The organism is Nocardia sp. NPDC057440 (genome assembly GCF_042802915.1).
Lineage (GTDB): Bacteria > Actinomycetota > Actinomycetes > Mycobacteriales > Mycobacteriaceae > Nocardia.
Window position 1 is genome coordinate 1 of record NZ_JBHVDF010000018.1, and the last position, 57,671, is coordinate 57,671.

Annotated in this window: 45 protein-coding genes, 1 other RNA gene and 2 pseudogenes (1 of these 48 running past the window's edge); 28 read left to right on the forward strand and 20 right to left on the reverse strand. The window is 67.8% G+C overall.

Translation table 11 applies throughout. The annotated features are described in order from the left end of the window. Positions 1-225: 225 nt before the first annotated feature. Together ACFU4Z_RS29580 and ACFU4Z_RS29585 are read left to right on the forward strand one after the other, a co-directional pair. A complete protein-coding gene (locus ACFU4Z_RS29580; protein WP_379069347.1) occupies positions 226-1,659 on the forward strand; it encodes an acyl-CoA carboxylase subunit beta in 1,434 nt (477 codons plus the stop codon). A gap of 193 nt (positions 1,660-1,852) precedes the next feature. Further along, on the forward strand, positions 1,853-2,338 hold the full coding sequence (locus tag ACFU4Z_RS29585; protein WP_379069350.1) for a winged helix-turn-helix transcriptional regulator: 486 nt from the start codon (positions 1,853-1,855) through the stop codon (positions 2,336-2,338). Between the two features lie 156 nt (positions 2,339-2,494). On the opposite strand, the gene ACFU4Z_RS29590 is transcribed toward ACFU4Z_RS29585, so the two are convergent. After that, complete coding sequence (locus ACFU4Z_RS29590; protein WP_379069352.1) at positions 2,495-3,184, reverse strand: nitroreductase; 690 nt, start codon at positions 3,182-3,184, stop codon at positions 2,495-2,497. 153 nt (positions 3,185-3,337) lie between these two features. Between ACFU4Z_RS29590 and ACFU4Z_RS29595 the strand changes: the two are divergent. Beyond that, positions 3,338-3,955, forward strand: a pseudogene (locus ACFU4Z_RS29595) (Eco57I restriction-modification methylase domain-containing protein); the annotation flags it as partial. Positions 3,956-5,257: 1,302 nt separating this feature from the next. On the opposite strand, the gene ACFU4Z_RS29600 reads toward ACFU4Z_RS29595, so the two are convergent. The 4 genes from ACFU4Z_RS29600 to ACFU4Z_RS29615 all read right to left on the reverse strand — a co-directional run bounded on the left by ACFU4Z_RS29600 (position 5,258) and on the right by ACFU4Z_RS29615 (position 8,452). Continuing rightward, a complete protein-coding gene (locus tag ACFU4Z_RS29600; protein WP_379069355.1) occupies positions 5,258-5,881 on the reverse strand; it encodes a TetR/AcrR family transcriptional regulator in 624 nt (207 codons plus the stop codon). A gap of 470 nt (positions 5,882-6,351) precedes the next feature. After that, positions 6,352-6,537: a hypothetical protein gene (locus tag ACFU4Z_RS29605; protein WP_379069359.1), complete on the reverse strand. Its 186-nt coding sequence runs from the start codon at positions 6,535-6,537 to the stop codon at positions 6,352-6,354. Between the two features lie 165 nt (positions 6,538-6,702). Continuing rightward, positions 6,703-7,218, reverse strand: a complete 516-nt coding sequence (locus tag ACFU4Z_RS29610; RefSeq protein ID WP_379069361.1) for a gamma carbonic anhydrase family protein — start codon at positions 7,216-7,218, stop codon at positions 6,703-6,705. 238 nt (positions 7,219-7,456) lie between these two features. Beyond that, positions 7,457-8,452, reverse strand: a complete 996-nt coding sequence (locus tag ACFU4Z_RS29615; protein ID WP_379069364.1) for a GlxA family transcriptional regulator — start codon at positions 8,450-8,452, stop codon at positions 7,457-7,459. Between the two features lie 71 nt (positions 8,453-8,523). On the opposite strand from ACFU4Z_RS29615, the gene ACFU4Z_RS29620 reads away from it, so the two are divergent. Both ACFU4Z_RS29620 and ald read left to right on the forward strand, forming a co-directional pair. Continuing rightward, positions 8,524-9,291, forward strand: a complete 768-nt coding sequence (locus ACFU4Z_RS29620) for an MBL fold metallo-hydrolase (RefSeq protein ID WP_379069367.1) — start codon at positions 8,524-8,526, stop codon at positions 9,289-9,291. Positions 9,292-9,438: 147 nt separating this feature from the next. Continuing rightward, complete coding sequence (gene ald, locus ACFU4Z_RS29625) at positions 9,439-10,554, forward strand: alanine dehydrogenase (protein WP_379069370.1); 1,116 nt, start codon at positions 9,439-9,441, stop codon at positions 10,552-10,554. Between the two features lie 106 nt (positions 10,555-10,660). Here ald and sigJ read toward each other — a convergent pair whose 3' ends face one another. Next, entirely contained in the window at positions 10,661-11,638 is a 978-nt protein-coding gene (gene sigJ / locus ACFU4Z_RS29630; RefSeq protein WP_379069373.1) for an RNA polymerase sigma factor SigJ, read from the reverse strand. A 465-nt stretch (positions 11,639-12,103) separates the two neighbouring features. Here sigJ and ACFU4Z_RS29635 point away from each other — a divergent pair, with 465 nt between their 5' ends. Then, entirely contained in the window at positions 12,104-13,027 is a 924-nt protein-coding gene (locus ACFU4Z_RS29635) for a cobalamin biosynthesis protein (protein WP_379069375.1), read from the forward strand. 375 nt (positions 13,028-13,402) lie between these two features. On the opposite strand, the gene ACFU4Z_RS29640 is transcribed toward ACFU4Z_RS29635, so the two are convergent. Next, complete coding sequence (locus ACFU4Z_RS29640; RefSeq protein WP_379069702.1) at positions 13,403-14,254, reverse strand: SURF1 family protein; 852 nt, start codon at positions 14,252-14,254, stop codon at positions 13,403-13,405. Positions 14,255-14,484: 230 nt separating this feature from the next. After that, positions 14,485-14,946: pseudogene (locus tag ACFU4Z_RS29645) on the reverse strand (low molecular weight protein-tyrosine-phosphatase); the annotation flags it as partial. A 44-nt stretch (positions 14,947-14,990) separates the two neighbouring features. Here ACFU4Z_RS29645 and cobC point away from each other — a divergent pair. The 8 genes from cobC (at position 14,991) to ACFU4Z_RS29685 (ending at position 31,952) form a co-directional block, all read left to right on the forward strand. Then, a complete protein-coding gene (gene cobC, locus ACFU4Z_RS29650; protein ID WP_379069378.1) occupies positions 14,991-16,028 on the forward strand; it encodes an Rv2231c family pyridoxal phosphate-dependent protein CobC in 1,038 nt (345 codons plus the stop codon). A gap of 403 nt (positions 16,029-16,431) precedes the next feature. After that, a complete protein-coding gene (locus tag ACFU4Z_RS29655) occupies positions 16,432-17,556 on the forward strand; it encodes a Nif3-like dinuclear metal center hexameric protein (protein WP_379069381.1) in 1,125 nt (374 codons plus the stop codon). Positions 17,557-17,693: 137 nt separating this feature from the next. Next, positions 17,694-18,338 (forward strand): hypothetical protein, encoded by a 645-nt coding sequence (locus ACFU4Z_RS29660; RefSeq protein ID WP_379069384.1) that lies wholly within the window; start codon positions 17,694-17,696, stop codon positions 18,336-18,338. A 482-nt stretch (positions 18,339-18,820) separates the two neighbouring features. Then, the gene (locus tag ACFU4Z_RS29665; RefSeq protein WP_379069387.1) at positions 18,821-19,558 is read left to right on the forward strand and encodes a zinc ribbon domain-containing protein; all 738 of its coding nucleotides are present in this window, start codon (positions 18,821-18,823) and stop codon (positions 19,556-19,558) included. Between the two features lie 64 nt (positions 19,559-19,622). Continuing rightward, positions 19,623-20,906, forward strand: coding sequence for a bifunctional RNase H/acid phosphatase (locus tag ACFU4Z_RS29670; protein WP_379069705.1), 1,284 nt, complete (start codon positions 19,623-19,625; stop codon positions 20,904-20,906). Between the two features lie 312 nt (positions 20,907-21,218). Then, on the forward strand, positions 21,219-23,696 hold the full coding sequence (locus ACFU4Z_RS29675) for an FAD-dependent monooxygenase (RefSeq protein WP_379069390.1): 2,478 nt from the start codon (positions 21,219-21,221) through the stop codon (positions 23,694-23,696). Between the two features lie 149 nt (positions 23,697-23,845). Next, complete coding sequence (locus ACFU4Z_RS29680) at positions 23,846-31,084, forward strand: amino acid adenylation domain-containing protein (RefSeq protein WP_379069393.1); 7,239 nt, start codon at positions 23,846-23,848, stop codon at positions 31,082-31,084. Positions 31,085-31,253: 169 nt separating this feature from the next. Then, the gene (locus ACFU4Z_RS29685; protein ID WP_379069396.1) at positions 31,254-31,952 is read left to right on the forward strand and encodes a hypothetical protein; all 699 of its coding nucleotides are present in this window, start codon (positions 31,254-31,256) and stop codon (positions 31,950-31,952) included. On the opposite strand, the gene ACFU4Z_RS29690 is transcribed toward ACFU4Z_RS29685, so the two are convergent. Next, positions 31,866-32,801: a helix-turn-helix domain-containing protein gene (locus tag ACFU4Z_RS29690; protein ID WP_379069400.1), complete on the reverse strand. Its 936-nt coding sequence runs from the start codon at positions 32,799-32,801 to the stop codon at positions 31,866-31,868. The two genes, ACFU4Z_RS29685 and ACFU4Z_RS29690, sit on opposite strands and share 87 nt — an antisense overlap. Before the next feature lie 129 nt (positions 32,802-32,930). On the opposite strand from ACFU4Z_RS29690, the gene ACFU4Z_RS29695 reads away from it, so the two are divergent. The 3 genes from ACFU4Z_RS29695 to ACFU4Z_RS29705 all read left to right on the forward strand — a co-directional run bounded on the left by ACFU4Z_RS29695 (position 32,931) and on the right by ACFU4Z_RS29705 (position 35,856). Further along, positions 32,931-33,350 carry a hypothetical protein gene (locus ACFU4Z_RS29695; RefSeq protein WP_379069403.1) on the forward strand — a complete coding sequence of 140 codons (420 nt, stop codon included), beginning with the start codon at positions 32,931-32,933 and terminating at the stop codon, positions 33,348-33,350. 638 nt (positions 33,351-33,988) lie between these two features. After that, positions 33,989-34,447 carry a MarR family winged helix-turn-helix transcriptional regulator gene (locus tag ACFU4Z_RS29700; protein WP_379069406.1) on the forward strand — a complete coding sequence of 153 codons (459 nt, stop codon included), beginning with the start codon at positions 33,989-33,991 and terminating at the stop codon, positions 34,445-34,447. Between the two features lie 26 nt (positions 34,448-34,473). Further along, a complete protein-coding gene (locus ACFU4Z_RS29705; protein ID WP_379069408.1) occupies positions 34,474-35,856 on the forward strand; it encodes an MFS transporter in 1,383 nt (460 codons plus the stop codon). Between the two features lie 650 nt (positions 35,857-36,506). Here the strand turns inward: ACFU4Z_RS29705 and ACFU4Z_RS29710 are convergent. Continuing rightward, entirely contained in the window at positions 36,507-37,025 is a 519-nt protein-coding gene (locus ACFU4Z_RS29710; protein WP_379069411.1) for a TrmH family RNA methyltransferase, read from the reverse strand. A 174-nt stretch (positions 37,026-37,199) separates the two neighbouring features. Then, positions 37,200-38,087 carry an alpha/beta hydrolase gene (locus tag ACFU4Z_RS29715; protein ID WP_379069414.1) on the reverse strand — a complete coding sequence of 296 codons (888 nt, stop codon included), beginning with the start codon at positions 38,085-38,087 and terminating at the stop codon, positions 37,200-37,202. A gap of 76 nt (positions 38,088-38,163) precedes the next feature. On the opposite strand from ACFU4Z_RS29715, the gene rnpB reads away from it, so the two are divergent. After that, positions 38,164-38,572: RNase P RNA component class A (gene rnpB, locus ACFU4Z_RS29720), an RNA gene on the forward strand. Positions 38,573-38,650: 78 nt separating this feature from the next. Beyond that, entirely contained in the window at positions 38,651-39,469 is an 819-nt protein-coding gene (locus ACFU4Z_RS29725) for a slipin family protein (protein WP_379069417.1), read from the forward strand. A 189-nt stretch (positions 39,470-39,658) separates the two neighbouring features. On the opposite strand, the gene ACFU4Z_RS29730 is transcribed toward ACFU4Z_RS29725, so the two are convergent. Beyond that, a complete protein-coding gene (locus ACFU4Z_RS29730; protein WP_379069420.1) occupies positions 39,659-40,057 on the reverse strand; it encodes a hypothetical protein in 399 nt (132 codons plus the stop codon). A gap of 291 nt (positions 40,058-40,348) precedes the next feature. Here ACFU4Z_RS29730 and ACFU4Z_RS29735 point away from each other — a divergent pair, with 291 nt between their 5' ends. Together ACFU4Z_RS29735 and ACFU4Z_RS29740 are read left to right on the forward strand one after the other, a co-directional pair. After that, positions 40,349-40,816, forward strand: coding sequence for a hypothetical protein (locus tag ACFU4Z_RS29735; protein WP_379069423.1), 468 nt, complete (start codon positions 40,349-40,351; stop codon positions 40,814-40,816). 14 nt (positions 40,817-40,830) lie between these two features. Next, positions 40,831-42,432: an RNB domain-containing ribonuclease gene (locus ACFU4Z_RS29740; protein WP_379069426.1), complete on the forward strand. Its 1,602-nt coding sequence runs from the start codon at positions 40,831-40,833 to the stop codon at positions 42,430-42,432. A gap of 81 nt (positions 42,433-42,513) precedes the next feature. On the opposite strand, the gene ACFU4Z_RS29745 is transcribed toward ACFU4Z_RS29740, so the two are convergent. The 5 genes from ACFU4Z_RS29745 to panB all read right to left on the reverse strand — a co-directional run bounded on the left by ACFU4Z_RS29745 (position 42,514) and on the right by panB (position 46,712). After that, positions 42,514-43,467, reverse strand: a complete 954-nt coding sequence (locus tag ACFU4Z_RS29745; protein ID WP_379069428.1) for a CHAD domain-containing protein — start codon at positions 43,465-43,467, stop codon at positions 42,514-42,516. 2 nt (positions 43,468-43,469) lie between these two features. After that, a complete protein-coding gene (gene pip / locus ACFU4Z_RS29750; protein WP_379069431.1) occupies positions 43,470-44,432 on the reverse strand; it encodes a prolyl aminopeptidase in 963 nt (320 codons plus the stop codon). After that, complete coding sequence (locus ACFU4Z_RS29755) at positions 44,432-44,878, reverse strand: hypothetical protein (protein WP_379069434.1); 447 nt, start codon at positions 44,876-44,878, stop codon at positions 44,432-44,434. The genes pip and ACFU4Z_RS29755 overlap by 1 nt, the downstream gene beginning before the upstream one ends. A gap of 102 nt (positions 44,879-44,980) precedes the next feature. Continuing rightward, the gene (locus ACFU4Z_RS29760) at positions 44,981-45,841 is read right to left on the reverse strand and encodes a phosphotransferase (protein ID WP_379069437.1); all 861 of its coding nucleotides are present in this window, start codon (positions 45,839-45,841) and stop codon (positions 44,981-44,983) included. Positions 45,842-45,854: 13 nt separating this feature from the next. After that, complete coding sequence (panB, locus tag ACFU4Z_RS29765; RefSeq protein ID WP_379069708.1) at positions 45,855-46,712, reverse strand: 3-methyl-2-oxobutanoate hydroxymethyltransferase; 858 nt, start codon at positions 46,710-46,712, stop codon at positions 45,855-45,857. 194 nt (positions 46,713-46,906) lie between these two features. On the opposite strand from panB, the gene ACFU4Z_RS29770 reads away from it, so the two are divergent. From ACFU4Z_RS29770 to ACFU4Z_RS29780, 3 genes are all read left to right on the forward strand, one after another. After that, a complete protein-coding gene (locus ACFU4Z_RS29770) occupies positions 46,907-48,433 on the forward strand; it encodes an alpha/beta hydrolase (protein WP_379069441.1) in 1,527 nt (508 codons plus the stop codon). 147 nt (positions 48,434-48,580) lie between these two features. Then, complete coding sequence (glnA, locus tag ACFU4Z_RS29775; RefSeq protein ID WP_379069444.1) at positions 48,581-49,918, forward strand: type I glutamate--ammonia ligase; 1,338 nt, start codon at positions 48,581-48,583, stop codon at positions 49,916-49,918. Between the two features lie 93 nt (positions 49,919-50,011). Next, the gene (locus ACFU4Z_RS29780; protein ID WP_379069447.1) at positions 50,012-53,023 is read left to right on the forward strand and encodes a bifunctional [glutamine synthetase] adenylyltransferase/[glutamine synthetase]-adenylyl-L-tyrosine phosphorylase; all 3,012 of its coding nucleotides are present in this window, start codon (positions 50,012-50,014) and stop codon (positions 53,021-53,023) included. 25 nt (positions 53,024-53,048) lie between these two features. Here ACFU4Z_RS29780 and ACFU4Z_RS29785 read toward each other — a convergent pair whose 3' ends face one another. Further along, a complete protein-coding gene (locus ACFU4Z_RS29785; RefSeq protein WP_379069451.1) occupies positions 53,049-53,387 on the reverse strand; it encodes a winged helix-turn-helix transcriptional regulator in 339 nt (112 codons plus the stop codon). 120 nt (positions 53,388-53,507) lie between these two features. Here ACFU4Z_RS29785 and ACFU4Z_RS29790 point away from each other — a divergent pair, with 120 nt between their 5' ends. Continuing rightward, complete coding sequence (locus ACFU4Z_RS29790) at positions 53,508-53,834, forward strand: hypothetical protein (RefSeq protein WP_328411211.1); 327 nt, start codon at positions 53,508-53,510, stop codon at positions 53,832-53,834. 7 nt (positions 53,835-53,841) lie between these two features. Continuing rightward, the gene (locus tag ACFU4Z_RS29795; RefSeq protein ID WP_379069454.1) at positions 53,842-54,489 is read left to right on the forward strand and encodes a cysteine hydrolase; all 648 of its coding nucleotides are present in this window, start codon (positions 53,842-53,844) and stop codon (positions 54,487-54,489) included. Positions 54,490-54,568: 79 nt separating this feature from the next. On the opposite strand, the gene ACFU4Z_RS29800 is transcribed toward ACFU4Z_RS29795, so the two are convergent. Further along, positions 54,569-54,874 (reverse strand): hypothetical protein, encoded by a 306-nt coding sequence (locus tag ACFU4Z_RS29800; protein ID WP_379069457.1) that lies wholly within the window; start codon positions 54,872-54,874, stop codon positions 54,569-54,571. 58 nt (positions 54,875-54,932) lie between these two features. On the opposite strand from ACFU4Z_RS29800, the gene ACFU4Z_RS29805 reads away from it, so the two are divergent. Then, complete coding sequence (locus tag ACFU4Z_RS29805) at positions 54,933-55,877, forward strand: endonuclease/exonuclease/phosphatase family protein (protein WP_379069459.1); 945 nt, start codon at positions 54,933-54,935, stop codon at positions 55,875-55,877. A gap of 144 nt (positions 55,878-56,021) precedes the next feature. Further along, entirely contained in the window at positions 56,022-57,467 is a 1,446-nt protein-coding gene (locus ACFU4Z_RS29810) for a metallopeptidase (protein WP_379069462.1), read from the forward strand. Between the two features lie 13 nt (positions 57,468-57,480). On the opposite strand, the gene ACFU4Z_RS29815 is transcribed toward ACFU4Z_RS29810, so the two are convergent. Next, positions 57,481-57,671, reverse strand: partial view of a 6,7-dimethyl-8-ribityllumazine synthase gene (locus tag ACFU4Z_RS29815; RefSeq protein WP_379069465.1) — the 3' end only. The gene runs 274 nt beyond the window's last position; only the last 191 of its 465 coding nucleotides appear in the window; its start codon lies off the right edge, out of view; it ends in the stop codon at positions 57,481-57,483.

The following is a 57,671-nucleotide window of genomic DNA, read 5'->3' on the forward strand; positions in this document are numbered from 1 at the left end:
TGGTGCACGGCGAGGCTCGCCGCCAGGAGATCGAATACGCGATCAACAACTCGTTCGGTTTCGGTGGGCACAATGTCGCGCTCGCCTTCGGTCGGGCATAGCCGCCCGCATCGACTGCACAACGATCCCGGTGGGGTCGGCCAACTGAATTGGGCCGACCCCACCGTGGTTCGACATACGCAGCCGCGGCAGCGGCGCACTTCACAGAGGTGAGGAGTAAACGCGATGACAATCATGGCCCCCGCGTTTCAGCCCGAAACATCGACCGATCCTCGTGACCCGCTGGGTCGGTTGCAGCGCTTCTTCGACCCGGGCACAGTCCTTCCGCTGCATCCGCGGGACAAGTCCGGTGTGCTCGCCGCCATCGGCGAGGTCGACGGCGTCCGCACTGTCGCCTACTGCTCCGACGCCACCGTCATGGGCGGCGCGATGGGCGTGGAAGGCTGCAAGCACATCGTCGACGCGATCGACACCGCCATCGATTCCGCCATTCCGATCGTCGGTATCTGGCATTCCGGCGGCGCTCGGCTCGCCGAGGGCGTCGAGGCGTTGCACGCGGTCGGCCTGGTCTTCGAGGCAATGGTCCGGGCGTCCGGCCTGGTTCCGCAGATCTCGGTGGTTCTCGGCTTCGCCGCCGGTGGCGCCGCCTACGGCCCCGCGCTGACCGACATCGTGATCATGGCACCCGAGGGACGAGTCTTCGTGACCGGTCCCGACGTGGTCCGCAGCGTCACCGGTGAGCAGGTCGACATGGCGACCCTCGGTGGCCCGGAGACCCACGGCAAGAAGTCCGGCGTCACCCACATCGTCGCCAACGACGAGGCCGATGCGCTGCATCGGGGTCGCAGGCTGGTGTCGATGTTCGCCGAGCAGGGCGAATTCGACCTGGTCGCCGCCGAGCACGGTGATGTCGACCTGAAGGCGATGATGCCGGAATCGGCCAAGCGCGCCTACGACGTCAAGCCGATCGTCCACGAGCTGCTCGACAACGTCGACGGTGAGTCGTCGTTCGAGGAACTGCAGGGTGGCTACGCTCGCAGCATCGTCACCGGACTCGGCCGGCTCGCCGGTCGCACGGTCGGCGTGCTCGCCAACAACCCGATTCGGCTCGGCGGCTGCCTGAACTCCGAAAGCGCCGAGAAGGCCGCGCGTTTCGTGCGGCTGTGCGATGCCTTCGGTATCCCGCTGGTCGTGGTCACCGACGTCCCCGGCTACCTGCCCGGCGTCAGCATGGAGTGGGAAGGCGTGGTGCGCCGCGGCGCGAAGCTGCTGCACGCGTTCGCCGAAGCTCGGGTGCCGCGTGTCACGCTGGTCACCAGGAAGATCTACGGTGGCGCCTACATCGCGATGAACGCCCGCTCGCTGGGCGCGACCGCGGTGTACGCATGGCCCGGCTCCGAGGTCGCCGTGATGGGCGCGAAGGCCGCGGTCGGCATCCTGCACAAGAAGGCGCTGGCTGCGGCGCCGGAGGACGAGCGTGAGGCACTGCACGAGCGTCTCACCGTCGAGCACGAGCAGATTGCCGGTGGCGTCGAGCGCGCCATCGCGATCGGTGTCGTCGACCAGGTCATCGACCCGGCGAAGACGCGCAGCATCATCGCCGCCGCGCTGGCCGCGGCGCCGGCTCGCAAGAGTCATCACAAGAACATTCCGCTGTGATGTGATGTTCTGATCGAGAATGGGCTCCGGGATTTCCCGGAGCCCATTCTTTTGTTGCCGGGCAGCAGGATCGGCGACCTGGTGGCGATACAGAGTTCGTGCGTTTCCGGCATGACCGCAACGAGCGACCCTGCTGCTGAACAGTCGGGGGAAGCGGCGGATGCCGACCGGTTTCGCTGAGTAGCATCGAGGGGTGCGTTACGAGGAACTTGCCGAGGTGCCGTGTTCGATCACGCGCCCGCTGGTGATCTTCGGTGACCGCTGGACCCTGCTGATCCTGAAGTATTCATTCTCGGGCATCCGGCGGTTCAATGCCTTTCAGAGCACGCTCGGCATCTCCCGCAGTCGGTTGCAGGATCGGCTCGACCGGCTGATCGAGCACGGGATCCTGGTGAAACAGAAGGCGGCCGAGGGGGCTCATGAGGAGTACCGCCTCACGCCGAAGGGACACGACATCTATCCGATCCTCATGGCGATCCGAGACTGGGGCGACACCCATATGGCCCCCGACGGTCCGCCGGTGGAGTATCGGCATCGCGAGTGCACCGGCGAGGCGCATGTGACGCTCGAATGCGATGTGTGCGGGAACGAACTCACCGCTCGCGATGTGACGCCATTGCCGGGGCCGGGCCTCGGAGTTGCCGAGGCGTCGGTAGGGTCGCACGGTCCCGCGCGATAGTTCGGCAGTGCCGGCGTGCGAGTAATCGAGCTTCTCGGCGCGAGATCCTGATTGCGACGCGTGTCTGGCTGCGCTGGGCCTATCGCCCGTTCGTCCCGCAACCGCACCGCCAACGAGATGGCGGCCCTGTGTGGCACCGGTGGCCATGCCTTCTCTTCAGTCCGCCCAGATCGCGACGTATCGGGGTTCTTCGCGTGTGGTGCGGAAGGCGTTGACCGGGTGGTCGAGGTCGGGGTAGCCGAACGAGATGCCCGCGACTACTCGCCGATTATCCGGGATGCCGAAGTACTCGCGCACGAATGGTGCGTAGGACGCGAGCGCGGCCTGCGGAGCGGCGCCGAGTCCGAGGCTGTGCGCACCGAGGAGGAAGTTGCCGATATAGAGACCGCAGTCGACGGCGCCGTAGACGCCGAGGTCGGCCTCGGAGGTGATGATCGCGACGTGCGGAGCGTCGAAGAGTTCGAAGTTGCGCAGTGCCTGCCGCATCGTCTTCTCGTGGTCGCCCTTGGCAATCCCGACGCTGTCGTAGAGCTGCAGGCCGCATGCGCGTCTGCGATCCCGATAGACCCCGGTGTACTGCGCGGGAAATGCGAAATCCGGCTCGGGCGTGGACTTTTCGATATGCGCGAGCAGTTCTTTGCGAAACCGATCGGTGCCGGCTCCCTCGGTCACCGCGACCTGCCATGGCTGGGTGTTGCACCACGAAGGGGTGCGCTGTGCCAGCCGCAGCAGCGACTCGATCGTCTCCCGTGCCACCGGGTGCGACTGGAACTGTCGACAGGTCCACCGGTCGTCGAGTATGCGGGACAGCACGGCGAACTGGTCGGGGTCATCGGTCGGCGCCATGAGTCTCGAACCTCCATTTAGTCTTATTTTGAGACTGAACGCTAGCACTCGAAGTCTCGTTTCGGAACCGCTGTGTCGCACCGTTTCGGCGGGGTGCATCGCATTGCTCGCGTTGCCACGATTGTCACGGCTGGACCGGGCACAATCCCTGACATGGGTTCCGAGACCGCCGCCGCGCGGGATCGCAAACGGCACGGCAGGCACTACACGCCGCCTGCGCTGGCGCGATTTCTGGCGCAGCGGCTACTCGAACATATGCCGCCACCACGGACTCCCGGTGTACTGCGGGTACTCGATCCCGCCTGCGGGGACGGCGAGCTGTTGCTGGCACTGCAGCGGGAGGCCGCTGTCCGGCTGCCGGAAGTGCGGATGGAGTTGGTCGGCTACGACCTGGACGACGAGGCGCTGACGGTGGCGCGCGAGCGGGCCTGCACTGCGGGGGTGGTTGTCGACTGGCACGTCGGCGACTTTCTCACGGTGTCCGAGGACATTACGGACGCCTGCTTCGACGCCATCATCACCAACCCGCCGTATGTGCGCACCCAGCAGCTGGGCGGTACGACAGCGCAGCTGCTCAGCAAGCAGTTCGGGTTGCGGGGCCGAATAGATCTCACCCATCCGTTCGTCGCGATCGCACCGCGCTTGCTGTGCTCGGGCGGGGTACTCGGATTGTTGTGCGCCAACCGCTTTCTCACCACCAAGGCCGGCGCGAACATTCGAGGATTGCTGCTGTCGGAGTTGGCTCCGATCGAGCTGTACGACCTCGGCGACACCAAACTGTTCGAGGCCGCCGTGCTGCCCGCCGTCACGATCGCTACCCGCACTTCCCGACGCGAAACCTGCCGCTATGTATCGGCCTACGAGGTACCCGAGTGCGAAACCGTCAGCGGTACAGGGCTATTCGAAGCACTGACCGAGGATCAGGGCCGTTTCGTCGCACATAACGGTCGCATCTTCGCGGTAGCGGTGGGCACGCTGGCGACCTGCGACCTCGGCTCCGATGATCAGGGAGTCGCCGCCTCGGCAGCGGTGGAAACCGGTGCGGACGTGAGCGATGCTCCCCCCGCTGCTGGCGCTCGGACCGGCGCTGAGGACGGTGGCGGTGGTACCGGCGAGGGTGATGCAGACGGCGGCGGTGCGCATGGTGCCGGGGGGCCGGCGTCGTGGGACTCGGATGTCGCTGGAGTGGTGGGAGTGTGCGGGGTCGGCGGGCAATTCGCCAGTCCTGAGTTGCGTGGTACGGGGCGGACCGTTGCGGCGGGGCGGGCTTGGCGGATGTCGCGGCCGGGAGTGGACGACTGGCTGGGCCGAGTGGGGGCCGGGACCTGGCGCACATTCGGGGAGGTGGCGCGGATTCGGGTGGGGATCAAGACGACGGCGGATCGGGTGTTCATTTCGAATCGGTGGGGAGAGGTGGAGCCGTGTCCGGAGTCGGAGTTGTTGTTCGACTTGATCACTCATCATGACCTCGGGCCGTGGCGGGTCTCCGGTGGTCGTGGCACTCGTGTGTTGTATCCCTATGACACGACTCGGTCGCGGCGCATCCCGATCGACCTGAGCGAATTTCCCGGTGCCGCAGCATATTTGCGGACCCATCAGGAAATGTTGGCCGGTCGGAAATATGTGACGGCGAGTGGGCGTGAGTGGTTCGAGATCTGGGTGCCGCAGCGCCCGCATTTGTGGCGGGTGCCGAAGGTGGTGTTTCCCGACATCAGCGAGCGGCCGCGGTTTGCTCTCGATCGGTCGGGTGCGGTGGTGAATGGGGATTGTTATTGGATGTCACTGGCGGACATCGGAATGCATGGGGACGCGCAGCAGTTGGCGTATCTGCTGATGGGTGTGGCGAATTCGGCGCTCGGCCTGCACTTCTACGATGCGGTATGCGGGAATCGGCTGTATTCGGGTCGGCGGCGCTGGATTACCCAGTATGTGTCGCGGCTGCCGTTGCCGGACCCGGTGCGCTCGGGCGGGGTCGTCGAGTTGGTCACCGAATTCGTCGACGGCGGGCGGGTGCCCGATGCCGAGTCGGTGCGCGAGTTGAACGAGCGGGTGGCCGCGGCATTCGGGCTGCGGTCAGGGTGTGGTGCGGACCCCGACCATCGGCAGCAGGATGCGGCGGGCGAAGTCGCGTCCGGCCTCGACATCGTCGAGCGGAATGAGCCCGTCGGGGGTCAAGGCCAGCGAGAGGGCGAGCCGGGCCATGATCTCGGCGACCAGATCGGCGTCGAAATCGTCGGAGCCGTCGTCGGCCCGTAATTCCCGCAGCTTCACGGCGAGGTAGGTGCGGCCGACGGCAATGATCGGTGCGGCCTCCGTGGTGAGCCGCGGCAGGATGAGGTCGGGTTCGGTGCGCAGCAGCCTGCGCAGCAGTTCGTTGCTCGCGATCGCGCTGATGAACGCGGCGAAGATCTCCACCAGTTGGTTGTTGCTGCCCGCGACGGTGCGTACCCGCTCATCGATCTCGGATACGAAGCGCTGCGCCTCTCGCACGCTCACCGCTTCGACCAGTTCGTTCTTCGATTCGAAGCGGCGATAGAGGGTTGCTGGGCTGATGCCGGCGCGGCGGGCGATCTCGCCCATGCTGGTGCGCTTGATCCCGAAATCCAGGAATGCCGACAGCGCGCTCTCCAGTAGCTTCTCGCCGTCCTTGACCGGATTGTCGAGGATGCGCTGGAGCATGGGCGGGACGGTGGGCATCGGGTCTCCAGTCGATTCGGCGCGGGCGCCGAAGAGTGCGCGGCGCCGCGACGGTGCGGGTGATGGACGTTCATTATTTCACCGGGTTGCGGCGGATTGGCCGAGGATTCGCGAAAGCGTGAGTGAAACGCGTATGAATCATCTCACTGAGTCGTGGTCGGTGTTGCCGAAGCCGCCGTCGGGGCTGTCCATCGAGCGGAGTGCACGCCACCGGCACACCGCTCGCGCGGACTGTGCCCGGTATCGGCGGAGGCGGGGCGTGCGCATAACGTGGACTGCGCAGTCAGCCAAGCATGCGCCTTGGGCAGCGGGAAAGTTATTGTCGGACTGTTTGTCTCGCTGTGGCGGCGCTGCCTTGGATATTGGTTCGTGTCGCGAACCGTTGCTGGACTTGGTATTTCGGCCTCCAGCGCGGGATCGCAAGGAAGATGGTCGCCGCCGCATCGCAACAGCGAGGCGGTGATCGGGTATCACTGGCGCGGTAGGTCCAGCGCCGCCATCTCTTGTTCGATCGCATTGGCCGCGAAATCGACTCCACTGGAACGTAATTCGTGAACGCGGCGCTGTAGCGCCTCGATTCCGCCCGGTTGGGCCGCGATGTCGGCCACGCTGAGCCGCCCCTTCGGCCGGTGCATACCCGTCGGTCCGTACGCCACCGTGATACCTCCTGCCTGCACGCTGCGCGCCCGCCGTCCCGATGGGATCGACTCCGCGCTACAGGCCGCACGTCGGCTGTGTCGGCAGCGGATCCCGGGATACCGGGCACGCTGGCAAAATGTTATCAGCCATTCCGACTGGGCATTTGAGGAGTGTGCGCTGTCTCACAGGATCTTGGCGTCACGGTGGCTGGCCGTGTTGTGAAGGTACACAGCGGCACCGAGCCGCACTCCATCCTGCTCGGCTGCGCTGAGTTCGCGGCGGATCTTGCCTGGTACGCCTGCCACCAGCGAGCCCGGCGGAATGTGGGCTCCCTCGGGAATGAGCGCGTTGGCGGCGATCAGGCAACCCGCGCCGATTACCGCGCCATTGAGCACGGTCGCGCCCATGCCGACCAGCACATCGTCGCCGATCGTGCAGCCGTGCAGAATCGCGTTGTGCCCCACTGATACTCCCGTGCCCACCGTCAGCGGAAAACCGGGATCGGCATGCAGCACGCAGCCGTCCTGAATATTGGTGCGGGCGCCGATGCTGATCGCCTCCAGGTCGGCGCGCAGCACCGCGCCGTACCAAATGCTCACCTCGGCCGCGAGCTGCACACGCCCGATCACGGTCGCATTGGGTGCGATCCACGCACTGTCGTCGACCTCCGGCGCAAACTCGCCCACTTGAATCCTCATGCGGAAAACGTAGCTACGCCGCGGCGGCAACTGCGCAGCACCCCGAGTTCACCGGGCAGGAGCGCGTGGGCCGACGATCCGGGTCGGGCTGTCGGTACCGACATTCGCGCGCCTGGATCGCGGGTCGCTCGCACGGTGACTGCTCGAATGCCGCGGGTCGCGTGCGGGAAGCAACGAGAATCGAGATTGCCCATCTCTCGGGGCAAGGCCCGCTGAGTCCGATTGCGGCATCGATCCGTCAGCCCGCGATGCTTCGATCGAGATTCGCGCCGGTGCGCGGAATGTCCGCCGCGGCGGACTGGAACATGGCGCGATGGGCGGCGGGACTGGTGCCGAGGATGCGATGGAAGTGGTGGCGCAGGCTGACAGCAGTGCCGAAACCGGTTTCGGCGGCGATGCGATCCATGGTGTCGGCGGTGGATTCCAGTAGCAGCCGGGCGCGGTCGGCGCGCTGGTGCAGGAGCCACTGTTGCGGGCTGCTCCCGGTCCGGTCGCGGAAATGCCGGGTGAAGGTGCGCCGGGACATCAGCGCGACCGCGGCCCAGCCGTCCAGATCGATCGGATCGCCGAGATGCGTTCGGGCCCAGACCATTGCGTGTTCGATGGGATCGTCGTCGGCGGCATCGGGCACCGCGATCGGGATGTATTGGGCCTGTGAGCCGCTGCGGTGCGGTGCGGTGACCAGTGCTCTGGCCAGTTGGGTTGCCTCGCGGCTGCCGAAATCGGCGCGCACCAGGTGCAGGCAGCAGTCGAGCGCGGCGGCGACTCCGGCGGAGGTGACGAGGTCGCCGAGATCCGACCACAGTCGGTCGGCGCGCACCCGGACCGCGGGGTAGGCGCGGGCCAGATCGGCGGCGGCCGACCAGTGCGTGGTCACCTCGCGTCCATCGGCGAGGCCGCTCGCGGCCACCGCCCAGGAGCCGAGGCACAGGCCGACGATCCGGGCACCGCGTGCGTGCGCGCCGTGCAGTGCCTCGCGCAGGTCATCGGATATCGCAGCGCCGCGCGGCCAGCTGGGGATCACCACGGTGTCGGCCCGCTCGAAGACCTCGAGACCGTGCTTGACGTCGATATCGAATCCGGCAGGCGTGCTCAGCGCGCCTGGGCGCTCGGCGCATACGTCGACTCGATACGGTGCGTGGTCGTCCGCGCCGACGCGTCCGAATACCAGGGACGGTACCGAGAGATGGAACGGGCTGACGTTCTCGAAGGCCAGAACCGCGACAGAGTGCATGGCCCGATTTTAGCGGTAGTTGGCATCCGGGCCACTGGTCGCACGCCGACGCATCGGCAAATATCGACGTCATGAGCGAAACGATCGAACTCACCACCCTCGAGGCCCTGCACATCGGCGGGCCGACCCTGCGCTTCCGGTACGCGGGTCTGACCTGGCTGACCGACCCCACCTTCGATGCGCCGGGTGACTACCAGGGCCCGATCACCCTGCACAAGCTCACCGGTCCCGCGGTGCCGCTCGAGCAGGTCGGATCCGTGGATGTGGTGCTGCTCTCGCACGACCAGCACGCCGACAACCTCGACAATTCCGGTCGCGAGTTCCTTGCCACCGTCGAGACCGTGCTGTCCACACCGGACGCGGCCGGACGCGTGAACGGCGTTCGGGGACTGGCGAACTGGGAGACCGTGACGGTCGGGGAAGTCCGCGTGACGGCGGTTCCCGCGCTGCACGGACCCGAGGGATGCGAACCGTTCAGCGGCGTCGTCACCGGTTTCGTGCTACAGGCCGATGGCCTGCCGACGGTGTATGTCTCCGGCGACAACGCGTCGGTCGCTCTCGTCGAGCAGATCGTCCAGCGCATCGGCCGCATCGACATCGCCATCCTGAATGTGGGCGCCGCCAACGTCGGCCGTTTCGGCGACGCCGACGTCACCCTCAATGCCCGCACCGCCCTCCAAGCCGCCGAACACCTCGGCGGCGCGGCCATCATCCCGGTGCACGCCGAAGGGTGGGGCCACTTCACCGAATCTCTCGACCACCTCGCCCGCGTCTTCGCCTATGGTGGCCGCGCCGACCAACTCCGCATCCCGCAGCCTGGCCAGACATTCACGGTCTGAACGCGACCCTGTCCGAACGCGCGGCCTCGAGGCGCCACAGCCTCTGATTGCAACGATGGGTGTGCCGCTCGTGGAGGTCGGAGGTTCGCCGAGGTCGACCGCGCGGCGTTCGTCGCGTCGGGAGGGTGTGTGGTCCACGATGGCGGTATGAGGATCGGTGTACCGCGGGAGGTCAAGGAGCAGGAGTTTCGCGTGGCGCTGACGCCGGCGGGAGCCGGGGAGTTGGTGCGGCACGGACATGAGGTGTTGATCGAGGCGGGCGCGGGGGTGGGGTCGGGGTTCGCCGATTCCGACTTCGCCGCGGCCGGGGTGCGGATGGTGCCCGACGCCGACCAGCTGTGGTGGGAGGCCGAGCTGGTGCTGAAGGTGAAGGAGCCGATCGCACCGGAGTACGCACGGATGCGGCCGGAGCAGGTGCTGTTCACCTATCTGCACCTGGCCGCGTCGCGGGCATGCACCGAGGCGATTCTGCACTCGGGCATCACCGCCATCGCCTATGAGATGGTGCGCGCGGCCGACGGCTCGTTGCCGCTACTCGCGCCGATGAGCGAGGTCGCGGGGAAGCTCGGCAGTCAGGTCGGCGCGTATCACCTGATGGCGCCGCTCGGGGGCGCAGGGCTACTGCTCGGCGGCGTGCCGGGGGTGCGACCGGCGGACGTGGTGGTGCTCGGTGGTGGCGTCGCGGGAAGCAATTCGGCCGCGGTCGCCGCCGGTATGGGCGCGAAAGTGACTGTGCTCGATACCAATTTGGTCCGGCTACGTGAGCTGGACGCCCAATTCGACGGGCGCATAACAACTCTCGCGTCGAACGCGGTCACGATCGCGCAGGCGGTGCTCGCGGCGGATCTGGTCATCGGCTCGGTGCTGGTGCCGGGCGCGCGGACACCGAAATTGGTCTCCGACGAGCTGGTCGCGGGCATGCGCCCCGGCTCGGTGCTGGTGGACATCGCGATCGACCAGGGCGGCTGCTTTACCAGCTCCCGTCCGACGACACACGCGAATCCCACTTTCCGCGTGTCTGATTCGCTGTTCTACTGTGTGGCCAATATGCCGGGCGCGGTCCCGCACACCGCCACCGTCGCGCTCACCAATGCGACACTGCCCTACGTGCGCGCCATCGCCGACGACGGCTGGCGCCAGGCCTGCGCCGATCACCTCGACCTGGCGCGCGGCCTGACCGCCGCCGCGGGACACCTGCTCTCGGCGGAAGTCGCTGTCGCACACGGATACCCGGTATTGAAGCCCGTGGGGTCGGCCGGCTGATCCGGGCACCGAGACTGTGCCATGGTGTCGGGAAGCCGGCCGGGGAGCCGGTCTTCGGACACGCGAACGGGCAGTTTCCCTGGCGGGAAACCGCCCGCCGGCGTGGCTATTCGACGCTGGAAGAACCGGCCTCGTCGGGGTTTTCACCGAGGTACCAGTCGGGGGCGCCGGTGGTCGGCAGGTCGTGCAGCTTGTCCGGGTTGCGGACCACGTCGATGGCGACGATGCGGCCCGCGTCGACGGTGAAAGCGAAGACTCCGGTGTGGGTGCCGTCGAAGACGACGAGGCCGGGCTGACCGTTGACCAGGACCGCGCGGCCCCACGCGCCTGCCGCCGACGGTGCGTGGTACCAGCCGAGCAGCAGCTTCGCGACCAGCTCTGCACCGTGCACCGGCTGCCGGATCGCGGGCACCTTGCCGCCGCCGTCGGCGGTGAGGCTGACCTCGGAATCCAGCACGCCGAGCAAGGCGCTCAGGTCACCGGATCGCCACGCCACCGCGAACGCCGAGACCACCTTCTCCTGTTCGTCAGGCGACGCGGGAAAACGCGGCGTCCCGTCCTCGATCCGCTTGCGTGCGCGCGAGGCGAGCTGGCGAACCGCCGCCGGAGTGCGCCCGACCACCTCGGCGACCTCGGGGCCGGTCATACCGAACACATCCTGGAGGACGAACGCGGTGCGTTCGGCGGGAGACAGGGATTCGAGGACTACCAGGAGAGCCGTGGTGACCCGCTCGTCCTGGGTGATGCGGTCGGCCGGATCGTCCCAACTCGTCACCTCGGGCTCGGGAAGCCATTCGCCGACGTATTGCTCGCGGCGCACCCGGGCGGAGCCTAGGTAGTCCAACGCCAGTCGCCCGGTCACCGTGGTCAGCCAGGCCCGCAGGTTGTCGATCTCGCCCGCCTTGCCCGACTCGTGCTGACGCTGCAGCCGCAGCCACGCCTCCTGCACCACGTCGTCGGCGTCGGTGAGACTGCCGAGATTGCTGTAGGCGAGCCGGCGCAGATACGGCCGGTGCTCCTCGAACTGCCTGGCCAACTCGGCCTGGTCGATGGGCTCGGATGCGGAGGGCTGGTCGGAAGTCACTGGTCTCGCCGTTCGGTCGTGCGGCCCCTGTCAGGGGCGAGTCTATGGGAGTCATCAGGAGGACGACTCAGGGCAGCAGAGTGTGACACACGACGACACGCCGGGCGGACACGCGGGTTGCGCGGAGTGCGCTGCGGTCGGGTGGGCCCACTTCACGACCTCTGTGGACAGTAGCGATCGAGGGCTGTGCGGTGTCCGAGGGTGCGGGTGATCTGGCTCGGGATGTCGACCAACGGCGGCGGGCCGCGCAGGATGATCCGGTCTCGCACTGTTCGGCGAATAGCCCACCCGCGCAGCTGTGGTTGCCGGAATCGGGCGGGCCGTTGAATCGAGTGGGAATCCGGAGCGTTCGAACGGTTACTACCGGTGGTGCCGGGTTTGCGTGGGGTGTGCTGTGCCACGCGGAGCGGTGCGGTTCGACGGTGTGGCCGTTGACGCGTGGCCGGTACCGGCTAACCTCGCCGGGTGCACACGGGGACCTCGACCGCTGCCGGGCTGCTGCTCGGTTTCGCGCTCGACCGCGCGTTCGGTGATCCGCGTCGGTGGCATCCGGTGGCCGGGTTCGGTTCGGCGGCAAGCGCGCTCGAAGCCGTGACCTATGCCGATCGGCGGTCGGCGGGAGTGCTGCACGAGGTGCTATCGGTGGGGGCGGTTGTCGCGGTCGGTGTCGGTGCTCGGCGTGGCGGGCTTGTTGCCACGGCGCTGGCCACGTGGACGGTGCTCGGCGGGCGCAGTCTGGCGCGTGCCGGAAGGCAGATGGCCGACCGTCTCGAATCCGGCGATCTGCCCGCCGCACGGGCCTTGCTGCCCTCGCTGTGCGGGCGGGATCCCGAGGTGCTCGACGCGGACGGATTGGCCCGTGCCGCAGTGGAATCCATTGCCGAGAACACCTCCGACGCGACGGTGGCGCCGCTGGTATGGGGCGCGGTCGCCGGTGTGCCCGGCCTGCTCGGCTACCGCGCGATCAACACCCTCGACGCCATGATCGGCTACCGCAACGATCGCTACGAACGTTTCGGCTGGGCCGCCGCCCGCACCGACGACCTGGCGAACCTGCTGCCCGCCCGCCTCACTGGCCTGCTCACCGCGGCACTGTCCCCTGTGGTCGGCGGCCGCCCCGCCGCGGCACTGCGCGCCTGGCAGCACGATGCCGCCAAACACCCCAGCCCCAACGCGGGCGTCGTCGAAGCATCGATGGCAGGCGCACTCGGCGTCCGCCTCGGCGGCCGCACCCAATACCGCTACGGCACCGAACTGCGCCCAACCCTCGGCGAAGGCCCACCCCCCGCGGTAGCGGACCTGCGTCGCGCCGTCCGCATGTCGGAGGCCGTCCAACTCGGCGCTGTCCTCACCACCGCCCTCTGGTCATTCCTCCGCCCTCCCCGCTGACCGATCTCCGCACCGAGCGGCGGCACACGGTTTCCGGCCGCACACGGATGACTCCCACCACCATGTGGGCGCGCGCCGCAACCGACTCCGAGAACTTTCCAGCGCTACCTGCCAGGCGACATCGATGCCCCGGCCAGTCGCCACCAGCCCAGGGTTCGGTGACGAACAGGACATGACGGAGGTCGTTCTGATGTCGGCCGCAGCGGTGTCCTGTTCGTCAGCGGCGAGTTCCAAGGACTTTCCCGCGCCGTCTGCTGGGCGATATCCATGCCTGGCGAGTCGCCACAGCCCAGGGTTCGGTGACGAACAGGACATGACGGAGGTCGCTCTGATGTCGGCCGCGGCGATGTCCCGTTCGTCGGGAGTCCGGTGGGGTTAGCGGTTGCCGCCGTAGCGGTCGGCCAGGCGTTGCTCCTTGGTGGGAGCTGTTGTGTGGGTGGGAGTTTCGGTCGGGGGTGGGGTGAGGGCTTTTTCTTTGCGGCGTTCGCGGATTTCGGCGTAGACGAAGTAGCCGAGGCCGAGGGGGGCCATGATGCCGAAGGCCAGCCATTGGAGGCCGTAGGAGAGGTATGGGCCCGCGTCGAGCTGAGGAAGGGGGGTGGGGGTGAAGGCGCCGGGCTGTTTCTCGTCGAGTTGGAGGTAGCCGCCGCGTTCGCCGGTGGGGATAGCGGTCAGCGGCTGCTGCAGGACGGCCGTTTCCTGGGTGGTGTCGATCGAGTAGACCTGGCGGTAGCCGTCTTGGACGGACGGGTCTTTGCCGGGGGTGACGCCCTCGGACATGCGCACCCTGGCCTCGATGTGCTGCGATCCGGCGGGTGGGTCGGGGATCCGGGGTGGGCGGGTGCCGTCGACGGCGGCGACGAGGCCGCGGTCGACGAGCAGGATCCTGCCATCGTCGAGCCGGAAGATGGACAGCACGGCGTAGGCGGGAGCGCCGTCGAGGTGGCGCAGCCGGACCAGCGCCGTCGAATCGGGGAGATAGGCGCCTGTCGCGGTGACCCGACGCCACTCCGCGCGTGAATCGGTGTCCTTGTTGTCGAGGACAGCGGTGATGTCGATCGGTGCGGCGTCCACCGAGTCGGCGATGAGCTCATTGCGATGCGACGTGGCGGTGTTCTTGCCGAGTTGCCACGGCGCGAGCACCGTGAAGCAGAGGTAGGCGAAAGCGGCCACCAGCACGGCGAGAATCAGCCAGCTGGGGCGTAGGAGGAACGTCAGTCTGCGGATCATGAGCGTCTGTCGGCTTGCGCGGCGTATCGGGTTGCGTTCGGCTCGGCGGCGGCGTGCTGCGGGGTCGGCACCGGTGTGGCGTCGGGTGCAGGCTCGCCTGTGGTCCCTGGTTCGTTTGCAGTATTGCCGGTGTCGGGTGTGGCGTCGAGTGCTTGGTCACCGACAGAGCTGAGCTCGCCTGTCTCCGGTTCCGGTCCGCCGTCCGAGGTGCGGGCGTCGATCGTCGTGCGGACCCAGTCCAGCAGGCCGGGAATGGCCGCCTCGATCTGGTCACGAACGAGTTCGAAGTCGGCTGTGCTGCCGTAGTACGGGTCGGGGACGTCCGGACCGTCGGCGGCGGGGTCGAAGCTGCGCAGGAGTCTGCGTCGATCGGAGGGCACGCCCAAGCGGGCGAGCTCGCGTTCGTGGCCGGTGTCGAGCGCGATCAGCAGGTCGGCGTCGCGGTGCTCGTCGCCGAAGACGGCCGCGACGTGACCGGTCGGGTAGCCGTGCCTGCGCAGTGTCGCGGTGGTGCGCGGATCGGCGTCGTCGCCGACATGCCATGCGGTGGTGCCCGCGCTGCTGACCCGCACCTGGTCGGCAAGACCGGCGCGGTACAGATGCCCCGCGAACATCTTCTCCGCCATCGGCGATCGGCAGATGTTTCCGGTACAGACGAACGACACGTGCAGCTCAGCCACGAGAGCCATTCTGGCCGGTGCTGCCTTCGGGCCGCCACGTAGGGTGTTTTCTCGTGCCCGAGGACAGCGTCGATCATGCGAAACTGCGCCACCACGGCGACGTGGACGCGCGCGCGGGCATGCTCGATTTCGCGGTGAACGTGCAGGGCAGCGCGCCGCCGGACTGGCTACGCCGCAGGCTGGCCGCGCGGCTGGACTCGCTGGGCCGCTATCCGAGCGCTGCCGAGGATCTCGCGGCGAGGTCCGCGGTGGCGCTGCGCCACGGTCGCTCGCCGGAGCAGGTGTTGTTGCTGGCAGGCGCGGCCGAGGGCTTCGCCGTGCTGCCCCGGCTCGCGCCCCGGCTGGCCGCGGTGATCCATCCGTCGTTCACCGAGCCCGAGCTGGCGTTGCGCGACGCGGGCGTCCCGGTCACCCGGGTCCTGCTCGACCCGCCGTATCTGCTGAACCCGGCCTCGGTGCCCGAAGCGGCGGACCTGGTGGTTCTCGGCAATCCGACCAATCCGACCTCGGTGCTGCATCCCGCCGACGCGATTCAGGCCTTGCGCAGGCCCGGCCGGACCATCGTGGTCGACGAAGCCTTCGCCGACGCGGTGCCGGGGGAGACCGAATCGCTGGCGAGCTCCGCCGCACCCGATGTCCTCGTGCTGCGCAGCCTCACCAAGACCTGGGCCTTGGCGGGTCTGCGTTGCGGCTACTTCCTCGGCGCGCCCGAACTGCTCGCCCGGCTGAATCACGGCCGCCCGCACTGGCCGCTGGGCACGCTACAGCTCGAGGCCATCACCGCCACCGCAGCGCCGTTCGCGGTCGCCCAGGCGCACGACAGGGCTCGGGCACTCGTGGTCGAACGAGAATCGATGATCGAACGGCTGACGGCAGCGGGCATCGATGTCCACACACCCGCCGCCGGACCGTTCCTGCTGCTGCACGTCGCGGACGGCGAGTTGCTGCGAAAGCATCTGGCGGACCAAGGGATCGCAGTCCGCCGCGCCGACACTTTCCCCGGCCTCGGTCCCGACTACCTTCGTGTCGCGGTTCGCGGCACCGAAGAGGTGGGTCGGCTGCTCGCCGGAATCCGCGCGGCTGGCTGGTGATGACGGCCGAACCCGGTCACGAATTCTCGCCCGCCGCAGTGGATCGCGGCTCCAGTGGACGAGGATTCACGATCATGGTGGCGGGTTCGAGTGGCCGCGCTGCGGGCGGTGACACATGGTCCGGCGAGGTCCGGGGCTCGGGCGGTGATATTCGATGTGGCGGGTGGCCGTCAGACCGTTATATCGCGATCACATCACCGGAGCCCGTGTTCGCGGGTTCGGTCGCGACCAAGACCGGGAGCATGCCGAGGCCGGTATCCCAGCGCCGCCGCGCAGATTGTGACGGTCGGCGAACCACACGTGGCAGTCGATCGAAGCGGGATGAGCCGCGGTCGGAAAATCGTGCGGCCCGCTGTGCCTGGGCCGGGAGTGGTTGTGACATGAGCGAACTGGAGGAAGGCGGATGGTGACGACGCTGGCGGAATTGATCGGAGTACTCGATTCGGCGTATCCCCCGAAGCTGGCCGAATCGTGGGACTCGGTGGGGCTGGTGTGTGGAGACCCTGCCGAGGAGGTGACCAGAGTGCTGTTCGCTGTCGACGCGACGGCTGCGGTCATCGATGAGGCGATCGATTGGCGGGCACAGGCTTTGGTGGTGCACCATCCACTGCTGCTGCGTGGTGTCGACACCGTTGCCGCCGACACTCCGAAGGGCGCGTTGCTGCATCGCCTGATTCGGTCCGGTTGTGCGTTGTTCAGCGCGCACACCAACGCCGACTCCGCCGATCCCGGCGTCTCCGATGCGCTGGCTTCGGCGATCGGTCTGTCCATCACCGGCCCACTGGACGCGAAACCGCGGACCGCCGTGGACAACTGGGCGGTGCAGGTGCCGCGCTCGCATACCGACGCGGTGCTCGCGGCATTGTTCGCCGCGGGTGCGGGTGGCGACGACTCCTACCGGGACTGCGCGCTGCGGGTGCCCGGGATCGGCCAGTTCCGGCCGGTAGCGGGAGCGAATCCGGCGGTCGGCTCGCTCGGTGAGTTGCAGCAGGTCGAGGAAGACCGCGTCGAGGTGATCGCGCCGTCCGCCGCCCGCGCCGCGATTCTCGCGGCATTGCGCGCCGCGCATCCTTATGAAGACCCCGCCTATCACGTCAGCGAGCGAGCGACGCTGGCCTCCGGACTCGGCATCGGCCGGGTCGGCAGGCTGCCGGAGCCGGAATCGTTGCGCGCGTTCACCGCTCGGGTCGCCGCCGCTCTGCCTGCCACCGTCTGGGGTGTCCGCGCGGCAGGCGACCCCGACCGCATGATCCACACCGTCGCCGTCTGCGGCGGCGCGGGCGACTCCTACCTCGACGCCGCTGCGCGCCTGGGCGTAGACGCCTACGTCACCTCCGACCTGCGCCACCACCCGGTCGACGAGCACCTACGCGGGGGCGGCCCCGCCCTTGTCGACGCCGCCCACTGGGCGACCGAATTCCCCTGGTGCGCACAAGCCGAGACTGTGGTGCGCGCCGCCCTGCCGGACCTGGAGACCCGGGTATCGACCTTGCGCACCGACCCGTGGACGGTGAGCGCCACGGCCTGATGTCGCACCGAGGCGCCGCGGGTTTCATGGACGCCCGAAGGCCCCTGCGGCGATCCTGATGCGGGCGTATTCGGCGTGTCTCTCGAGTGTCGGCTGTTCGGGCGAATCGGTTGGGCGCAAACGGGTATAACGACCGCATGAAGTTCCCGGTGGACCTGGGGATCGTGCAGATCGGGCTGATGCTGCTGATCCTTGTCGCGTTAGCACTATTGATATCGGCGTTGGTGATGGTGCGCAGGGTCGGATTACGGGTTCTGCTCGGCCGTGGCGCGGCGGGCCTGTGCCTGTTGCTCGTCGCGGTGGTGCTGCTGTGGGTGGCGACGCTGATCCAGACGTATCTCGGCCTGAGCGGCGAGGTCAAAGCCGCCCATGTGGTGGTGAGTCCCGTTGCGGGACAGGAACATCGACTCGACGTGGAGCTCACGCTGTACGGGGACGACGAGCACGGCGAGAAGCACGACAAGTACCGGATCGAGGGCGACCTGTGGGTCTTGCAGGCCAATATCGTCGAGCTGGAGCCGTGGGTCAATGCGCTCGGCTTCCACTCCGGATTCAAGGTGACCCGGCTGTACGGCCAGCGTCTCGACGGCATCGCCACCAGCCAGAACCAGATCTTCGTCAACGGCGACGACCAGGACTTCTTCGCCGATATGCAGAAAGGCCGCTGGTGGACCGAACCTTTCGTCCGCTCGGCCTACGGCAACGCCGCTATCGGGACACCCGGCGAATTCGACGTCTATATCTCTAGAGACGCCATCAAACCCCGCCCAACAGGCAAATAGTCCCCAACCCTGTTGCCGCAGCACGAACAGGACCTGATCGTGGGCCGGCCGCGGTTTGCCGCAGCCATGTCCCGCTCGCAAGGGAAGTATCCGGGTTCGCCGGGCAGGAGCGCCGGTGTGGCGGAACTGATAGTCGGCGTGCCCGGGGGCGGATGCCCCGCTGGATCGGGCTCTGCGGACTGTCCGGGTTCGAGGCGTCCGGGCCGCCGGGCTTCGGCGGCTCGGACTCGGTGTCGTCCGAAGGTTGGCTGCCGTCGGGTTCCCGGCGGGGCCGATCGCCGTCGCGGGGCTGGCCGCCTGGTTGGCCTGGTTTCATGACCCGTCGCCGGGAATATGGCCATGCATCCCACTCCCAACACCCGCTGACGTGGCCTCGGACCTGATCCACCAGCCGTCCGGGGTACGGTTGAGCACTGGTGTTCGCCGTCGTACCGGCGCGCGGTGCCTCCCATCCGTCCATAGCGTCCAGGAGTTTGTTCGCGTTGAATGTCGAACCCCCGATCCAGGCCAAGATGCTGCAGCTCGCCGCTGTCGACGCCGAACTGACGCGGATTGCGCATCGGCGCACCGTGCTGCCCGAGCAGCAGGAGGTGGCGCGGCTGGAGGCGGAGCGCAATGCTCACAAGGATGCCGCGGTGGCTGTGGAGATCGTGCTGGACGATCTCGATCGCGATATCCGCAAGCTGGAGGGTGAGGTCGAGGCGGTTCGTAAGCGTGAGGAGCGCGACAAGGGGATGCTGACCGCTGGTTCGGTGGGCGCCAAGCAGCTTTCGGAGATCCAGCATGAGCTGGGCAGTTTGGAGCGGCGCCGGTCGGTGCTCGAGGACGAACTGCTCGAGGTGATGGAGCGCCGCGAGGCGTCGGCCGCCGACCACGAGCATGCGGGTGCGCGGCTGGACAAGACCGAGCAGGATCTCGCTGACGCGCAGCGGCTGCGGGCCGAGGCGCTCGCGGATCTCGATGTGGCGCAAGGCCGTTGCGAGGGCGATCGGTCGAATCTCGTCGGGTTGTTCCCCGCTGATCTGCTGAGCATCTACGACCGTCAGCGCACCAGGAACGGTGTCGGCGCGGCGCTGCTGCAAGCTCGCCGGTGTGGGGCCTGCCGGATCGAGCTGGACCGCGGTGAGATCGCGCGCATCGCGAAGGCCGCGCCCGACGCGATCGTGCGTTGCCCGGAATGCGGCGCGGTGCTGGTGCGCACCAAGGAATCGGGGCTGTGAGTTTTCGGGCTCGCGTTGCGGCGCGTGCGCGGACCGTGACAGGTCGAGTTCAGCGAGGGGAATGATGGCCCAGCTCGAGGTATTCGTCGAAGCCGACGGTGGTTCCCGTGGCAATCCGGGGCCTGCCGGTTACGGCGCGGTCGTTTTCGATGCCGATCATGCGAGTGTGCTCGCCGAGCGCCGTGAGTACATCGGTGTCGCGACCAACAACGTCGCCGAATACCGTGGCCTCATCGCCGGTTTGGAAGCGGCGGCCGAGCTCGGCGCGCGCGTGGTGTCGGTGCGGATGGACTCCAAGCTGGTCGTCGAGCAGATGTCGGGGCGCTGGAAGGTCAAGCACCCGGCCATGATTCCGCTGGCCGACCGTGCGCGCAGGCTGGTCGCGGGTTTCGATCGGGTGAGTTTCACCTGGATTCCGCGCGCGGAGAATTCGCATGCGGATCGACTGGCCAACGAGGCGATGGACGACGCCTCGCTGGTCGGCGAGGTGCGTACCGCGCTCGATGCCGGGCACGCGCCCGCGGGCGATCGCAGCGGCAGCGCATCGGGCGGTGCGCCCGATCAGGGATCCGCCCTCGGCGTCGAACGAGATCCGCCCAGCTGGGTCGACGAGGTCAGGGACGCGCGGGCGACGCCGGAAACTGGCGCGAATGCACAGGGCGCGGTGACGGATTCCGAGGATGCGGCGCCGATCGGTGCGCAAACGACGCCCGCCCCGGGCTGGACCGGCGCTACCGGCCGCCCGACCCGCCTGCTGCTGCTGCGCCACGGCCAGACCGAGCTTTCCGTCCAGCGCAGGTATTCGGGCCGCGGCAATCCGCCGCTCACCGAACTCGGTCGCGAGCAGGCCGCGCGCGCCGCCAAGATGCTGGCCGCCAAGGGCAATATCGCTGCCGTCGTATGCTCCCCGCTCGGCCGGGCCCGCGAGACCGCCGAGGCCGCGGCGACCGCGCTGAATGTTCCCGTGCATGTCCTCGACGGTCTGATCGAGACCGACTTCGGTGACTGGGAGGGCCTGACGTTCCTGGAGGCGGCGCAGCGTGATCCGCAGCTGCACGCTCGCTGGCTTGGTGACCCTTCGGTGCCTGCCCCGGGCGGGGAGAGTTTCGATCAGGTGCGCGAGCGGGTGGAGGCGGCGCGGCGTGATCTGGTCGCGCTGTATCCCGGCGCGAACCTGGTGGTTGTCAGTCATGTGACCCCGATCAAGACGCTGCTGCAGCTGGCGCTCGGCGTCGGTCCCTCGCTGCTGTATCGACTGCATTTGGACCTGGCGTCGCTGTCGATCGCCGAGTTCTATCCCGACGGTGGATCGTCGGTGCGTCTGGTCAACGACACGTCCTATCTGTGACTGTCTCGAGCATTCGACCAACCGCGCGGCCCTCGGAAAGCGTGAATTATTGCGCATCTCAACGGAATCGGCCTGTCGAACCGAGCCCTTGCGGTGAATCTCACTCGATCTCGTTTCAGACACGGCGATCGGGGTAGGCTTCGGGGCGGTCTGGCACAGGGCATCCCGCCCCGACTGCGTTTCCCGAGGACGATCTGTCATCGAACAGCGCTGCCCGAGGGGGATGACGACCGGTGAGCGATGTGGCTCGCCGGTCGCTTCGAAACAGGAGGCGCCCTGGGTCATTGAATGTTCGATGAGAGTGCAGGTTCGATGAGTAGTCCGATCAAAGTTGTCGTTCTTGGAGCGGGAATCGGGGGACTCACCACTGCGGTCGCATTGCGACATGCGGGGTTCGGGGTCGAGCTGTACGAGGCCGCGCCCGAGCTGCGCGCACAGGGCTTCGGACTTTCGGTATCGGCCAATGGATTCAGCGCGCTGCGCACCCTCGGCCTCGGCATCGAGGACGAGCTGCTCGAACGCGGCGGCAAGGTCGAGACGTTCCGGTTCTGCTATCCGGACGGCACTCCCTTACGTGTGCTTCCCGTTCACCGCCAGGACGCCAGACTCGGCTCTCCGAGCATTGCCCTGCACCGCAGCGACCTGCACGACGTGCTGTTGCGCGCGGTCGGCGACACACCGACTCACGTTGGCGCACAGGCGACCCGCTTCATCGACGACGGCGAACATGTGCGCGTCGAATTCGCCGACGGCCGTATCGCCGAGGGCGACCTGCTGATCGGCGCCGACGGTATCCACTCCGCCGTGCGTGCCCAGTTGCACGGCCGCGCCGAACCCCGCCCCGGCAACTTCGTGTGCTGGCTGGCCTGCATCCCTTTCGAGCACCCCGCGGTGCCGCGCGGCTTCTCGGCCCATTACTGGGGCGCGGGCATGCGTTTCGGTATCCACGATATCGGTCACGGCCGCGTCTACTGGTGGGGCACCAAGACCTTGCCCGCCGCCGAGGCCGCCGACTGGCAAGGCGGCAAGCAGGAGCTGCTGCGGCTCTACGCCGAGTGGGCTCCTGAGGTGCGGGCCTGCATCGAGCAGACCGACGAATCCGGGATCCTCGCGGTGCCTGCCCAGGACCGCCCGGTGCTCGAGCAGTGGGGCCGGGGCCGGGTCACCCTGCTCGGCGACGCCGCCCACCCCATGCTGCCCAGCCTCGGCCAGGGGGCCAACGCGTCCATCGAGGATGCGGTGGTGCTCGCGCATACCTTGAAGACCTCGCTGGATCCCGTTGCGGGACTCCGTCGTTATGAACAGTTGCGTGCGGCGAGGACCGCCATGCTCGTCAACGGGTCGTCGAACCTCGGGAAGATCGAGCAGACAACGGACCCGAGGCTGATCAAGGCGCGCGACGCCTATTTCCGGCACGCGCCCACCGAGTTCTTCCTGCGTGAGACGGCGAAGCCGCTGTCGTTCCCGCCACTGGACGGACCGGCCGCGCGGCTGCCGCGCAAGCTGTCCCCCATGGAGCGGTGGCATTGGATCGCCGATCAACTTGCTCCGCTGCACATCCTTGCGCGGGTGCGGGTGCACGGGTCCATCACTGCCGAGCAGGTCAGGACCGGCCTCGATGAAGTACAGCGCCGACATCCGCTGCTCGGCGTCGCGGTTGCGGCCGAACCCGACGGCACCGCACCGCGATTCGCACCGGTGGCGAATCGGCCGATCCCGTTGCGGGTCGTCGAGTCGGACGAGCCGCAACGCTGGCTGGCCGAGGTCGACGACATCGAGTTGCGCGAGCCATTCGATTGGCACGAGGGACCGCTCGCGCGCGCCGTGCTGATCAGGACGCCGGATGGCCAGATCAGCGACCTGGTCGTCACCCTGCACTACGCGATCGCCGACGGCGAGAGCGCGATGTCGGTGGCCAAGCAGGTGCTGCAGGTCGCCTCGGGTGAGGGTGCCGAGCTGGCGCCCGCCCCGATCCGGCCCGGCCCGGAAGCCCTGTTCCCGGCCCGATTCCAGGGTGGCAGCGGCATCGGGCGGACTATCGGATCGCTACTGCGCGACCAGAAATCGCAGCTGCGCCGCCCGCGGCGGCTCGAGCCGACCGAACTGGCCCCGCCCGCGCGGCGACGCAGCCGCGTGGTGCATCGCAGCCTCAGCGGCGACCAGCTCGACGCGCTGAGCGCAGGCTGCGCGCGCAACGGCGTCGGGCTGCAGGCCGCGCTGTCGGCGGCGCTGCTGGTCGCCGCGGCCCGCGAGGCGGGCGCCACGAAGGAAGCCTGGTACACCGTAGGCAGTTCGGTGAACTTCCGCGCGCACCTCGACGGCGTCGTCGCCGACACCGAGGTCGGCACCTATCAGGGCATGATCGCGACCCCGGCCGAGTACGCGCCGTGGTCCTCGCTCTGGCAGATCGCCACCGAGATCGAGCGCGAGTACGGCACACGGATGCGGCGCCGCGATCACCTCGCGGCGCTGAACCTGCTGAAGGTCGCCGCACCGAAATCGGTGGCCGCCAGCGCCGCCACGGTGAAGTTGATGGACACCCGAGGTCCCGGCCATCTGTGCATGACCTACCTCGGCGACTATCCCTTCCCGGACAAGATCGGATCCTGGCAGCTGTCGGGCGCCCAATTCGTCTCGGGCATGTCGGTGAGCGGGTTCATCATGGCGACCGCCAATGCCACGCACGGCGAATTGTCCTTCAACGTGGGCTATGTCGAGCCCGCGGTATCCCGCGAGCGGGCCGAGCGCCTCGCCGACGAAAGCGTGCGCGCGTTGCTGGCCGTTCTCTGACCGGCGGCGTTCGCCCCCCGAACAATCGAGACGCCCGGCATCGAAGTCGATGCCGGTGCTTATCGGTATCCGAAAACTGGATAACTGTGGCAACAGCCTAGGCAGATCTGCGCACGGCCGGTGCCGCGACTGTCGCGATAGGAGTGACTGTGACGTCGGAAACCAGCGCAACCCCCGAGAGACCCGACGAGGCCTGGCCGGTCAGCGCGTATCAGCGCGATGTCCTCGGCTTGGCCTTCCGGCTGGCACCGGATCCGGTCGCGCAGCAGACCTACAGCTTCCGTATGGATGAACCACTGGAGATCGCCAGGCTGCAGGCGTGCTGGGAGCGCGCGCTGATGAGCGACGACGCGCTGCGGCTGCGGTTCTCGTTCGAGGACGGCGAATTCCGCCAGTGGGTGTGCGACGACATTCCCGAGGTCGAGGTGTTCGATCTCACCGGTGAGCCGAATCCGGTTGCCGCGGCACAGGAGTGGTTGTGGCGCGCGGTCGCCGACCCGGAGCTGCCCGGCCGGCCCGCGCGGCTCGCCGCGGTGGTGGACCGGCCGGACCGGTTCTGGATGTTCATCTCGGTGCATCACGCGCTGGCCGACGGCTACGGGCTGAATCCGCTCATCGCGCTGCTCAACGACAGCTACACCAAATCCGAAGGCGTGCCGCTCGCGGAGCTGGCGAAGCCGGAACCGCCCACCGAGCACACCGATCGCTCGGTGGCCACGTATCGGGCGATCGCCGAGGACGACCGGGCCTACCGCGAGTCCGAGCAGTACACGAAGGATCGCGCCGCGCTGCTCACCGCGCTGGACCGGATCGAACCCGCCCTTTTCACCGGACGGTCGGAGCGGCCGAAAGTCGTGCGCGGGCACTACAGCACGATGATTCCCGGTGACTTCCTCGACCGCATCCGGGCGACCGGATTCACCGTCTTCGCCTATACGACCGCCGCGGTGGCGGCGTATCTGACGGCGATCCACCGCACCGACCAAGTGGTCATCGGCTGCCCGATGCTCAACCGGCACTCGGCCGAGACCTTCCGTACCCAGGGCCATCGCGCGAATGTCGTCCCGCTGCCGGTGCGCGTGGACCGGAATGTGCCGTTGGCGCAGGTGGCGGCGGAGGTCACCCAGCAGATCCGTGGCCTGAAGAAGCATCAGCGATTTCCCTACGGCGATCTCGCGCGTGCGTTGAACAGCGATCCGTCGGCGCCGCCGCTGTATGACGTCCAGTACTCCTTCACCAAGCTGCCCGACGCGGATTACGTCCACGACCTCATCTCGAAGTGGACGGTGCTCAATCCCGGCACGGTGTCGGACGCGCTCACCATCGTCGTCGCCGAGGACGGCAGGGACGGGTCGATCAATCTCCAGTTGTTCTACGACATGGACGTTTTCACCGAGACCTTCCCGGTCGAGTCCGCGCTGCGCAGTGTGGGGGAGATGATCACCGCGGCGCTCGACCATCCGGAGACTCCGGTGGGCGCGCTGCCGCTGCTGTCCGAGCCGGAGGCTGCCACGATCGCCGCCTTCGAAACGGGTCCGCGCACCGATTTCCCGTACACCACCATCGACCGGTTGTTCACCCAACAGGCCGTCGGCAACCCGAACCGCGTTGCGCTGGTGCCTGCCGCTGGTTCCGGTGACAAGCCGCTCACCTACGCCGAATTGTCCCGTCGCGTGGATGGTTTCGCCACCAGGCTGCGTGAGCTCGGCGCGGCGGGCAACGAGTGCATCCCGGTGGTCTTGCCTCGATCGACGGACCTGCTGATCGCGGTCTTCGGCATTGTGCGTGCGGGCTGTGCCTATGTCCCGCTCGATCCGGATTTTCCGGCGGCGCGCATCGAAACGGTGCTCGCCGACTGCGAGGCCAGGTTCGTGGTCGCGGGCCCCGAACACGCCCCGGTGTACGCCGGGCTCGGTGTCGCCCGGGTTTCGGTGGCGGCCAACCCACTGCCCGCGCGTCAGGCCGTCGAAAACATCTCGCACCCGGCCGATCTGAGCTACCTCATCTACACCTCGGGCTCCACCGGTGAGCCGAAGGGCGTGATGATCGAACATCGCTCGGTGGTCAACCGGCTGACCTGGATGCAGCGTCGATATCCCTTGGCCGCAGACGACGTCATCCTGCAGAAGACTCCCGTGACCTTCGATGTGTCGGTGTGGGAGTTGTTCTGGTGGGCACTCGCGGGCGCGCGCGTCGCGCTGCTGGAGGCGGGCGGCGAAAAGGACCCGCGTCGCATCGTCGATGCCATCGAGACGAACTCGGTGACGGTCATCCACTTCGTGCCGTCCATGCTGGCCGCCTTCCTCGACGAACTGGAGGCCGATCGCACGATCCTGCCGCGCCTCGCGACGCTGCGCCGGGTGTTCTGCAGCGGTGAGGCGCTGGCGCCCGCGCTGCTGCGCCGCTTCCACGCGCTGTACGCGTCGGCGCGGATGACCCCGCCGCAACTGGTGAACTTGTACGGCCCGACCGAGGCCACCGTCGACGTCTCGTATTTCGACTGCCCGCACGATGATTCGCTCGCGGTGGTGCCTATCGGCCGCCCGATCGACAATACCGATCTGCTGGTGCTCGACGAGGCGGGCCGACGACTGCCGGTCGGTGTGCCCGGCGAACTGAATATCGCGGGCGTCGGTGTCGCCCGCGGCTATCGGGGCCGCCCCGAACTCACGGCGGCGGCCTTCGTCGACGACCGTACCGTGCTGGGCCGTCGCCGCTATCGCACCGGCGACCTGGCCCGCTGGCTGCCCGGCGGAGCCCTCGAATACCTGGGCCGTTACGACGATCAGGTGAAGGTCCGCGGCAACCGGGTGACCCTCGGCGAGGTCGAGAACGCGATCCTCGGCTGCCTCGGTGTGCGGGCGGTCGCCGTCGTCGACGAGCGGTCCGACACCAACGGTGTGCAGCTCGCCGGATACTTCGTCAGCGACGAGATCACCGGCGACGAGATCGCCGATCTGCTCGCCGCCCGACTGCCGCGCTACATGATTCCGGCGCGCCTACTGCGCGTGGACCGGATTCCCCTGACCCGCAACGGAAAACTGGATCGGCGCGCGCTGGTCAAGGCGTTCGCCGCCGAGCGGGCGGACCTCGACGGCCGCGCCGCGCCGCGCACCGCCGTCGAGGCCGAGCTGGTGCAGGTCTGGCGCTCGGTGCTCGGCGTCGACTCGATCGGCGTGCACGACAACTTCTTCACCCACGGTGGTGATTCCATCCTCGCGCTGTCGGTGCGCACCGCCGCCGAGCGGGCAGGGCTGTACTTCGATGTGGACGGCTTCTACGAGAATCCGACCATCGCCGAGCTGGCCGGGATCGTCACCGACGGCCAGGACGGCACGCGGATCCGGATCACCGCGGCCTTCGAGACGGTGCCGCTGATCGATCGGGCCGCGCTGCATCAGGCCGAGGACGCATTCCCGGCCACCGCGTTGCAACTCGGCATGCTCTTCCACAGCATCGAGCGCGCCGATTCGGTCATCTACAAGGACGTGTTCCGCTACCGGTTCGAGCTGCCGTGGGACGCGGCGGAATTCCGGGTCGCCGTCGATCGGCTGGTGTCGCGGCAGCCCGCGCTGCGGTCCTCGTTCGACCTGAGCAGGTACTCGATCCCGCTGCAAGTGGTGCACTCCGCCATCGACTACGAGATGGAGATCGTCGATCTCACCGGCATCGACGCCACGCTGGCCGACGAGCGGGTCGAGTCATACGTGCAGGAGCGCAGGCACGCGCAGTACGACATCGCCCGTGCCCCACTGCATGCCGTTCGCGTTTTTCTCCGGCCTGGTGCGGACACCGGTCGGACCGTCGACCTGGTGCTCAGCTTCCACCACGCGATCCTCGACGGCTGGAGCGTCGCGACCTCGGTGCTCGAACTGCTGCTGGACTATCTGCATCGCCTGGGGCTCGTCGAGTCCGCCCTCGACGACACCCCGCACTCCTCGACCGTTCTCGCCGAATACGCACAGGCCGAACAGGCTGCCATCCGTGATGATTCGGCGCGTGAGTACTGGCGCACCGCCTTGGCGGACGCCGCGCCGACCGCGTTGACGGCGCTGGGCGTTCACCAGGCCGCCGTCACGGCGCCACCGCAGGCGCAGGCGTTGGTGCCGCGCAGGCTCGCCGAACGGGTGACCGCGTTCGCCATCCGGAACCAGGTGCCGGAAAAGGCGGTCTATTTGGCCGCGCACTGCCTTGCGCTGCGTACGGTCACCGGCCGCGGCGACGTCACCACGGGCGTCGTCAGCCACGGCCGTCCGGATCGGGCCGGGGCCGAACACACTGCGGGACTGTTCCTCAACACGTTGCCGATACGGCTGGATGCCGGTGCGACCACCTGGTGGGAGGCGGTCGAGCAGGTCGCGCGCCGGGAGCGGGAGGCCTATCCGCACCGTCGCTACCCGCTGCGGTCCATCCTGACCGATGGTGGGCCCGCCTTCGAGACGGCGTTCAACTTCGTCAACTACCACGTGTTCGCGCCGATCGCAGGCATCGACGGAGTCCGGTTGCGCGACTTCGATGTTCGAGAGGAGACCAATTTCCAGCTGCTGGTGACGGTGGCGAACGATCCGCGCGACGGCCGAATGTGGGTGCGGGTCAACGGCGATCACACCCTGACCAAGGATCAGTGCGAGACCGTCGCGCTGACCCAGCTGCGGATGCTGGCAGGCATTGTCGGTGAACCGGATTCGGCGATCGATCGAGGCTCCGGCCCGGCCACCGCCCGCGATGTCGGCACCCTCGTCGCCGAAGCCGCCGCGCTGAACCCCGACGCGATCGCGCTGATCGGCGACGACCACACGGTGACCTACGCCGAGCTGATCGAGCGCTGCGATCGACTCGTGCAGCGGCTCAGCGGTTTCGGGATAGCGCCCGGCAACCGGATCGGCATCATGATGGCCCGGCGCCCCGAGCTCGTGGTGCTCGTGCTCGCCCTCACCAGGGTCGGCGCGGCCTGCGTGCCGCTCGATGTCAGCTATCCGGGGGCCCGGCTGAACCTGATGATCGACCGAGCCCGCCCGCATCGCGTGATCGCCGACGCGCAGTACGCCGACATCGTCGACGACACGGCGCTGGTGCTCGATACCGCCGTGCTGTTCGACACCGGTGACATCACCGGCGTGGCACAGGTGGTGCCGGATTACGTGTCGCCGGACGCGGTGGCCTATGTGCTGTTCACCTCCGGCTCCACGGGGGAGCCCAAAGGCGTCTCGATGCCGCACCGTGGCCTGACCACGCTGGTGGAATGGCAGAACCGCACACCGTCGGGGATGGATCTGGCCAGCACCCTGCAATTGGCGCCGTTGAGCTTCGATGTCTCGTTCCAGGAAATCTTCACCACCCTCGCCGCGGGTTCGGCGCTGCGGGTGAGCTCGGTGGATCTGCGGTCGAATGTCGAGGAGCTGCTGAATATTGTTGTCGAGGAGGGCATCGAGCGGCTGTTTCTGCCCTACGTCGCACTGCAGGCGTTCGCGGAGGCCGTCGTCGCCAGGCGCACCTTCCCGACGAGCCTGAAGGCCCTCGTGTCCTCCGGCGAGCAGCTGCGCATCACCGACGAGATCCGCGCCCTGTGCAAGGTGGTGCCCGGCCTGCTGCTGGAAAACCAGTACGGCCCCACCGAATCCCACGTGGCCACCAAGTACGCGCTGCTCGGTCCCGCCGATGATTTCCCCGCGCTGCCCGCGATCGGCCGAGCGGTCGACGGCGATACCGCCGAACTGCTCGACGGTGCGCTGCGATCGGTGCCCGACGGGGTGATCGGCGAAATCTATCTGGGCGGTCGTTCGATCGCCAGCGGCTACCACGGCAGGCCGGGCCTGACCGCGCAGCGGTTCGTGGCCACCCACGGCGGCGCGATCCTGTATCGGACCGGCGATCTCGGCGTACGGCTGTCCTCGGGGGACATCGTGTATCTGGGCCGCAGCGACAGTCAGGTGAAGATTCGCGGGTTCCGGGTCGAACCCGCGGAGGTCGAGCTGTGCATTCTCGGGTTCGAGGAATTTCCCGCCATCACCGAGGCGGCCGTGGTGGCCCGCGGCTTCGGCGGTATCGACGGTGCGCTGATCGCCTTCCTGGTCGGCGCGGCCGACCAGACCGATATGGCCGCACTGCGGCACGATCTGCGCGCGGTGCTGCCCGCCCACATGGTGCCGTCGCGGTTCATCTGGCTCGACGAACTGCCCCGTACGCCGAGCGGTAAGCGTGACGACAACGCCCTGCGCGCGATCGTCGGGAATGCCCCCGATTCGGCTGCCGCCCAGCGGGAACCGGCCGACGAATACGAGCGATCCGCCGTGGAGCTGCTCGCCGAGTACGCCGGGCTGCGCTCGATCGGGCTCGATGACGACTTCTTCGCCTCCGGTGGCACCTCCATCGGTGCCATGCGTGTGGTGATGGGGTTGTCGCGGCGCTGGGGCGTCGAAGTGCCCCTCGATACGTTCATCGGCGCACCGACCGCGGGCGAGCTGGCCGCACTCATCCGGGCCGGGAACACCCACCGCACCTTCGACCCGGTGGTGCCGATCAGCGGCGGCGCCAAGACGCCGCTGTTCCTTGTGCACCCTATCGGCGGAAATGTGCTGTGCTACTTGGCACTCGCCCGCTACCTCGGCCCGGACCGTCCGGTGTACGGATTGCAGGCGGCAGGCGCCGACTCGGGCAGCACACCCGAGACGTCCATCCCGGCGATGGCGGAGTCCTATCTGGAGGCCATCCGCCGGGTCCATCCGGAAGGCCCGTATCACCTTGCGGGTTGGTCCTTCGGCGGCAATGTCGCGCTGGAGATGGCGCGGCGGCTGCCCGAACATGACGTCGCCAGTGTGACGCTGCTCGACACGCTCGCACTGCGGCAGCAAGAAAAGCGTGAGCCGGTCGCGCAGGAGCAGCTGATCCGCTGGTTCTTCCTCGAACTGCTCTGGTACGCGCGCGGAAACCAGGTCGCACTGGTCGATTTCGAGCCCGACGTGCACGGCACCGACGAACTGTTCGACGCGGTGCTCGCCGAGACGATCAGGTCCGGGATCCTGCCCGCCGACAGCTCCCCGCAGGCCGTTCGCCGGCTTTACGACGTGTTCCACGCCAATTACACGGCGCTGCTGGAATACAAGCTCGAGCCCTACGACCGCGACTTCACACTGCTGCGGGCCAGCGAGGGACTGCCGCCCGGCGTCGATGCGGCACATCGAACAGTCGGCAGCATGTTCGACAGCGCGGACAACGGCTGGAAGCGGTACGCCGGACGCCGCTTCATCCAGGTGGCGGTGCCGGGTGACCACTTGCAGATGATGGCCGAGCCACACATCGGCGTGGTCGCCATGCACTTGGACGCGGCGCTGTCGGCAGCCGAATCCGGCCTGGATCGCGAGCTCGGTGCGGAGATGCTCGACGCGTGAGCATCGGCCCGGCCGCATCGCGTGTCTTCTCCCTCATGACAAGGTCTGTGCCCGACCTGCCGGGCGAGGCCGCAGAATTGTCGGGGCGGTTCTCCATCACGTGCGGGTGGGCTGTCGTGTGGCCGATTCCGATGTCGGCCTGCGGGTTTCGAGAAGGAGCGTATTCAGGGTGATATTCAAGTGGATGGCGGCCGCCGCGGCCGTCGTCGCAAGCGTCGGTCTTGTCGGCGCGGGCACTGCGCAGGCAGCCGGGAATGCGGTGCTCGGCGGCAGCTCCGGGCTGGTGTTCGACAACAATTCGGCGTGCTCGCTGACCGCCATCGGCTATGACGGCGCGAACCGGCTGGTCGGCCTGACCGCCGGTCATTGCGCTCCGGCGGGCGCGCGCCTGGCCGCTGAGAAGTCGCTGGATGCCGGTGTGATCGGTGTGGTGGCCTACTCGGATAACGGTGAGGGGCTGGACTTCGCGGTCCTGCAATTCGATCCGGCCCTGGTCACACCGGTGCGCACCGTCGGTCCGACCACCATTGCCGGGCTCGGTGCGGTGCCAGGACCAGGAGCCACCGTCTGCACCAGCGGGCGAACCAGCGGTTCCGACTGCGGCGTGGTGTGGGGCGGGCTGGAGGGCTCCACCATCAATCAATCCTGCTCGAAGCCGGGCGATTCCGGTGGTCCGGTGACCGTCGGCGATCGACTGGTCGGCATGAACCAGGGCCGATTGACCGGCCTGGGCGGCATCGGCTTCGATGTGCCGTGCGTCAGCGCCGGTAACCCCGTGCACTCACCGGCCTTCTTCGCGCCGATCGATCAGATTCTGGAGGCCGTGAACGCCACCGGTGGCGTGGGGGTCGGATTCCGGCCGTTCTGAACCGGATTCGGCGGGCGACGTCGCCGCCGCGAGCCCACGCAGGGCCGCGGCGGTGAATTCGTCGAGGGGATAGAACAATTCGATAGCGAGCTCCGAGAGCGTGACATCGGCGGGTGCGCCGAAGGTGGCCATGGTGCTGAACATGCGCATCTCGCCGAAGGGCGTCCGGATGCGCAATGGCACCTCGAACGGACTTGGTTGCGCCACCTCATCGTTCGATTCATTCGGTGGCTCCGGCAGCCGCGGGTAGGCGGCGACTTCGTCGTAGAGCGCGCGCAACTGCGGGTCGCCGCTCGCACTCGCCTGCCGTGCCAGCCGATCCAGGAACAGCTCGCGGACCTGGGTCAGGTTGGCCAGCCGAGCCGACAGCCCGTCCGGATGCAGGACGAGGCGATAGACATTGGGCTGCGGCAGCAGCAACTCTTCCGGAATGCCATGCATCATGACGCCCATGGCCGCGTTGCCGGTGACCACATTCCACAGCCGATCGATCACCACCGCCGGATACGGCTCGTGCGCGGCGAGCATCGTGTCCAGCGCCGAGCGCACCGAGGCGAGCCCCGCGTCGTCCAGGCTGCTTTCCCGGTAGGCGGGTGCGTAGTCGGCGGCGAGCAACAGGATGTTGCGTTCGCGCAGCGGCACATCCAGGGCTTCGCACAACCGCAGCACCATCGCCCGGCTCGGCTTGGACCTGCCGGTCTCCACATAGGACAGATGCCGGGACGAGGTGTCCGCCGCCAGCGCCAGATCCAGCTGGCTGAGCCTGCGCCGCTGCCGCCAGTCCCGCAACAGGCCACCGACCCGCGAGCGGGTCTCCACCAGATTCTCTGTCGTCCGCGTGCCAACCACGTGACCAGGCTAATCATCGGCGCATCGGCACGGCCATGACCTCCGAGGTTATTGAGAACTTCACCTCGGGTCCGCATGGTGGTTCGGGGAGCCGACCGGCTCGCACAGCGACGATCACAGGAGATGGATATGAGCCTCGCCGTCACACCCGCCCTTGCCGGAACACGGGCGGGCACCGACTACCTGCGCTCCGCGCTGCGAGTGGATGGCTGGAGTACCGGCGCGTTCGGGGTGATCATGCTCGCCGGAGCGGGCGCGTTGCGTGACCCGCTCGGGCTGCCGACCGCATGGTCGATCCCGTTCGCCGTCGCGATGCTCGGTGGCGCCCTCGCGCTGCTGCTGATCGCGGGCTATCCGGTGATCTCACCACGACAGGCATCCGGCGTCGTGGCCGTCAACGCACTGTCCGCCGTTGGCATGGTGGCGCTGGCGTTCTCGGGTCTGATCGACCTGACCGGGCTCGGTGTCGGCTTCATGCTCGCCGGAGCGACCGTGGTCGCGGTGTTCGCTTTTCTCGAGTACACGGGTCTGCGCCGGGCCGGACTATGAGAAAGCGTGTATGCCACCACCGCGCACAATCGACCAGGGAAGACGCCTCGGTGCACGCCACCCGGCTGGCAGCAATATGAACGCGAAACTCGACGGGTGGACCCATCGCTCCAGGACTGGGCGGAACTGATCGGCCTGCAGGCCGGCAGGCCGCCGCGTGGGAAGCGGGTGATGGCCACGCCTTCACCGACACCTGCACCGAGGACGCCGACTTCGTCTCGGCGATCGGCGAATTCATCCAGGGCCGAACCCAACTCGGCCGAGTGATGCAGCAGCTTCGATGGCTTCGCGAAAGGCACCCGCTGGCGCAGAGCCCGAGGTGAGGTTGCCGCGCTATCGGCCGGTCAGGACTCTCTTGCCGTCGTCGGCTGGTGTCTTCTCAGTGACACCCTCGTCGATCCCGGAATGGGTGAGACCCCGAACCGCTGGGTCCGCACTGCTGACGCGCCGGCCGCACCGCTGCGGGCCGCATCCGCAAACCGATGTGTTCCGGCATCTGTCTGCGCCCGAAAAGTGGTGCCCTGCAAAGTGATATCTCCCTGCAGGGTGCCCGCAGGAGGGGGCTCGTAAATCAAGTATCGCCGAATCCTGACCGGGAGATGCATAAAGGATTCATATAAAGCTGCTATGCTTCAGGCATGAGTCGCCGAGACGCCGCGCACGGCGCTTCCGATGCCATCGGGTCAGCCCTCTACGGTCTGGCCACCAGGGCCGTGAGACGCCTTCCCCGCGACATGAGCCTGACGTCCGCCGCCACCTTGGCCACCCTGGACAAGACCGGCCCGCGACGGATCACCGATCTGGCGGTGGCCGAGGGCGTCACCCAGCCCGCGATGACCGTCCTGGTCCGGGTGATGGAGGAATCCGGGCTTGTCGAGCGGAAGGGCGATCCGTCCGACAAGCGGGTCACGCTGGTGTGCCTGACCGAGGCCGGCGCGTCGTACGTCCGGGCGCGACGCCAGGCGGGCGTCGACGCGTACGCGCGGTTGATCGACGAACTCACCGGTGACGAGGTCGAGGCCTTGGCAGCAGCCCTTCCGGCGCTGCTGCATCTGGCGGAGCTCGAAAGCCACGCCCGAGAGGAGTCGGACCGGTGACCGCGGCCCAGGCTCATAACCAGCCCATGAGCACTGCCCTGATACGTTCCGAGGCACGTCTGCTGGTCCCCGCCCTGATGTTCATCGCCCTGGTCGTGGCGGCGGTCGCCAGCCTCGGGACGCCGCTCATCACCAGCGTGGCGACCACGTTCCACGTCTCCCTCGACAGCGCGCAGTGGACGCTGACCATCGCCCTGCTCAGCGGCGCCGTCGCCACGCCCGTCCTCGGCCGGCTCGGAGCCGGTCCGCACCGGCGGGCCACGATTCTCGCCACGCTGGCGGTCGTCGTCGTCGGCAGCGCGCTCACCGTGCTGCCGCTGCCGTTCGCCTGGCTGCTCGTTGGCAGAGCGGCCCAAGGCGTCGGACTCGGTCTCACGGCGCTGATGATGGGCGTGGCCCGCGACCATCTTCCCGAGGAGCGCAGCGCGGCCACGATCGCCCTGATCTCAGTGGTCTCCATCATCGGAGCCGGCGTCGGCTACCCGCTGGCCGCGCTGCTCGCCGAGTTCGGCGGACTGCGGGCCGCCTACGGCCTCGGCCTGCTCGTCACCGCCATCGCCTTCGTGACCGCGTGGCGCTCCATGCCCGCAGCTCCCGAAGGCCGCTCCGCTCACGTGAACGTGGCCGGTGCGCTCGTCCTGGCGGGTGGACTGCTCCTCGTCCTGTTCCTGGCCGGCGAGAGGAGCCTGTGGAGCCGACACCTCGCCGTGGCGGTGACCCTTGCCGTCGCCGCCGTACTCCTGCTCTGCGTCTGGACCGTTTCCGAACTGCGAACCAAGACGCCCCTGGTCGACGTCCGGGCGGTGCGGCACCCGGCGGTCGCCGGGGCGAACATCGCCATGTTCGTCGGCGGGAGCGGCATGTACCTCCTGCTCACGCTCATCACCCGCTACGCGCAGACGCCGCACAGCGCCGGCTACGGCTTCGGACTGACCACCTTCGTGGCGGGGCTGGTCCTCATCCCGTTCTCTGTGCTGGGGTTCGTCGCCGGCAAGCTCACGCCCCGGGTCCGCGAACGGATCGACGGCCCCCTGCTCCTGGCCGGCAGCGCCGCCATCGTCGGCGGCGGGTTCGTCCTGTTCGCCACCGCCCGGTCCAACCTGGCCGAACTGCTCGCGGCCATGGGCGTGCTGGGCTTCGGCGTCGGCAGCTTCTCGGCCGCCATGCCCGGCGTCATCCTGGCCGTCACCCCCAAGAGCGAGACGTCGAGCGCCATGAGCTTCAACTACATCGTCCGCAGCGTCGGGTACTCCCTGGGCAGCGCCATCGGCGGTCTGGTCCTGGCCGCCGGCACCGCCACGGGCCGCCTCTTCCCGAACGACGACGCCTACACGACCGCGGCGCTGGTCGGCGTCGCCGCGATGGCGATCACGACGATGGCCAGCCTCGCCCTCGCCCGCCGACGCTGACCCGAGACCAATCCGATCACAGCCCCAGTCGGTGTGCCGGGCCTGGGCCGGTCGAGTCGAACCGGAAGCTGAGGATCGAAGCCGTCCGACTTCGACGCCGTCTCCGTCGGCTCGCTGACCCACAGCGCCGCCGGCCATGGATCCATCGCTGCACGTCTGATGACGTTGTACGCAAGACCTTTCCAGGCACCGACGGGCGCAAGGCGATCAACTGGTATTCGATGGCCGCAGAAGCGGCCGACAGATCGGAAGACACGGACATCCGGGTATGGGTCCGTGGACGGGCGGCGATCGTATTGGGCTACGAGGGTGCAGCACTGCCGGTAGCGCACCGGTTCGCCGACCAAGCGTTGGCTATCAGCGACCGCCATGGCTTGGGGCGATTGAACGCGCTCTGGGGCAAGGCCCATGCCGTTACACTCCAGGGCGACACGGCGACGGCACGTGGGCTGATCGACGCGGGTCGTAGGTCCGACCGCTCCGGGTCCGACGATCAGGCGAGTGACTACGCGGTCCCTTGGTGGCGGATGAACGTCTCTTCAGCGGTGAAACTCGCTGTTGGAGCGGGATGTAAACCTCGACAATCGAGTATGCGGTCGGCACCTCCGTGGCGGTGTTCGAGGTGCCGCGCCAGAAGTGTCTGATTGCCGTCAGCAGAGTCCGGCCAGCTTGTAGAGCACCAGCGACCCGGCGACCGCCACGTTGAGGCTGTGGCCGGTTCCGACCATCGGGATTTCGACCGCGACATCGAGGAGGTCGAGGCCCTCGGGTGGTATGCCGTTGCGTTCGTGGCCGAGCACGATGACGGTGCGCTTGCGGGCAGCGGGGAGGTCGGCCAGGCGGATGGACTCGTCGGTGAGTTCGACGCCGACGATTGCGGAACCTCCGGTGCGCTGGCGATCCAGCCACCGTTCCACGCGACCGTCGATCCAGTGCACACACTGTCGGTGGCGCAGGGTGTTGCCTTGGGCGAGTGCGTCGGGTATCCACGGTTGCCGCGGCACCGCCAGGCACGCGCCGACCGCATCGCAGGTGCGCAGCAAGGTGCCGAGGTTGACGCCGTGCATCGGCCACAGCGGCGCGATGAGCAGATGGTTCCAGCAGCCGTGCGCCCGCCGCCTGCGTTGGCGACGGAGTTCGGGGCGGGTCCGTACCCGCGCGGCGGTCAACGAAGGACGGGAAGGCCCTTCCCTGGGAGCGAGGGGGAGACAACGAGATTCATTGTGAGGATGCTTCGCGGCGCATCCGGGCCATCGTTGGTGGTGGCCGACGAACCGGCCGAACCGTACCGCTCGAGCATACCGACGTCGACACCACCGGCAAAGCCCCGACGCCGGGCTCGGTCACGGACGCAGCACCGAGACCAGGAACTCCGTCTGGTCGTAGACCGCCAGCTCGAAGTGGTCGTCGAAGTAGACGTCGAAATGCCCTATCGGATAACGCTTCACGACGGCGTGCTTGGTGCGCTCCGCGGCGCGCAGCGTCGGTTTGATCGGGGCGATCGAATCGTTGTCGGCGATGACGTACATGACCGGCATCTTCAGCGACTTGGCGCGGCGGCCGGGGGAGTCGAACAGCGTCGACAGCGCGACCCGGGCCGCGACTTTCGGTTCGTAGCTTTCACTTTCGTCGGCGAGCCTGCCGAAACCCTCCAGCACATCCGGCGCACTCATCAGTGCGGCTGCGCGCTTGCGGCCCGCGAGCCGGATGCGCACCGGCTTGCCGCGCAGGGATCCGACGAGCAGGTCGGTGGCGGCGATGGTGGCCACCTTGGTCAGGCTGGTCGGGCCCTTCGCCAAGGCCGAGGCGAGGCCGCTGGTGAAGGGGACCTGCGCGACGACGGCCGCGATGTAGTCGTCGTCGGGCGCCACCGACAGCACATGGCCGCCGCCGAAAGAGGTGCCCCACAGGGCGATTCGGGTCGCATCGATACCACGCAACGTGCGCGCGTAGGCAATGGCCGCCCGCCAGTCTTCGCGCTGGCGGGCGATGTGTAGTAGCTGGCGCGGCGCACCCTGGCTGGCCCCGAAATGCCGGTAGTCGAATACCAGCACGGCCATTCCCGCGGCGGCGAACCGGCGCGCGTACCTGTCCAATCCCATTTCTCGATTGGCCCCCAGACCGTGCCCCATGACCACCAGCGGGCGGGGCTTGGGGACGCCGTCGGGTGGATACAGCCAGGCGGCGCAATGCTCGCTACCCGAAGGAAAACTGACCTCGACACGTTCCATGGCACCCCACCGTACTGTTCTGCTCCGACCAGCCGGGAGGTCAGGCCCGGGAACAACGTACCCTGGACGCCGCGGACGAGTTGGCCGGGCGACCGCGGCGATGGGAACGGGCACAGCTGTGCCGCCGCCCGTCGCCGAGGAAAGTCCGGACTCCACAGAGCAGGGCGGTTGCTAACGGCAACCCGGGGCGACCCGCGGGACAGTGCCACAGAAAACAGACCGCCGACGCGCGAGCGTCGGTGAGGGTGAAACGGTGCGGTAAGAGCGCACCAGCGCCCCGGGTGACCGGGGCGGCTAGGTAAACCCCGCCCGGAGCAAGGTCGAAGGTCGCATCGCGTGCGGTGCGGCTGCGCAGGTGTTCGAGGGCTGCTCGCCCGAGCCTGCGGGTGGACCGCTCGAGGCACCCGGCAACGGTGTGTCCAGATGGATGGTCGTCACCCGGTGTGAACCGGGGACAGGATCCGGCTTACAGGCCAACTCGTCCGCCCGCACGGTGCCATGATGGAAGTGAGCCGCGAGTCCGGGTTCCGGCGCGGTGGACGATTCGTCTCGGCGGTGCAGCTATGGACATTCTTGCCATGATCGGCAGTATTTTCGGTGTGGGGGCGGTCGTCGGCGGTGTCCTCACCGCCATGAGCGCGCGGATAGTCACACAGTACGAGAAGGGGCTGGTTTTCCGGTTCGGCCGGGTTGCGGGGACGCGGGATCCCGGGCTGCGCATGTTGATTCCGTTCGTCGATCGGATGCGCAAGGTCTCCACCCAGATCATCACCATGCCGGTGCCCGCGCAGGACGGCATCACGCGCGACAACGTGACGGTGCGGGTGGACGCGGTGGTGTATTTCCGGGTGATCGACCCTGCTGCCGCCGTCATCGAGGTGCAGAACTATCTGTTCGCGGTCGGCCAGGTAGCCCAGACCTCGCTGCGCTCGATCATCGGTAAGAGCGAACTCGACGATCTGCTGTCGAATCGGGAACAGCTGAACAAGGGGCTCGAGCTCATGATCGACAGCCCGGCACTGGCGTGGGGTGTGCACATCGACCGGGTCGAAATCAAGGATGTGGCGCTGCCGGATGCGCTGAAGCGCTCGATGTCGCGGCAGGCGGAGGCGGAGCGGGAACGCCGGGCCAGGGTCATCTCGGCGGAGGGGGAGTTGCAGGCCGCGCAGATGCTGGCCCAGGCGGGCGCCCAGATGGCGGAACATCCGGCAGCACTGCAACTGCGCCTGCTGGAAACTGTTGTCCAGGTCGCGGCGGAGAAGAACTCCACGCTGGTGCTGCCGTTCCCGGTGGAGCTGCTGCGCTTTCTCGAGCGCAGTAGCCCACCGGCGCAACGTCAGGACGACACACCCGCGGCGGGCCAGGACGGAACCCGCACGTAACACCGGAGGCGTATACCGATACAGGTACCGCGCGTCTCGGTGGTGTGCGGGACGATCCCTCCATCGGTAGCACAACGTAAAGGACCGGACCGATGTCCGTGCTTATCCCTTTGATCGCCATCGTCATCATGATCACGGTGGGTTACGTATTGAAGTACCTGCCGAATTATCTGCCCTGGAACAAATAGTTCAGCAGAGCAGTTTGGCCATCTGATAGATGGCTTGCGCCTCGTCCTTGCTCGCCTCGACCGATCCGGTCTTGGTGTGCTTGATGATGTTCTGCACGACGGCGTCTTCCGACTTGCCGTTCTTGACGTCTTTGCAGGTTTCGACGAGGACGTCGCGAATCTTGTTGTCGTCTTTGCCGTCCGCGAGTTTGGGGAAGGCGGTGCGGAAGCTCACCACAAAGGTGCCCGCTTTGAAGTTGTCGAGGGCGGGGGCGTCGCCGCCCGCGGCCGACACCGAAGACGATCCGGGGCTCGCCGGTGTCGAAGGGGTGGCGCTGCCTGCTGTGTCGTCGTTGCAGCCTGCGAGAAGCAGGGTGAAGAGGGTGGCGCTGGCCGCGATAGCGGCGGAGGTTCTTTGCACGGAGCGGGATGCTAGCGGCACTTGACGAACGTCGCCTCCCATGTGGTTAACGGGAGGCGACGAAGCCGCGCGGGAGGCGGTGAGGTCAGGCCGGCGCGATCATGAAGACCTGAGCCCAGTACGCGGCCTGTTCCGGGCCGAGCAGTGGCATCAGGTAGTCGAAAAGCAGCGATGACATGAGTGCGTAACTCCCATTTGTCGACGTATGGATACTTCGAAATGTGCGGGAATATCGAACCCCCGCTACGCCCGGCAACCCTAGCAGTCGGCCGAGGTGGGCGGCGGCTCGGCGTGTCCGGCATGGCGATTCGTCCGGAACTAGCTAATAACGTGAGCGACGTCATAGAGTGGTCGCCGTTGGCAAGGCCCGTTGCCGGGCAGCAGCGGGCCGTTCATTCTTCGATCGCGGAAGCAGGTCTCAACTCTATGCGGGTAGTTCGTTCACTGGTCGCCGGCGCTTTGATCGCCGGGGCTGCATCGGTTTTCGCAGTGTTTGGCGCCGGGTCCGCAAACGCGGTCGCGGTGACCCCGTTGGCGGGCGGGGTCCAGGTCGACCTCAGCCCCGCCGACACGGTCTGGGTGCACCAGAGTCACCTCGGGAAGGCGATCGCCGGCCTGCCGCATCCGTCGGCGGCGTCGTTCGGCCAGGCGCTCGACGCGGCGGCCGGAGTGTCGTCGAGTGTTCCCAACGGTCGGGTGACCTTCACCGTGTACGGACCGTTCAATGAATTGAACGGCACCATGCTGGCGCTGCAGTAGAGCCCACCGACAGCGTGGAACTCCACCAGCGGATCGTGTCGGCGCCGGTCGATTTCGGCGCCATCCGTTCCGAATTCGGATTGGCCTCGGCGTATCCCGCCGAGGCAGCCACGGAAGCCCGCGACGCGGTCGACGCGTTCGCGGGCAACCGCATCGATCGCACCGATATCCCCTTCGTGACGATCGACCCGCCGGGCGCGATGGATCTCGACCAGGCACTGCACCTGGAGCGCACCGATTCCGGTTTCACACTGCACTACGCCATCGCCGACGTCGGCGCTGTGATCGCGCCGGGCGGTGCGCTCGACACCGAGGCCGCCGCTCGGGGCCAGACCTTCTATCTGCCGGACAGTACCGTGCCGCTGCATCCGCCGGTGCTCTCCGAGAATGCCGCGAGCCTGCTGCCCGAGCAGACCAGGCCCGCGGCCCTGTGGACCATCGAACTGGACGAGAACGCCGAACCGCGGCGGTGCTCGGTGGTGCGCGCGCTCATTCGGTCCCGGGCCAGGCTCGACTACGCGAGCGTGCAAGCCGACGCCGACGCAGGTCGCCTGCACCCCTCGATCGCGGCCCTGCCGGAATTCGGCACGCGGCGCATCGAGGCGGGGCTCGCGCGCGGCGCGATCGGGCTGCGCTTGCCCGCACAGAGCGTCATCAGCGACGACAAAGCCGACGGGCATTGGCGGCTGGTGCTGGAGCCGCGCACCGCCGCTGACGACTGGAACGAGCAGGTGTCGCTGCTGACCGGGATGTGCGCGGCCAGGATCATGCTCGACAGGACGACTCCCTCGGGTGAACGCATCGCACTGCTGCGCACTATGCCGCCGCCGCCCGACTCGGCGATCACCTCGATACGCAGGACCGCCGCGGCATTGGGGATCGCCTGGCCTGCCGAGGAGTCGGTCGGGCGCATGCTGGCCGGACTCGACCCCAACACACCCGCTGCCCTCGTGCTCATGTCGGAGGCCACCGGGCTGCTACGCGGGGCCGCCTACACCGTGCTCGACGGGGTCGTCGCAGACGGATCGGGCGATGCCGGGGCTGCCGCGGCGCCTGCGAACGGCGGGCAGCCGAGCGCTGCGCAAGGGGAGACCGAGCCCGCTGCGGCGGGGGCGAGGGCCGCGCAGTCCAACAGCAGGCGGTCCAACTCCGGGGCGAACACCAGGCAGTCGGCGGACCAGCCGAATAACCTGCAGCACAGCGCGATCGGCGCACCGTACGCGCATGTGACCGCGCCGCTGCGCCGCCTCGCCGACCGTTTCGCCACCGAGATCTGCCTTGCCCTGTGCGTGGGAACCGAAGTACCGCAATGGGTTCGAGACGGCCTGTCACCCACCGCCGAGTCGATGCGGCGCAGCGACGCCCTCGCGAACAAGGTGGAACGCGCGTGCATCGACCTGACCGAGGCGACCCTGCTCGCCGAGCGCAGCGGTGCGCAGTTCGATGCGGTGGTGATCCGTGAAGCCAACGGCAGCCGTCCCGCCGAGGTGTTCATCGCCGACCCACCGGTCGCGGGACCATGTGCGGGCTCACCACCGGAAGGCGCGGCAGTGCGCGTCCGGCTGGTTTCCGCGGACCCGGCCACTCGCAAGATCAGCTTCGCGTTCCCGGTCTGAACTGGCAGGCGCGAAGTCCGCCGAACGACTCCGAGCACCGGTGCCCGGGACAGGTGTGCGGCGAACCCGTTACGCCCGGTGTCAGCCGGCCGAGACGAACGCGGCGGCGATCGGGTAGCGGGCGAGGGCCTTGCCTGCCTCGATTTCCTCTGCGTCGGCCAGGATTTCGTAGAGCGCGGCGACCCGGCCTCGAACGGGGGATTCGGCGGCGCGGGCGAGGATGGCTTCGCGGGACTCGACGGCATCGCGGTGGTCGCCGAGGACGGTTTGCAGACGTTTCGCACTGCTGCCCAGATCGGTCGCGGCAGCGCCGAGCGTCTCCGCGGCGCCCTCGCACGAATACCGTAGGCGCTTGGCGCTCTTGCGGATATCGTGCAGCAGCTCGACTCGTTCGGCGGGCGGTACGGCGGGTTCGGCGAATACCAGGCGTCGCAGTCGTTTGCGGTCGCGCCGCAGGACTCGCTCGAAGGCGTCGGCCGCGGGACGGGCGGCCTCGTCGGTGTCGAGCGGGGGATCGGTACGCCAGGTGGACAATTCGTCGCGCAGCTTGCGATACCGGTGGCCGTCGAGCTCGGCGAGGATCTCGGCGTGCGCGCGCGCATATTTCGCTTGCTCTGCGCCGACCAGCTCGGTGGTGGCGGCAACGACGTCGGCGGCGGTGAGTTCGGCCACCGCGGGTTGCGCTGCGGTCGTCGCCGATGATTCGGAGGCCGCGGCAGAATCACTCGCGGCCGTAACCGATTCGGGCCTGGCATGTTCGGCCAACAGAGCGGTGAACCGCTCGGCACGCACCTCGGCATCCCGTGCGACACCCAGCAACCCGGCCAGCCATCTGAGTTCGTCACCCATCGCGGCGGCGGGCGCCTGCTCGAGCAGGCTGCGATAGGAACGCAGCACGCTGCGCAGTCGTCGCGTCGCAACCCGCATCTGGTGCACCGAATCATGAGCGTCCGCACGGACATCCGGTTCGGCGGCCAGCAGCCGGTCCACATCGTCGCTGAGTGCCGCGACGAGGGCGTTTCCGGCGCTGACCATCTTCAGCTCACTTTCGCGAATCCGTCGGTCGCCTCGACGAGGTGATGGGTGATGCCCGGCTCATTGGCGGCGTGTCCGGCATCGTCCACGATGTGCAGCTGCGAGCCGGGCCAGGCGCGGTGCAGGTCCCAGGCGCTGACGGCAGGGCAGACGATGTCGTGGCGGCCCTGCACGATGACGGCCGGGATGTGCGCGATCTTGTCCAGATCGCGCAACAGCTGGCCCTCCTCGAGGAATCCGCCGTGCATGAAGTAGTGGTTCTCGATCCGGGCGAAGGCGAGCGCGAAGCGCGCTTCGGCGGTTTCGGCAACCCGATCCGGTTGGGGCCGTAGCGAACTCGTCGCGCCCTCCCACGTCGACCAGGCGACGGCCGCGGCAATAGCGACCTGCTCGTCGGGGGAGTGCAGCAGTCGGTGATAGACCTCGACAAGGTCGTTGCCGCGCTCGGCCTCCGGCACCGGGGCGAGGAACTTCTCCCACTCATCCGGGTAGACGTAGCCCGCGGAGCCGTTGTAGTACCAGTCGATTTCCTTGCGGCGCAGCAGGAAGATCCCGCGCAGCACCAGCTCGGTCACCTGTTCCGGGTGCTGTTGCGCATAGGCCAGCGCCAATGTCGAACCCCACGAACCGCCGAACACCTGCCAGCGCTCGATGCCGAGATGAGTTCGCAGCGCCTCGATGTCGGCGATGAGGTGCGGCGTGGTGTTGGTCTCCAGGCTCGCGCCATCGGCGATATGGGGAGTGGAGCGACCGCAGCCGCGCTGGTCCAACAGCACGATGCGATAGACCTCCGGATCGAAGAATTGCCGATGATACGACGCGGTGCCGCCACCGGGACCGCCGTGCAGGAACACCGCCGGTTTGCCATCCGGGTTGCCGCTGACCTCCCAATACATCGACTGCCCCGCGCCGACGTCGAGCATGCCGGTCTCGTACGGCTCGATCGGCGGGTACAGGGTTCGCATCAGAAGGCGAGTCCGGAAGCGAGGTCGGACAACCCCAGCGCCTCGATCGCCTGCTTGCGAACATCCGGGCAGCTCTTGGTGGTGATCCGGTCGATGACCGGCTTATCGGCAAGCACCTGAGCGTTGATGCCGCCGTTGGTGAGCGCCCACTCGTGTACCAGCGCGTTGAGGCCGATGCGGCCGAGCGTCGGGCCCTGGATCCGCCAGTTCGACAGCTCCGGCCGGATCATGTCGCACAGCCGGCCGGCCGCCGCGTCGGAGATCACCGGGCTGCTCGGCTTGGCGGGCCCGCTCGGCGCGCTGGTCGCGGTCGCGGATTCCGTGGTCGAGCCCGAGCTACCGGTCGGCGACGGGTCGGTACTCGTTCCGCAGGCGGTCAGCGCGGCAGCGGCGAAAATTCCGGCCGCCAGGAGCGTGCTGCGTGAAATCCAACGGGGCTGCGGCATCGGTACCTCTGCTCGTGTCGACATTGTCCGCATCGAGTCTGCCATTGTTTGCGCCGCCTGGCCCGTACGAATCGATCGGACTGCGGCGGCACTCGGATCGGGCTAACGAAAACCGGCCTGCAGTCCGTCCAGCAGTTGTTGCACCACCCTGGCGAATCGCGGTCGTGAGATGTCGATGGTGCGCCACGGGTTGAGCGACACCAGCGGGGCGAGTCGTTCGGCCAGGATGATTTCCGCGTCGGAGATCGGGCTGTCGCGCCGCCAACACTCGAAGTACTGCTTGCGATGCGGGCCGTCCAGCATCCGCTGGGACAGGAAGGGGTGGGTGATCACCGCATCGCCCCAGTCGAAGAGCATCCCGGTGCCAGGGGTGGCCCCGGCGAACACATTGCCGGGGTGCAGATCGTTGTGCTCGATGCTGAGCCTGCCGAATTCCTCGAGCGCCGCGGTCGATTCCTCGATCGCGGCGCCGAGCCCCGGCACGCGCGGCTCGTAGTGCCGGTAGACGGTGATCAGTTGCGCCGGTGGCAGATACGGCGTTCCGGTGGCACGTAGGTCCTCGATGTGCGCGGTGAGCGACTGCTGCAAATCCACGTAGCGTTCGATGAGGCCGGTCCACTCGGCCTCGCTGTCGGTCGCGGTGTCGCCGCCGTCCCTGCTGAGCAACCATCCGTGATCGGGTTGCACCGCAAGGGGTTCGAGCACACTGCCAGGGCGAAGGGCCGCCAGCCGCTGCAGCAGTGGACCCTCGTGTGCGAAGGCGCGTGCGTTGGCCTTCAACCACATCGGCCCCGCGTCGGTCGGGATGCGGGCGATCAGCGACCACGCGCGTCGCCGTGTCTGCGTGGGGGGACCGGTGATTTCCACATTGTGTGCGCGGAGTATTCCGGCGGCCCAGTCCAGCACCGGTTCCAGCGGTTGGCCGAGCAGCGCCACCGGGGCGTGCACTGCTCGGCTGTTCATCGCTGGTCCCGGATCAGAAGCTGTGCTCAGGGCCGGGGAAGGTGCCGCGACGCACCTCGTCGGCGTAAGTTGCTGCGGCAGTGCGCAGTTCGTCACCGACATTGCCGAAGCGCTTGACGAATTTGGCGGTCTTGCCACTGGTGTAGCCGGCCATGTCCTGCCACACCAGCACCTGTGCGTCGCACTCGGCGCCCGCGCCGATGCCGACGGTCGGGATGGTCAGCTTGCGGGTGACCTGACCGGCGAGCTCGGCCGGAACCATCTCCATCACCACGGTGAACGCGCCCGCCTCCTGGACCGCGATGGCGTCGGCGACCAGCTGCTCGGCGCCCTCGCCACGACCTTGCACCCGGAAGCCGCCGAGGGTGTTGACGCTTTGCGGCGTGAAGCCGATGTGCGCCATCACCGGAATGCCCGCCGAGGTGATCAGCGCGATCTGTTCGGCCACTCGCTCGCCGCCCTCCAGCTTCACCGCGTGCGCCTGGCCCTCCTTCATGAACCGGGTCGCGGTGGCCAGCGCCTGCTGCGGCGAGGACTCGTAGGTGCCGAACGGTAGATCGGCGACGACGAGCGCGTGCGGTGCGCCGCGGACGACACCACGCACCAGCGGGATCAGCTCCTCGATGGTGATCGGCACGGTGGTGTCGTAGCCGTACACCACGTTCGCGGCGGAGTCGCCGACCAACAGCACCGGAATACCGGCCTCTTCGAACAAACGCGCCGAGGAATAGTCGTAGGCGGTGAGCATCGACCAGCGCTCACCCTCGGCCTTCATCTGCTGCAGGTGATGCACCCGCGTCTTGCGTTTCGCCGCCTTGGTTGCGGGCGGTGCTGCGCCGTACGCGGGGGTTTCCGAATCGGACACGGACATCATCGTCCCTTTCGTCGTGTCTCCTCGAGGCCCATGCGGGTCCCCGGGTTTGTCTGACGAGTCCAGTGTGCACCGACGCAACGGCGGTATTAAGGCCCGTGACCGGTGCGATTTGTCACACCGCCGCCGCGGCGGGTTTCCGGTGCGCCGCACCGGCGCAGCGGCGGCCCTGCCAGGATTTCACTATGGCGTGGATGCGGAGTTGGCGTGGTGTGCTCGTTGGAGCGGTGCTCGCGATGGTGGCGGCGGGATGCGCCGTCGACAAGGATGAGCCGAAGCCGCCATTACCCGCGCCGCCCGCCGGGTTGGAGAAGTTCTACACGCAGGTGCCGCAGTGGGGTGGTTGCGAAGACTTCGGCGACCCCGAGGACAACCTCGCACCGAAGACGCAGTGCACACGCATCACGGTGCCGATCGATTACGAGAAGCCGGACGGCCCGACCGCCCAGATCGCGCTGTCCCGGCTGGAGGCCAGCGGCAAACGCATCGGCTCGCTGCTGCTGAACCCGGGTGGCCCGGGGGTGTCGGGCCTGTCGATGGCGAGCATCGCGGGCAAGACGCCGCTGGCCGAGCGCTTCGATCGGGTCGGCTTCGACCCGCGCGGGGTCGGCTCATCGTTGCCTGCCGTCGCCTGCCTGACCCCGCATGAGTCCGATTCCGAGCGCGCCGAGCCGCCGACGGACAACACCCCGGAAGGCATCGCCGAATCGGAGGACGAGAACCGCCAGTACGCGGGCCACTGCGTCGACCGCACCGGGGCCGAGCTGCTCGCCCACGTCGGCACCCGCGAGGTGGTGCAGGACATGGATGTGATTCGCGCTGTGCTCGGCGACCACAAGCTCACTTATCTCGGCTACTCCTACGGCACCAAGCTCGGCTCGGCCTATGCCGAGAAGTTCCCCGCCAACGTGCGGGCGCTGGTGCTCGACGGCGCGGTCGACTCCGCTGCTGACCCGGTGCAGGAGTCGTTGCGGCAGGCCGCCGGCTTCCAGAAGGCATTCGACGGCTACAGCGCCGACTGCGCCAAAGAGCCGGACTGCCCGCTCGGCACCGACCCGGCGCAGTCCGTCGCGCGGTTCCGGGCCCTGGTGAACCCGTTGCGCGACAAGCCCGCCGCGACCACCGACCCGCGTGGGCTCAGCTACAGCGATGCCATCACCGGTGTGCAGCAGGCGCTCTACACCGACGAATTCTGGCGTGTGCTCACCCTCGGCCTTTCGGAATTGCGCGACGGCCGCGGCGACACCCTGCTCCAGCTCGCCGATATCTACGACGGACGCCGCGACGACGGCACCTACAACAACACCCAGGACGCGTTCAACGCGATCCGCTGTGTCGACGATCCGCGCATCGCCGATCCCGCGATCACGGGCAAGCAAGACACCGAGTACCGCAAGGCGGCGCCGTTCCTCGACGACGGCCGCGGCACCGGGGCAGCGCCGCTCGAGGTATGCAACGCCTGGCCGGTACCGAACACGAGTAAACCGCACAAGATCTCGGTGACCGGGCTGCCGGAAACGGTGGTGGTGTCGACGACGGAGGATCCGGCGACGCCCTACCAGGCCGGTGTCGAACTCGCCGCCCAGCTGGGCTCGACGCTCATCACCTTCCGCGGCACCAGGCACACCGCGGCCCTCGTCGCGGGCGACGCCTGCCTCGACGACGCGGTCATCGCCTACCTCACCGAGCTGAAGGTCCCGGAGCGCGGACTCACCTGCTGAGCTCGTGCGGGCGGGTCGGATCCGGCCCGCCACCGGGCGCTCACAGGTGAGGTGAACGGGTGGTGCGATCTGTTCCAACTCATCGGATTGCAATCCCTAGACGTGTATGTAACACGGATTTAACGCCAGGTGCTTACGCTCGCGTTCATGGATCGCCAGAAGGAATTCGTGCTGCGGACGCTCGAAGAGCGGGATATCCGCTTCGTGCGTCTCTGGTTCACCGACGTGCTGGGTTATCTGAAGTCCGTCGCCATCGCGCCGGCCGAGCTGGAAGGCGCCTTCGAGGAGGGCATCGGCTTCGACGGCTCTGCCATCGAAGGCTTCGCCCGCGTCTCGGAAGCGGACATGGTCGCACGGCCGGATCCGTCCACTTTCCAGGTCCTACCGTGGTCCACCAGTAAGGGCCACCAGCATTCGGCGCGCATGTTCTGCGACATCACCATGCCGGACGGTTCGCCGTCCTGGGCCGACCCGCGCCACGTGCTGCGTCGTCAGCTCAACAAGGCCGGTGACGTCGGCTTCAGCTGCTACGTGCACCCGGAGATCGAGTTCTTCCTGCTGGAGAACGCACCGCAGGGTGCCGAGCCCCGCCCCGCCGACACCGGCGGCTTCTTCGACCAGGCCGTGCACGATTCGGCGCCGAACTTCCGCAGGCACGCGATCGACGCGCTCGAGTCGATGGGCATCTCGGTCGAGTTCAGTCACCACGAGGGCGCGCCGGGTCAGCAGGAGATCGACCTGCGCTACGCCGACGCGCTGTCCATGGCCGACAACGTGATGACCTTCCGCTACCTGATCAAGGAAGTGGCCATCGACGAGGGCGTGCGCGCGACGTTCATGCCCAAGCCCTTCGCTCAGTACCCGGGCTCGGCGATGCACACGCACATGAGCCTGTTCGAGGGCGAGGCGAACGCCTTCCATGATCCCGACGACCCGATCAACCTGTCGGAGACCGCGCGGGCGTTCATCGCGGGCATTCTCGAGCACGCGCCGGAGATCAGCGCGATCACCAATCAGTGGGTGAACTCCTACAAGCGGCTCATCCACGGTGGCGAGGCGCCGACCGCCGCCTCGTGGGGCCGGTCCAACCGCTCGGCGCTGGTGCGCGTCCCGATGTACACCCCGAACAAGTCCTCCTCGCGTCGCGTCGAGATCCGCAGCCCAGATTCGGCATGCAACCCGTACCTGACCTTCGCGGTGCTGCTCGCCGCCGGTCTGCGGGGTATCGAGAAGGGCTACACGCTGCCTCCGGAGGCCGAGGACGACGTCTGGTCGCTCACCGCCGCCGAGCGGCGCGCTATGGGCTTCCGTGAGCTGCCCGGCACCCTGGACGAGGCGCTGCAGGCGATGGAGCGCTCCGAGTTGGTCGCCGAGACGCTCGGCGAGCACGTGTTCGACTTCTTCCTGCGCAACAAGCGCAGGGAGTGGGCGGACTACCGCAGCCAGGTGACGCCGTTCGAGCTGAAGGAATACCTCGGTTTGTGACCCGGTGTCGCGAATAGGCCGATAACGGCTACGTTTGCATGTCTTTCCACCCGCCCGTGTGGAAAGACATGGGCGGCGAACTAAGTTGGACATATGGTACGGCCGCCGACTGCTCGTTCAGCTGTTCCCGGTGTCGGTCGGCTCGGGTTGCTCGAGCCGACCGCTTCCCAGTCCTTGCGAGAGTTGGCGTGGGATAATGTCGACAGCATTCCGGTGCTGTGGGCCCTGTCGCGATCGCCGGATGCCGATCTGGCGTTGCTGACGCTGATCCGGTTGCGCGCGGCGCTGGGTGCGGGCTGGGCGGAACTGGATTCGCTGTTGCGGGCCGACACGTCGTTGCGCGGCAGGTTGTTCGCGTTGATCGGTTCGTCGAGCGCGTTCGCCGATCACCTGGTCGCCGATCCGGCGGCGTGGCGGATCTTGCGACGCGACAAGTTGCCGAGTCGCGAGGAACTGATCGCGGATCTGCTTGCCTCGGTCGAAGCCGTGCCTGCCGAAAGCCCTGACCCCACCGCCGCGCTGTACCGGGCCGCCATCTCCGGTCCGGAGTCGATTACCTTGCTGCGCAAGCGGTATCGCGATCAGCTGATGGTGCTCGCCGCGCTCGATCTGGCCGCGACGGTGGAGAACGAACCGGTCTTGCCGTATCAGGTTGTCGGTCGCCATCTCACCGACCTGGCCGACGCCGCGCTGACCGCCGCGCTCTCGGTCGCGGTGGGGCGGGTGTGCAAAGAAGGACCGGTGCCGGTGCGGCTCGCCGTTATCGCGATGGGCAAAAGCGGTGCGCGCGAACTGAATTACGTCAGCGACGTCGACGTGGTGTTCGTCGCCGAGCCCGCCGACGCCACCGCGACCCGGCTGGCCGCCGAGCTGATGAGCGTGGGCAGTGCGGCCTTCTTCGAGGTCGATGCGGCGCTGCGGCCGGAGGGCAAGGCAGGTGCCCTGGTGCGCACGCTGGAGTCGCATATCGCGTACTACAAGCGGTGGGCTCGGACCTGGGAGTTCCAGGCATTGCTCAAGGCCAGGCCGATGACCGGCGACCTGGAGTTGGGAGAGCAGTATCGCGCCGCGCTGATGCCCATGGTCTGGACCGCCTCGGAGCGGCCGGATTTCGTGGCCGACGTGCAAGCGATGCGGCGCCGGGTCGAGGATCTGGTGCCCGCCGATCTGCGCGAGCGCGAGCTGAAGCTCGGGCACGGCAGTCTGCGCGACGTCGAATTCGCCGTGCAGCTCCTGCAATTGGTGCACGGCCGAGTAGATGAAACGCTGCATGTGCAGGGCACCGTCGAGGCGTTGACGGCGCTGGCCGCGGGCGGCTACGTCGGCCGCGACGACGCGGCCAATCTCACCGCCTCCTACGAATTCCTGCGATTGCTCGAGCATCGCCTGCAACTGCAGCGACTCAAGCGAACACACACCCTGCCCGCCGCCGACGACGAGGAAGGCATGCGCTGGCTGGCGCGCGCCGCGCATATCCGGCCCGACGGCAGGCAAGACGCGGTAGGCGTGCTCGGTAGCGAAATTCGGCGTAATTCGGTGCGGGTGCGGCGATTACACGCCAAACTCTTCTACCGCCCGCTGCTCGAATCGGTGGTCAAACTCGATCCGGACGCGCTGCGGCTGAGCCCGGACGCGGCGATCCGGCAGCTGGCCGCACTGGGTTACGTGGCGCCGGAACACGCGCTCGGACACCTGAAGGCACTGACCGGCGGGATTTCACGCAAGGGCCGCATCCAGGCGCTGCTGCTGCCGACTCTGCTCGAATGGCTCGGTGACACACCGAATCCCGACGCGGGACTGCTGGCCTACCGGCGAGTGTCGGAGGGTCTCGACGATCAGATCTGGTTCCTGCGCGAGTTGCGCGATGAAGGGGCGATCGCGCAACGGCTGATGATCGTGCTCGGTTCGTCGGAGTATCTGCCCGATCTGCTCATCAACGCGCCGGACACGATTCGAATGTATGCCGACGGTCCAGGCGGTCCGCTGCTGCTCAGTCCGCAACCGGAAGACGTCGCACGCGGAATCCTCACGGCGGCAGCACGTTACGACGATCCGAAACGGGCGGTCGCCGCGGCGCGTTCGCTGCGGCGACACGAATTGGCCAGGGTGGCGTCGGCGGACCTGCTCGGCATGCTCGACGTGCCGCAGGTGTGCCGGGCGCTGTCCGCGGTGTGGGTCGCGGTACTGGAAGCCGCGCTGCGCGCGGTGATTCGGGCCAGCGAGGCCGAACTCGGCGAGCCCGCGCCCGCCGAATTCGCGGTGATCGGCATGGGCAGGCTCGGCGGTATGGAGCTGGGCTACGGCTCCGACGCCGATGTGCTGTTCGTCTGCGATCCGCGTCCCGGCCAGGACGAGACCAAGGCCGTGAAGTGGGCGATCGGCGTCGCCGAGCGGGTGCAGCGGATGCTCGGCGCGCCGAGCACCGATCCGCCGCTGCAGGTGGATGCCGGGTTGCGGCCGGAGGGCCGCAATGGTGCGCTGGTGCGCACCTTGGCCGCCTACGCCGCCTACTACGAGCAGTGGGCGCAGCCGTGGGAGGTGCAGGCGCTGCTGCGCGCGCACCAGGTGGCGGGTGACGAGGCGCTCGGGGTGCGGTTCCTGCACATCATCGACAAGGTGCGCTATCCCGATGGCGGGGTGTCCTCGGAGGCGGTGCGCGAGATCCGGCGGATCAAGGCGCGGGTGGATTCCGAGCGGTTGCCGCGCGGCGCCAACCCGGCCACCCACACCAAGCTCGGCCGCGGCGGACTGGCCGATATCGAATGGACTGTGCAGCTGATGCAGCTGCGCTACGCCCATGACGTGCTCGGTCTGCACAACACCTCCACACTGCAATCGCTCGAGGTCATCGAGCAGACCAAGTTGCTCGACGCCGAGGACGTCGCGCTGCTGCGCGATGCCTGGCTCACCGCGACGAAGGCGCGCAATGCCCTTGTCCTGGTACGCGGTAAGCCTGCCGATCAGCTGCCCGGCCCGGGCCGCCTACTATCGGCCGTCGCGCGGGTCGCGGGTTGGCCGAACGATGATGGCAGCGAATTCCTGGACCACTACATGCGGGTCACGCGCCGGGCCAAGGCCGTCGTGGAGCGGGTGTTCGGCGGCTAGTTCCGCGGCCTCCGGATCGGTTCGCTCAGCCGGGCAGCTCGATGTCCACTCGATTGGCGCGCTTGCGGCCCCACTCGTACAGCGCCGTCAGCACAGGCACCAGGCTCCAGCCTTCCTCGGTCAGGCGGTACTCGACCTGGGGCGGGACGGTGTCGAAGACGGTGCGCTCGACCAGATTGTCTGCTTCGAGCTCCCGCAGTTGCTGGATCAGCATTTTCTCACTGGTGGAAGGCATCAATCGACGTAGCTCGCCGTAGCGGTGTACACCTTTCTTGAGCTGGGCGAGAATCACCGGCTTCCATTTGCCGCCGATCAGGTCGACGGTCACCTCCACCGCACAGTTGTAGCGCTTCTGCACACCCATCTCTCGCCTCCGGTACTCACTAAAAAGTGCGTTCTTGTAACACTGTAATCATCCGGCTTTGATAGATGTCGTACCCGCGGCTCGCCGCATCAGCTACTGCAGACATGGAGTTCAAATCCTATGAAGGTCATCGTTTTCGACCGTTTCAAGCCCGGTGTGACGATGGAGACCATCAACCCGTACCTGCCCGAAGAGGTCGCCAATGTGTGGCGGCTGTGGAAGGCGGGCATCGTGCGGGAGAACTACGCGCGCGCCGACGAGCCGGGCGTTGTCATCGTCTTCGAGGTCGACAGCGTCGAGGAAGCACAGAAGTACGTCGCCGACTTCCCGTTGACCAAGGCGGGCTACCTGGAATGGACCTACGTTCCGGTGCAGGCGCCGCTGCCGCTCGAGGCACTGATGGACCCGAAGGTCGACGTCGCCGAGCCCTACGACCGGACGAACTGAGTCCGTCATGAGACACGCATTCGGTCTCGATATCCCGCAAACCCTCGACGATGCCTGCGACCCCGGTCGCATGGCGCTGATCATCTACGACATGCAGGCCGGCATCGTCAGCCAGATCCCGGACGGTGACAAGATCGTCCAGGCCTGCGTGCAACTGCGAGATGCGGCGCGGGCCAATGGGTTCCGGGTGTTCTACACCCGGCACATGTCGCTGCCGTCGGCGGTCGCGGGCGTATCCCAGTTGCGCATGGCGATGGCATGGCAGCGGCTGGACGATCCGGCCGAGGTGCGTTCGAGCTTCCCGCAGGGCTCGCCCCAATTCCAGCTCGTACCGGAGCTCACCCCCGGCCCCGACGAGATGGTCTTCGACAAGATCACCATGTCCGCCTTCGCCGCGACGCCGCTGGATATCGCGTTGCGCGACTGCGGAATCGACACCTACGCGATTGCGGGCATCGCCATGGAGGTCGGCATCGAACCCACCGTCCGGCACAGTCTGGACCTCGGGTACTTCCCGGTCGTCGTCACCGACGCCTGCGGTGCGGGACACCCCGACGCCGCCGAACGTTCGCACGCGACACTCGAATTCGCCGGAGGCTCGCTCAGCACCGACACCGCCACACTCACGGCGGCATGGAGTCGGCCTCGCGATTGACGCCGGGCAGGGCGAGACGCCGCCGTGCTCGGCTCGGCCACCTGTGGTCGATCAGCACGGCGGCGTCGTGGCACCAGGGCTATGGGTCGGCGGTGTCCGAGATCGGCGACCGGAAACGGGAGACGAAATCGCGGAGGGCGCGGCGGTCTTCGAAGTCGGGCGGGCGGTAACCGCTGGCGGCGGTAACCGAGATGGTGGAGCCGGAGACTATTCGTAGGTCGGTCCAACAGTATGGCAGGACGAGCGCCTGGACAGTGTGGCCGTTGCTGCTCACCGTGATTCGCGAGGTGTAGCGCCCCGCGACCGCCGCGAGGTCTTCGGCGGCTTCGGCCGTCATGGCGTCGGAGGCGACGAACTCTTCGACGTACACAGCTGCATTCTCCACACGAAACCTCCACAAGGTCGACACCGTGCCCGCACTGAGCGTACGTAGGGTTCCAGGCATGCGTACATGGATGGATCGGGCGCTACTCGGTGTGGGGTGGTGCGCGCTGGCGGCGGGGGTCGTCGGGGTCGCCCTGTATTTCGGAACGTGGCAGCGGCGGGCGGTTGTGCTCGTCGCTTCCGGCGCGTCGTATCTGATGATCGGGGCCGTCGTCGGGCTGGTGTTGTTCTTGATCGCGCGCGGCTGGCGCAGTGTCGCTGCCGCGGGGGTGCTGGTCGCCACGGTGGCGTGGACCCAGCTGCCGATCTTCGTGCCGGACGGCCAGGCTGCCGGCGGGCCGGAAGTCGTAGTGATGCAGTCGAATCTGCTGTTCGGTGCGGCCGAGGCCGCCACCGTGGTGCGGGCGGTGCGCGACAATCGGGTCGATGTGCTGACCACCGAGGAGCTGACCCCGGACATGGTTGCGCGACTTGCCTCGGCGGGACTCGCGCAGACACTGCCGTATCAGTACCTGGAGCCGACCTCCGGTGGGGGCGGGACCGGGATCTACAGCCGGTACCCGTTGCGCGACACCAAAAAATACGTCGGCTTCGTGCTCAACCAGGTGTCGGCGACGATGGATCATCCGGAAGCCGGAGCCGTCGCGGTGTTCGCGTTCCATCCGATTCCGCCGACGGTGGACTTTCCCGCATGGAGTTCGGAGCTGCGCGTCATCCGCGGCATCCTCGACGCACAGCAGGGTCCGGCGATCGTCGGCGCGGATTTCAATGCGACGCGTGATCATTCGGCCTTTCGCGACTTGCTGCGCGGGCGCTTCGTCGCAGCGGCCGAGCAGGCGGGCGCGGGCCCGCTGCTTACCTATCCGACCGACTACCGGTGGGGCCCGGTGATCGGCATCGACCACATCCTGGTCGCCGACGCGACCGCCGACGCGGTGCACACGCTGAACGTGCCGGGGTCCGACCACCGGGCCATGATCGCCAGGGTCTCGCTGAACGGATAACGGCGCGTTGCGTTCTCGTCCGCGCGACGTATACACAGGGCACGCCTGCCGCGATTACCATGTGAACGCTCGATGGCCTCACCTTGCGACACCGGCCGGAGAGCGGGCTCGGAGGACGAGTCCCGGGATTCGGGGAGGAACCTGATGAAGACGACACGGCTGCGTTTCGGGGCGGTCGCCGTACTGATGGCGGTCGGCGTCGCGCTGACCGGATGCGGGAGCGACACGGCCGGCGGCGCCGGCATCGCGGCGAGCAGCGCCGACAACCCATGGGAGCTGGCCGGGTCGGCCTCTTCCTCGGGTCCGAACGGACCGCGCGCCGGTGTGCCGGACGCGCCGCTGACCGCGGTGAACGGCGACGGGGGAGCCGTCGACAAGCTCGCTCTCAACACCATCGCCGACCTGGAGGACTACTGGAAGACCGAGTACGGCAAGACCTTTCCCGGCACCTTCACACCGGTGAGCCGCTATCTCTCGTGGGACGCCAGGGCGCCCAAGGCGCAGGCGATCACGTTCTGCAAGTCCAGCACCTTTCAGGTGGTCAACGCCGCCTACTGCGGCCTGGACCACACCATCGGCTGGGACCGGGGCGTGCTGCTGCCGAAGCTGAAGGAGAAGTTCAGCGAGATGGCGGTGGTGATGGTGCTCGCGCACGAGTACGGCCACGCCATCCAGGGACAGGCCAAGATCGCGGGCTTCCTCACCTCGGCCATCGTCAAGGAGCAGCAGGCGGACTGCTTGGCGGGAGTATTCCTACGCCATGTGGCGGAAGGCAATTCGGCGCACTTCACGCTGAACACGACCGACGGGCTCAACGCGGTGCTCGGTGCGACGGTCGCGGTGCGCGACCAGGATCCGGATAATCCGAAGAACGTGCACGGTTCCGCGTTCGAGCGCGTGACCGCCGTGCAGATCGGCTACACCGACGGGGCGCCGGCCTGCAAGAAGATCAATAAGAGTGAGATCAACGAGCGTCGCGGGAATCTGCCGAAGTCCTTCGAGGAGGACGAACAGAACCAGCAGCTTCCGGTCGACGTGGATTCGCTGACCAGCCTGAGCCGGGCGCTGGGCAAGATCTTCCCGCTGCCGAAGCCGCCGCAGTTCGATTACACGGGTGTGGTGCGCACCTGCCCGAAGGTCACCACCACCGAACCGGTGTCCTATTGCCCGAGCTCCGGGAAAATCGGCACCGATGTGCCCGCTCTCGCCGCGCGCGGCGGGCCGATGACGGGGGCAGGCGAACCGCTCTCGGCGGTCGTGGACGGCGACTACAACGCCTTCGCGATGTTCATCTCCCGCTATGCCCTTGCGGTGCAACAGGATCGCAAGCTCACGCTGACCGGCGCGGGCACGGCCGGATTGCGCACCGCGTGCCTGACCGGCGTGGTGACAACCAAGCTGAGCGAGCCGACCAGCGATCCGCATCTGTCGGCCAACGACCTCGACGAGGCGGTCTCCGGTCTGCTTGCCGACGGCCTGGTCGCCGCCGACGTGGACGGCAAGGTGGTGGCAGGCGGCTTCCAGCGGCTGGAAGCGTTCCGGATGGGCGTCCTCGACGGTGAGTCAGCCTGCCTGACGCACTACAGGTAGGTCCTGCCGGAGGTCACTGCGCCGCGGCAGGCAATCCACGCAGGGAGCTGAGGGTGTTCGCCATCGCGCGCGCGGCCTCGGCTCCCTTCGTCACGAAATGCTCGGTGAAGTAGGTGACGTGCTCGGTGTGCTCGTGGAAGTGGTGCGGGGTGAGCACCACCGAGAAGACCGGCACATCGGTGTCGAGCTGCACCCGCATCAGGC

Coding starts and splice junctions, on each gene's coding strand:
- ACFU4Z_RS29580 (WP_379069347.1), top strand. CDS start 226: ATGACAATCATGGCCCCCGCGTTTCAGCCCGAAACATCGACCGATCCT.
- ACFU4Z_RS29590 (WP_379069352.1), bottom strand. CDS start 3,184: ATGGCGCCGACCGATGACCCCGACCAGTTCGCCGTGCTGTCCCGCATA.
- ACFU4Z_RS29600 (WP_379069355.1), bottom strand. CDS start 5,881: ATGCCCACCGTCCCGCCCATGCTCCAGCGCATCCTCGACAATCCGGTC.
- ACFU4Z_RS29610 (WP_379069361.1), bottom strand. CDS start 7,218: ATGAGGATTCAAGTGGGCGAGTTTGCGCCGGAGGTCGACGACAGTGCG.
- ACFU4Z_RS29615 (WP_379069364.1), bottom strand. CDS start 8,452: ATGCACTCTGTCGCGGTTCTGGCCTTCGAGAACGTCAGCCCGTTCCAT.
- ACFU4Z_RS29620 (WP_379069367.1), top strand. CDS start 8,524: ATGAGCGAAACGATCGAACTCACCACCCTCGAGGCCCTGCACATCGGC.
- ald (WP_379069370.1), top strand. CDS start 9,439: ATGAGGATCGGTGTACCGCGGGAGGTCAAGGAGCAGGAGTTTCGCGTG.
- ACFU4Z_RS29655 (WP_379069381.1), top strand. CDS start 16,432: ATGGTGACGACGCTGGCGGAATTGATCGGAGTACTCGATTCGGCGTAT.
- ACFU4Z_RS29660 (WP_379069384.1), top strand. CDS start 17,694: ATGAAGTTCCCGGTGGACCTGGGGATCGTGCAGATCGGGCTGATGCTG.
- ACFU4Z_RS29670 (WP_379069705.1), top strand. CDS start 19,623: ATGGCCCAGCTCGAGGTATTCGTCGAAGCCGACGGTGGTTCCCGTGGC.
- ACFU4Z_RS29675 (WP_379069390.1), top strand. CDS start 21,219: ATGAGTAGTCCGATCAAAGTTGTCGTTCTTGGAGCGGGAATCGGGGGA.
- ACFU4Z_RS29695 (WP_379069403.1), top strand. CDS start 32,931: ATGAGCCTCGCCGTCACACCCGCCCTTGCCGGAACACGGGCGGGCACC.
- ACFU4Z_RS29700 (WP_379069406.1), top strand. CDS start 33,989: ATGAGTCGCCGAGACGCCGCGCACGGCGCTTCCGATGCCATCGGGTCA.
- ACFU4Z_RS29705 (WP_379069408.1), top strand. CDS start 34,474: ATGAGCACTGCCCTGATACGTTCCGAGGCACGTCTGCTGGTCCCCGCC.
- ACFU4Z_RS29715 (WP_379069414.1), bottom strand. CDS start 38,087: ATGGAACGTGTCGAGGTCAGTTTTCCTTCGGGTAGCGAGCATTGCGCC.
- ACFU4Z_RS29725 (WP_379069417.1), top strand. CDS start 38,651: ATGGACATTCTTGCCATGATCGGCAGTATTTTCGGTGTGGGGGCGGTC.
- ACFU4Z_RS29745 (WP_379069428.1), bottom strand. CDS start 43,467: ATGGTCAGCGCCGGAAACGCCCTCGTCGCGGCACTCAGCGACGATGTG.
- pip (WP_379069431.1), bottom strand. CDS start 44,432: ATGCGAACCCTGTACCCGCCGATCGAGCCGTACGAGACCGGCATGCTC.
- ACFU4Z_RS29755 (WP_379069434.1), bottom strand. CDS start 44,878: ATGCCGCAGCCCCGTTGGATTTCACGCAGCACGCTCCTGGCGGCCGGA.
- ACFU4Z_RS29760 (WP_379069437.1), bottom strand. CDS start 45,841: ATGAACAGCCGAGCAGTGCACGCCCCGGTGGCGCTGCTCGGCCAACCG.
- panB (WP_379069708.1), bottom strand. CDS start 46,712: ATGTCCGTGTCCGATTCGGAAACCCCCGCGTACGGCGCAGCACCGCCC.
- ACFU4Z_RS29770 (WP_379069441.1), top strand. CDS start 46,907: ATGCGGAGTTGGCGTGGTGTGCTCGTTGGAGCGGTGCTCGCGATGGTG.
- glnA (WP_379069444.1), top strand. CDS start 48,581: ATGGATCGCCAGAAGGAATTCGTGCTGCGGACGCTCGAAGAGCGGGAT.
- ACFU4Z_RS29780 (WP_379069447.1), top strand. CDS start 50,012: ATGGTACGGCCGCCGACTGCTCGTTCAGCTGTTCCCGGTGTCGGTCGG.
- ACFU4Z_RS29785 (WP_379069451.1), bottom strand. CDS start 53,387: ATGGGTGTGCAGAAGCGCTACAACTGTGCGGTGGAGGTGACCGTCGAC.
- ACFU4Z_RS29790 (WP_328411211.1), top strand. CDS start 53,508: ATGAAGGTCATCGTTTTCGACCGTTTCAAGCCCGGTGTGACGATGGAG.
- ACFU4Z_RS29795 (WP_379069454.1), top strand. CDS start 53,842: ATGAGACACGCATTCGGTCTCGATATCCCGCAAACCCTCGACGATGCC.
- ACFU4Z_RS29805 (WP_379069459.1), top strand. CDS start 54,933: ATGCGTACATGGATGGATCGGGCGCTACTCGGTGTGGGGTGGTGCGCG.
- ACFU4Z_RS29810 (WP_379069462.1), top strand. CDS start 56,022: ATGAAGACGACACGGCTGCGTTTCGGGGCGGTCGCCGTACTGATGGCG.